The following is a 43929-nucleotide window of genomic DNA, read 5'->3' as shown; positions in this document are numbered from 1 at the left end:
GGCAGCACGACTGACGGCATCGAACCGCGCCTGACCACATCCGACGGCCGAGCCCTGCCCTTCGAACTGCAAGACGGTCGCCTCGAAGCGCGCCTTCCCGCTGACGCTTCGCTCCTCTTCGCCTGGAAAGAGACCAAGAAATGATGAAGGCTGCGCTCAAGACCGACGAAGGCATTTTTACCATAGAGGAGGCGGAGCTTCCCGCGCTGCCGGGGCCGGACTGGGTCATGGTCCGCGTCCGCGTGGCCGGAATCTGCGGCACGGACCTGCGCCACTGGCAGAAGCACGAGCATGATCTGGCCGGCCACATCATGGGTCATGAACTTGCGGGCGACGTGGTCGAGATCGGCGGGGAAGTGGCCAACGTTGCCGCCGGAGACCGCGTCGTCGTCGAGACGGTGCTTGGCTGTGGCCACTGCGAATGGTGCCGCGCCCGCCAGTACAATATCTGCCCGGACCTCTACGCCACCCGCAGCAAATACGTCTCGCGCGCCTATGGCCAGTTTCTCGTTGCCCCGGCGAGCCATGTCTATCGCCTGCCGGACCACGTGAGTTACGAACAGGCCTCACTCATCGATACCTTCACCGTCTGCCTGCATGCACAGCATCTTTCCGGGCTGACGATCAATGATCGCGTGGCGATCGTCGGCGCGGGACCGATCGGTCTCGGCCAGCTCATGCTGGCCAAGGCATCCGGCGCCGACGTGCTGATCATCGACACGGTCTACCACTCGCTGGAGCTTGCCCGCGAACTGGGAGCCGACGTCATCGTCAATTCCACGCGCGACGATCCGGTGGCAGCGATGAAGGCCATGACCCATGGCCGGGGCGCGGACATCGTGTTCGAATGTGCCGGAGGTGAATCCATGCCGCAGACCCTTCCTCTGGCCACGGAACTGGCGCGACGCGGAGGCAAGGTCGTCATCATCGGCGGCTTCGATCCGGGTGTGCAGGAAATGCCGCTCGAATGGCAGCGCATCCAGATGAGCGAGATCCAGCTTATCCCCAGCGCCAGCTTTGCCTGGTGGCACCTCGACAAGGAACAGGGGCAGGTGCTCGAACTGCTCGGCAAGGGCAAGCTCGACGCTTCGCGCCTAATTACCCACCGCTACCCGCTCGACCGCATCAACGAAGCCTTCCACTGCGCCAACGACAAGGCGCGGACCGGCGCGGTGTTCATAGCGGTGGAGATGTAGCTGCTCAGCCCAGGGCAATGTCGAGGAAGCACATTACCACAAGACCGCAGGCAAAGGCTGAAACCGGTCGGCGGAACCAATCGATGTGCAGTCTCGCCGACGCAGCGTTCCGCGCAATGTCTGGCATGATCTGCCCGCAGACAATCAGGAGCATGGCGCCGGCAGCAAGCGCAAGGCCCCAAGGCAGCAGGTCCTGCGCAACCGTGACCAAAACAGCCGCAGCCGTCCCGGCGATTGGTTCCACCGCACCGGAGAGAGCGCCCCCTACAAAGGCATGCCCGCGCGACATGCCAGCCGCGACAAGCGCGCAAGCCACCGCAAGTCCCTCGGGAAGGTTCTGCGTGCCGATAGCAACTGCGGTCGACAGGCCGCGAACAGTGTCTCCTTCTGAATATGCCATGCCGACGGCCGCGCCTTCCGGGATATTGTGAAGCGTGATGGCCAGGACGAGCAGCCAGACGGACTTTGGCCCCGCCAGACCGGCGGTTGCTCGATCGCTACTGCGCGCATCTTCGCAATTGAAGACCGCTTCGGGTACCGGCAGAACCGCCCCGAGCAGCGCCATGAAAAGTGCTCCACCAAGCGTGGCCGACAGGACGAGAAGCAGGGCAGACGTCGGCGAAAAGCCCTGCTCCTGCGCCGCCGCGATACCGGGCAGGATCAGCGAGAACACGGACGCCGCCAGCATGACGCCCCCCGCAAAGGCGAGGAGCGCCAACTGGCCACGATCCGACAGGCGTCGCATTCCCAGAACCGGCAATGCCCCGACAGCCGTGGCCAGGCCTGTGCCAAGGCTGGCCATCATTCCGGAAACAATGGCGGGCTCAGGCATCACGTACGAGGCCTAATGACTGGCCGTCTTACCCGAACTTCGCAGCGCCAGATATCGCTGCACAACCAGAGGCAACGTCTCATCAAGGAAGGTGACCATGGCCTGCTCCTCACGAAGGGTTTCCTCAAGCAGTGGCAGGGCTGTGGTAAAACCGCCCTGCTCGGCCATGACGATAAGCGCCTTGTAGCTCGCAACCTCGAAAGCCTCGAAAGCGGCATTGGCAAAGCAGTTCTTGAGAATTTCATCGGGCGCCAGCGCATGCATCATCGCCGCGACATTGCCGCCCAGCTTCATTGTTACGTCCTTGAAGGCGCTCGCACTTTCCCCGAGTCCATCGAGGATCGTCTCCAGCCTCTCGATCTGACGCTCGGTCTCGCCACGATGGCTCCGCAGCCGCACTTCCACATCGGCATAATGGGCCAGCCGCTCGATCTGTCGATCGAGCAAGCTCAAGGCTTCTTCCTCCAGAGCGTGGGCATTGCGCAGCCCGACGACGAACGTGTGGCGGATGGCTTCTTGCTGTCCGGTCACGTCAGTTTCCGATCCTCGGAGCGGCAACGGGAAGTTCGGCGGCCATGGACCGGGCTTCGGCCATGTCTGAAGCTCCACCAAGATCAGCATCCTGCACGCGCCCTGCACCGGGGCCCGCGCCAAGTTCGGTACCGGTTGCAGGGTCGGCGTTCGGATCGGACTGCAGGCGCTGCTGCATCTGCGCGGCGATCTGCTTGTCCGTCTCGCTCAGGCCGACGGTTGCCTGCCCATGCGAACCATCAAGCGGCAGAGAGGGGGCAACATCGTCCAGTCGATCCCATTGCGGCCCGCTGTTCCACGGCCCACTGGCATCGCCTTCGCCCTGCGAGGTATTGACATAGAGGCTGGCGTATTCGGCCAAGCCCGGCAGCTTGCCCGGCGGGAAGTTGTCGCGGATGGAGTAGAGCGCTTTCTCGAAGCTTTTCTGGTGGGCAATCTCGCGCGTCATCAGGAAGCCAAGCGCATCCTTGATGCCTGGATCGTCGGTAATGTTGATCAACCGCTCATAGATGATCTTTGCGCGGCTTTCGGCAGCGATGTTCGAGCGCAAGTCGCAGGTCGGATCACCGCGGCTGTCTATGTAGGCCGCTGTCCAGGGCACGCCCGAACTGTTGGTCAGCGATGGCCCGCCGCCATAAAGCAGCGACTGCGTGTGGCTGTCGCCACCAGCGTTGATCGCCATGTACATGTCGGCCTCTTCCAGAGCCGCTTCGCTGAGCTGGCCTTTGACGCCCTTGTTGAGCATGGCCACGATCGAGCCGATCACTTCGAGATGGCTCAATTCCTCGGTTGCAATGTCGAGCAGCATGTCCTTCCGGCCGGGGTCGTCCTCGGCCAACCCTTGCGTGAAGTAACGCATCGCTGCCGCCAGTTCGCCATCAGGTCCGCCGAACTGCTCGAGAAGAAGCGACGCGAGCGCCGGATTGGGCTCGGCCACGCGGACGGTATATTGCAGGCGCTTGTTGTGCATGAACATGGTTGGCTCCCCGCCGCGGAATGCAGCCAGTGTCACACGCCAAGCATCGCGGCGGCTCGCCGTTCCGAGGCCCTCCCATGAGATAAATCTGCCGCAACGAAATCCTTCAGAACGGTTAGACGGCACGGTAAGCCGCTGGATGGGATCGTCGGAGCCTGGGGAACATAAGTTTCACCTACAAACATGACACAAGCACCGGGAACGAAGCGTCGCGCCAGATCCTCACAGACCTTCGTTTCACGACCAAGGTGGCAGATCTGCTCCTCGTGATCTGCGGTCGACCTCGCGCTCTTTGAAACAAACGGAATGCGCTGCAGACGAGCGCCAACGCCCACTCACTAAGACAGAATGGATCCAGGACAGCGAAGCGGTGCAGAGTGGTCATAGTCGGAGAAGGCTTTGGTCTGTCACTCGGCTTGCAAGCGCAACCGCGCCGGAAGGGCACGTCCGCTGCGACGGTAGGGTCTCGGTTATCCTTGACCGACCAGATCCAACGTCCTCTGGTCTCTTGCACCCTTGAACCAGCGTTCAAGCGCAGACGAGAAGAGACTCTCTTCCGGAGCGGCAAGAGCAAAGAGCGTTAAGGACGAGCGCAGCTGCATCGCGTCAACGCTGCAGAAAACGCCAACCGCGTCTGGGGTCTGCAGGTCCTGAAGTGCAGAAACGCATTCGCGAATGCGCGGACCTAGCACAGCATGGGCGAGATAGGCGCGTGCTTCACTCAGCGATCCAATTGCATAGCGCTGTGCCATGGCGCTGGGACCAAGTCCTGCGATCTGGGGGAAAATGTACCACATCCGGTGGCTCTGCTTGCGACCGCGCCGGATTTCACCGAGCGGTCGGTGGTATTGATCGTTTTGGGCCGTGACGAGGCGTTCGAGGTCGAAATTCATGGTTCTTCAATACCAGCTTTCTCTATGCTCCCTCTCGCAACGCTGTATGAGCCGCGCTCGATGCAGCCAACCACGGGTTCAGCATTCCTGTTGCTGCATGACGACCTCATCCCTCAAACTGGCTAATGCGAGCCGCATATCAGACGCCCGCGCCGGGCGACGAACTTTCAGGAGTGGCCGGACCCAAAGAATTGATCCGGCGTTGCCGGGTCATGTGCAACAACTACGAGCGCCACCTGAACTGGTCGAACCTGCAAGAGGCTCTGGCGGTAGCCGGGCTGAATGTGGCTCTGCGGCCCCCTGCACTCCTTCCACCAACCCGCGACGTCCGGGTCAGCGATGACGGTGCAGTACTGCGAGCCGCCGGAAACGGGGTCGAAGCGGTCACGATGCGGTGGGGTTTCAGGCCGGCCAGGACGAAAGCTGCGCCTGTCTTCAATTTCCGCGCCGACGGGCGAGATTTCTCGGACAGTCGGCGCTGCCTGATCCCGGCAAGCGCGTTCTTCGAATTCACTGGTGACAAGGCGCCGAAGTCGAAGTGGCGGTTCACAATGCGCGATGAGCCGATGTTCTGCGTGGCCGGGCTATGGAAAGATGAGGAGCACGGGCAAACCTGCAGCTTTACCATGCTGACGCTGCCGCCGAGGCCCGACGTTGCGCCGTTTCATGATCGCCAGATCGTCACGCTGGCGCCAAAGGAGTGGGCAAGGTGGCTCTGTCTCGAGGGGGCTGGATCGCTTGACGTTCCTCCCGCCGGGACATTGGCGGTATCGCTGGTCCGGCAAGGCAGGGACGAACCATCGGGCGAGTTGCTGGCCCTAGCGCACCCTGCCCGGTCAGCCGCCTGATGAAGATTGCGACCTACAATGTGAACGGCGTTAACGGGCGCCTTCCCGTACTGCTGCGCTGGCTAGCCGAGGCACGGCCGGACATCGTGTGCCTGCAGGAGTTGAAGTCCCCCGACGAACGGTTTCCTGCCGATGCCCTCTCCGATGCCGGATACCGCGCACTTTGGCATGGACAGAAATCGTGGAACGGTGTCGCCATTCTATCCCGCGCCGGCATGATCCACGAGACCCTGCGCGGACTGCCGGGCGAGCCGGAAGACACGCAGAGCCGTTATCTGGAAGCTGCTGCAAACGGTGTCATCGTTGCCGCACTCTACCTCCCAAACGGCAACCCCCGCCCTGGGCCCAAGTTCGACTACAAACTGCGCTGGTTCGAGCGACTGGCAAGCCGTGCGCAAGAGCTCCTTGATAGCGGGCTTCCGGTGATCCTGGCGGGCGACTTCAATGTGATCCCGACGGATCAGGATGTCTACAAGCCCGAGCGTTGGACCGAAGATGCGCTGTTCGTCCCCGAAGTTCGTGAAGCATATGCGAGGCTCCTGGATCAGGGTTGGACCGACGCGCTAAGGAAAATGCATCCCGGCGAGCGGATCTACACCTTCTGGGACTATTTCAGGAACGCTTGGGGTCGCGATGCCGGACTGCGGATTGATCACCTTCTGCTGAGTCCGGCGTTGGCGAAGCGGCTGAAAGCAGCCGAAGTGGACAGTTTCGTGCGGGGCTGGGAGAAAACCAGCGATCATGCGCCGGTCTGGGTGGAACTGAAGCCTGACCGCACCGCGCGCCGGTCGATCCGTGGATCATAGTCCGATGCCTGCAGTTGTCAGGAAAAGCCAGGACAGCCGGAGACTTGCCATGTGGACTGTGAGTTCGAAATTCAACGCCGTGGGCACGAGCGGAGCCGAATACGTGATCGTCGAGGAGCGTGACGAAGCGCGTGGGGCGGCCGGTGATAGCAAGGCCACGGAGGCGCGGCGTTATTCCCTGGAAGACGGACGAGAACTGAGCGCCGAGAAGGATGGCACGTTCATTCTAGGCGGCACCGATGAAGTGCTCAAGGCGGTCGCGCCGTCAGCCGTCCCGGAGCACGACTGAACCTTCGGCAAGGCCGCAAAGTCTTCTACGCGGGATGGATGTTCCAAAGTGATGGCGAAGCAGAAACCCTCGAAAGCACTTCGCCGTCCGATCTTGCGGCCCGTATCCCCGGTCGAGCCGATGGAAGCCTTGCTGGTCGAGAGCCTGCCCGAGCCGCCGGGCTGGTACTACGAGCCCAAATGGGACGGATTCCGTGCGCTGGTCGACCGCAAGGGCGATGACGTGGAGATCTGGTCCAAGTCCGGCAAACCGCTTGCGCGCTACTTCCCGGAAATCGCCAACGCCGTTCGCACCATCAGGCAAACGCGCCTGCTGCTTGACGGAGAACTGGTCATCCCGATCGGCAATCGCCTTTCGTTCGAAGCTTTGCAGGCAAGGCTGCACCCTGCAGCTTCGCGCATTGCCAGGCTGTCGCGCGAAACTCCGGCGCAACTCATCCTGTTCGACTGCCTGCACATCGGCGAGGCCGATTTGCGAAATGCGCCGCTCTGCGAACGACGAACGGCGCTGGAAGGGCTGGCTCGGGAAGCTGGTCACGACGACCTGATCCTCTCGCCAGTTACAACACAAATCGAGCAGGCCAGGAAATGGCTTGGCCTCAGTGGCGGTGCGCTTGATGGCGTGATCGCCAAGGGCCGGGACCTGCCCTACCTCGCTGGAGAGCGTGCCATGCGCAAGATCAAGCAGCGGCGGACGGCCGACTGCGTCGTCGGCGGTTATCGCAAAGACGCCAAGGGCGGTGTAGTCTCGCTTCTGCTCGGCCTTTACGACCCGAATGACAAACTGGACCTCGTCGGCTTCACCTCTGCCTTCTCAGGCGCGCAGCGTTCGGCCTTGGCTCGAAAGGTCTCACCGCACGATGGTGGGCCCGGTTTTACCGGTCGTGCTCCGGGAGGCCCCAGCCGGTGGAACCCCGACAAGAGCGGAGACTACATACCCCTGAAGCACGAACTGGTCGCAGAGGTTCTCTATGATCAGGTGACTGCAGGTCGATTTCGGCATGGCACTCGGTTCCTCCGTTGGCGACCCGACAAAGCAGCTCGGCAGTGCAGGTACGATCAGCTCGTCGTTGAACTGAGGCCAACGGAACTGCTGGACCTGGTAGAACAAGGCGAAGCCCGGCCAGACCCGAAACGATGATGTGGCCGCTCGATGCGATTGATTTCGCGGGCTTTTAACCGCTTCCTGCTTCCCAGGCGTCGAGTGCGTTACGATACACCTCTTCCTCGCGTGCCACGGCCGCACGCAGCCCCTCTGCCGCTACGATGCCAGTTTGGCGCAAGCTAACCCTGCGCTCGCGAAGCGCTTCGATCTTCCGGTCAATCTCGTTCAACGCTTCGGTCAATTCCCGTTCCTGCCTGTCGAGAGCCGCGCGGGCGGCGTCGAGCGCAGCTCGGCTCGGCCTTGGCGGACGCTTTCGAGGTTTCGACGAGGTGCCTGCAGGCGTCCGTTTCTTTCGTGAGGGACCATCGACTACCGGTCCTGCGGCAGACAGGTGCTGGGCCGCGGACGCGCGTGGCAGGCGAACGACTTCGCCTGGCTGCTGCAACGCTAGCGCCATAAGTTCCGGATCGGTGATCTGCTCTGCCGCTCCTCGTGCAAAGAGATCCTTGTCCGTCCCCCATGCTTCGAGTGCAGCGCGCCTGCTCGTGGTCGCGATATAGGCATCGTCGAAGCCCGTGCTTGTACGAAACACCTTGAGTGGTCGTTTGGTCATCTTTGCCGAACGCAGCGGCGCATTCTTCGCTCCCAGTAAAACTAGGCGAGCAGACCGACCGACGGATTGTCGGAAATGGGGTGTCCGGCCGTAAAGATCAGGACTGAGTGCCGCTTACCAATTCTGTTCGGCCCGCTGGCAAGTTAGCCCTGCCTTGGTATCCTGGACAAGCCGGCGAAGGCAGGTGCTACTGTTTGCTGCCGGACGGAACTTTGCGCGCCGTCAGCGCTTGTTGGTTGACAGTTCCAACATGAGGCAGGCCGGAAATGCGCTCAGCATCGATTGTAATTGCCTGCAGTCTCGTGATTGCCTGCAGCGCGAACAAAGCTCCTACTGTGATCGATGGCAGCAGCGAGGCCTCGTTCGAAAGCACTCTTGCAGCCGCCCGGCGCGATGTTGGACCGAAGGATCGCATCAAGCTTGAGGCTGCAATCCGCGAATTTCAGGCGCAGATGTTCGCAAAAGCCGATAACCGTCAGGAATACCAGAGACTGGTGAGGGAAGGCATGGACGGACTGACGGCGCCAGGCATCGTCAGGCAGTTCGACAAGGACGTTGACCGTGTAAGCGGACAGGCAGCGGATGCTGTGTTTGATGCGAAGCGCGCCATAAAGAATCTTTAAAGCAGCGTCGTTTAGCCTTGGCTCAAAACACGGTTTAAGAAAGGTTGCTTTCTAAGTCTACCGCGGACCGCCCTCAGCGGCGAGGATGTCAGTATCGAAAGCAGGCATCAACATGCTGACCCAGTCAGTTGCGACCGCATTTGGCCGTAAGAACATCCGCTGCAATGCTGTGGCTGCCTCGATGGTCCTGACCCCGCTTCTCATGAGTTTTATCCCGGAACCGCTGCTCAAACTCAACGAGGATGCGACCCTGACGCCGTTGCTCGGAACGCCGGAGGATATTGCCCGTATAGTGACCTTTCTTGCGTCAGACGATGCTCGTTGTCTGACAGGCCAGATCATCCAGGCTGACGGCGGAACCACTGCTCACTTGCCCACATACGCGGCAGCAAGAGAGTTTTTCGGCGACACCTGAGAGATTGCCGACCGCTGCGGTTAATGCAGGGGCGGCGGCCGGCACGGCTGGTTCACAGTTGCGTTACGCGAGCAGCGGAAGTGACCTGGGCGCTAAGAAATCCTTCACTATCGTTTGCGAATTCCGAGCAACGCCCCGCGCTTTCCCTGGACTCGCGGGATTGATCCTGCGCGCTTCTGAGCGGTCCAAAATCGTTGTTCTTTTAAAGGACTTGGGGCGCGAGAACCCTAGATCACGGCAGGCGGTATAGGGGCTAACCTTGGAAAAGATGCTCCTACAGGAGGCCGCGCAAGGTATTTACTGAGCCCGGCACTCGGCGAAGCCGCATTGATCACTTTGTGCGCCCATGCCGTGTAGGAGCTACAGTACTGCCGCGTGTGCTTGGGGGTCAGCGATAGACGCAGCGGGTCGTGTCCCTCGCGGTGATGTAAGAGGGTTCCCTGAGAGGTTGGCCACCGTCAATCTGCAAGTGAAACTCGATACCGTTAGAATCCCACCACAAGATATTTTATCATAATTTTTCAATGACTTATAAAGTTTTTTAGCGGAGGTGCGAGTTCATCAAGCTCCCTGACGCGGCGATTGCCGTTCCGGTTGCGCGTCATCGGGTGAACGCCTGCGCTCTCGGCATCCAACTGCGAGCGTTATCCCATGATCGAGCTTCAAACCATAGCGGAGGCGATCCCCCTTCCCGCGACGCCGGAAGGTTGGTTCGACTACGGGTACACCGCGTTGGCGGACGGGCGACTGGCACTCATTCGCACTCGGAAGGATGTTCATAGCGAGCACATGCGGTGGTGGGAGGCCGCAAAGGGTGGCTGGCGGTCGCCGAAATACCCCAAGGTCTGGGACGACGACATGCGTCTGTCGATCTTCGACGGAAGCACGGAGTCCAATGTGGCGGTGATGCCATCGGGAGCGCATCCTATCGTTGATCGGATGCCTGACGGTCGATGGCTGGTTGCAGGCTCTCGCGCCGACAGGGGAGAGAAAAACGGCGTGATCTATTCTGCGGATGGGCGGAAAGAGTCGGAGATGATCCTCGGCGACGGGATCGAAACCTTGCTAGGCGCCTCTGACGCGACGATCTGGGTTGGCTATTTCGACGAAGGCGTATTCGGCGGAGAGAACAAGGATGGAAGCTGGCCTGTGTCATCGGGTGGTCTTGTTCAGTTTGACGCCACTGGCCGTGTTTTCTGGTCATTCAACGAGCAGCATCGCGATGAGGGCGGGATGGACGACATTTACGCTATGACGCTCGTCGGTGATAAAATCTGGGCCTGTTATTACTCGGGCTTTCCTATCGTTCGGATCAGCGGAGGTAAGCCGGTGTTCTGGTCGAACAGCGTCGCCGGAGCAAAGGCCATTGCCGTGAAGGACGATATCGTGATGCTGGGCGGCGGCTACAGCGACGATGCCAACCGCATCACGCTCGTGAAGCTCGATGGGAAATCAAGTCACGAGCTTGGTAGCTTACGGTATGGTAAGGGCACGCGCGGCGCAGCCAGTCTGCGTCAGGGACGGGGAAGCGTGATCCACATCGTCAGCGATGGCGTTTGGTCCAAAGTGCCGGTCTACAAGGCGGCTGCGGCCATCAGCCGGGATCGCCGCCCTTAAGTGCCCGATAGGCGCTGGCGCGCCCGATTTTCAGGCGCGTGGTAATCTCCGTTGCGCCTGCCCCCCTCGACGCCAAGCCCCCGAAGGAGCGGTTCCTAAGTCGCCGGGACGCGCCAAGGTCTCGCGCGCGACCACAAGTGCAGGCCACAGTCGCTAAAATGACTAAAATGACAGGTCCCGAACCGCATGTTCGGACCTGACTAGCTCCGCAACTATTTATCTGATCTTACGAGAAATGCCTGGTAGCGGAGGAGGGATTCACACGAAAAACATAAGATACTGATTTATAACAACGTTCTTGATCGTCGTGCCGATAATTCCGCTCAATCCACCCCCAATTTTACCCCTTCGCGACAGGCCGTGCCGAAATATCGACAGGCCGACATGCGCGATCCCTGCTACGCCCGAGAACGCGGCTGTTTACAGTGTGATCGCAGAAAGGACCGCAGACTATCGACAAACACCACGGTTGCACGGCCGACCTTGGCTGCCTCGATGTCGCCGGAAGCGATGAGCTGGTAGATCTTGGATTTGCTGAGCCCCGTCATCCGTACTGCGTCGGGAATGCGAACGCTTATCGGCCCAATCGGGGGCGCGTCGTCGCCATTCGTTGCAGGCTGCCGGGCCGACATCGGACTATTTCTTACGTGCCCGGCTGAACGAGCGGTCGCTCGCCAGGAAGCCGCTAAGCATGAATGGAATGAGGTCCGGTACGGACTCGCGTCGGCCGTAGGCCGCCTCATAGGCCTCGGCGTAGTCGTTCAGCGCTTCGATGAGATCCGGCATGACGTTGATCGTGATCTTAGCCGGCGTCCGATCGGGCAGCCTTGGCAGCTTCAAATCAGCCATGACGGCCTCCCCAGGGTCCGGGCAATATGATGTCTTTGTGCACGACCACCCGTAGCGGCCAGCCGGGACGCACGCGCAAGGTCGGCTGGATATTGAGATTGCGCGTGACGAGCTGATCGCCGGCGCGCGCGCCGCTCTGCTGCGCTGACTCGCGGATCGCCCGGACAAGGTCGCTTTCGGTGCTGCCGAAGCTCAATTCAGTGCCGACGCCCAGCAGTGTCGACAGGGCGACGCCCTTCAGAAGTTGCCAAGTATGCCGGTCGATCCGGTCGGACAGACCCGCATAGCCCTGCGTATCGGTCGCCGGCACATTGTCGATACGAATCGACGAGCCGTCGGGCAGGATAATCCGCTGCCAGACGACCAGCGCACGGCTCTGCCCAAACGCTACAACGCTGTCGTAGCTGCCGATCAGCCGCGATCCTTGCGGAATGAGCAGACCGCGCCCGGTCACACTGTCATAGACGTTCTCCGTGATCTGCGCGGTGACGAGCCCGGGAAGATCCGAGTTGAGCCCGGTTATGAGGCTCGCGGCAATGATGCTGCCGGCCTGCAAGGTCCAAGGCGATACGGACTGCGCCAGCGCGTGCGGATTGATGTCGTCGTCGCGATTGGCGTGGCCGACCAATTCGTTCTTGCGCCCCTGGGCGTTAGGATCTCGGTCAGGGTCGAGGAGCGGCTTGGCAGTCTCGGCCGATGCTGGCGGAACACTTGCATCGGTAGTCACCGGTGCAGGGGCGGCGGCGCGACCGCCGCCCGCCAATTGCAGCATGACGCCAGACTCGCGTGCGGCCTTCTGCTCAGCGGCGATGCGCTGGCGCTCGGCTTCGGCTTCCTGCGCGGCCCGGCTCACCGCATCGGCAGCGGGGTCAGGGGGAACCATCCCGCCAAGCTGCCGCTGGCGCTCGAGGATCGGCCGCCCGAGATCACCGGGAAGCGGTAGCCCGAGCTTCGGCACGTCGCCATAGCTCGTCGGCGCGCCCGCGAGCGCATCAGGCGGCGCCTTCGCGCCAACCAGCTTTTCATCGCTTCGTGCGATCAGGCTCAGGGTCGCGGGCTTGAGCGCCAGCCAGGCGACGCCGATGATCGCGGTCGAGCCGGCGGCAGCGATGGCGACGATCGCACCGCGGCGAAAACGGGTGACGCGGCCCGGCGCCGCGCGCAGAACGAGCGTTTCGGGGTCGGCTTTGGGCGCCGCGATCGGCGCGGAAGAAGCGGTTGGATCGGTCACGCGCCCCTCCCGGCCTTGCGCTGCCGGCTCTTCGGCTGGGCGGCGGTGATACGGACAATCTGCTGTTTCTTGCCGCCAAGGCGCAGCTCGGCGACACCGAACAGGCGGTCGACCACATAATAGCGGCCGGCGACGCGATAGTTGACGAGCTGGGCCTCGCCATCCTCGCCAATCACGAACAGCGGGGGCGCCTCACCCACGGCGATCGCAGGCGAGAACTCGATGTAGGTCTGCCGCCCATCGTCGAACGCGCGCAGCGGCCGCCAGGCCGGCTTGTCGCCCGAGATCGCATAGTTGAAGTTGAGGCTTTCGACCGAGAGGCCCGACGCGATCGGCGTCGCCGCCACGGCTGCATCGCGCTGACGCCGGAGCGCGATCAGCTCGTCATGTGGATAGGTCCAGGAGATCGCCGCCATCGCGGTCGCGGGCGTGCTTTCGAGCTGGAGATGGTAGGTCCGGCGATCGGTAGCAATGACAAGGTTTGTGCGTAGGCCCGCCGAAAACGGCTTGACGAGGATGTGCACGCGCTTGCTTTCGCCGATGCCGCTGGTGGTATCGCCGACAGTCCAGCGCACGGTGTCGCCGGCGGCGACGGACACAATCGTTTCGCCCGGCTGCAAGGCAATGTCGGTGATGCGCTCGGGCGCGGCATAGAGCCGGTAGAGCACGCCTTCCGCCCAGGGATAGACCTGGACGGCATATATATATCCCGCGCTCGACGGCTCGCGCAGTGCCGCCCGGTTGGCGGCAGTGACGCGCGCGGTGGGTGACGCGGGTTCGCGGCTCTGCGCAGCGACGCCCATGGCAAGCGCCATCGCGCTCGCCGCCAGGATGAGGGCACGGATCATTGGTCGGTCCTTTCGGGGGATGGTGCGGCTGCGGGTTGAGCAAGGGTCGGATCGAGCGGCGAGCCCAGCGGAATGTCGGTGGGCGGCGCGACCGGGAGTGATTGTGCGGGATCGGGCACGGCCGATGGTTGCGGCGAAGGCGGCCGGTCCTGAGGCGTTTCCAGTTCGCGGCTCCAGTCGATCGCGTCAACATAGAGACCGAGCGGGTTTTTTCGGAGCACATCGGCCAAGCGCGGCGGCTTGATCTTCACCGTGAGCATCGCCGTCCAGCGTGACGTGCTGGCGAGGCTTCCCCGCTCATATTGCTGCTCGGTCCATTTGACCTGGAAGCTCGTATCCGACGCGCGGACGACGCTCGTCACCTGCACCGAAACCGTCTTGCGCCCGACATCGGCGAACGGATTGGAGGTGCGGGCATATTCGCCGAGGAACAGTGACGCACGTTCGGTCGCGAAATCATAGGCTGATAGCCAGTTTTCACGCATCAATACCGGATCGAGCGAGCGCGCTCGAACGCCGGTGATGAACCGGCCGAGGAACCATGCGATCTGCGGATCGGTCGGCCGATAGTCCTTGGCGGCAGGCGCGACGGCCTGTGCTTGCCCGAGTGCATCGACCTCGACCACATAGGGCACGACGCGGCTTTGCATCGATTGCCAGACCAGCGCGCCCGACAGACCAGTGGTCAGGAACAGGCCGCCGAAGGCCATCAGCCGCCAGTTCTTCGCCTGTGCGCGAGCCGAGCCGATACGCTCATCCCAAAGCTGGCCCGCTCGTTGGTAGGGTGTCTCGGGTTCGGGCGTTCGCCCATAGCGCTGCAATGCGCGTCGAAATTTCATCGCTCAGTCCCTTTCCTTGATGTCTGGAGTGGCGCCAGCGCCGCCGCGGTCGCCGCCCTGGATTGCGTGGATCGCCATCTGGCGGCGGTGGCGAGCATTCTGGCTGGCATGAAGCTTCTGCGCCCAGGCGGGTGTTCCTTCAGCTGCGCCTATCGGCGCGGCTGCGGGGGCGGCGCCGCCGGCACGGGTGCTTCCTGCTTCCCATGCGGCGCGCTGCCCACGATCGGCGGCAGCGCTAACGCCGAGACCGCCGCTCATCCGGTTGGCAGCCGCGCCGCGCATGGCGGTCGCAACGCCGCCGAGGCCCGCGCCGACGCTGGTCGAGCCCGAGGTTTCCTGCCCGAGCTTGTAGGCAGTGGATGCGGCAGACCCCATCGATGTACCGGCGCGGATCGCGCCGAGACCGGCCCCCGCGAGACCGCGTGCCGCGCCGACGGCGCCAGCGCCTGCCATCGCAAGACCTCCGCCGGCAAGCACGGTAGTGGCGATCACCGATCCGGCGCCGAGCTGCGGCGCGCCGGCGACGAGGCCGGATGCGATTCCCGGGCCGAAGATGGAGAGGCCAAAGATCGCGAGGCTCGCGAGCATCAGCGACACGGCCTGTTCGATCGACACCTCGTCGCCGGTGATCGCACTGGTGAAGTCGGCGAAATAGTTAGAGCCGATGCCGACGATGACCGCGAGCACCATGACCTTGATGCCCGAACTGACGACGTTCCCGAGCACCCGTTCGGCGAGGAACGACGTGCGGTTCCACAGCGCAAAGGGCACGAGCACGAAGCCGGCGAGCGAAGTAAGCTTGAATTCGAGGATTGTGATGAAAAGCTGGATCGCGAGGATGAAAAAGGCGGCGATGACGACGACCCAGGCGATCACCAGCACGGCGATCTCGATGAAATTGTCGAAGAAGGCGATCGGGCCAACCAACTCCTTCGCCTGCTCGAGGAGCGGCCATGCTGCCTCGAAGCCGGTCCCGGCCAGCTTGCCGGGTCGCAATAAATCGTCAGCCGTAATCGCGCTGCCCCCTGCGGTGAGGCCGAGGCCGGCGAAGCTGCGAAAGATGATATCGGACAGTGTCGAGAAGCTGTTGAGGATCAGGGCGAAGACGCCGACATAGAGGATCTTTTTGAGGAACTTGGCGATGACGTCGTCTTCGCCGCCGAGCGCCCAGAACAGCCCGGCGAGCGTGATGTCGATGCCGATCAGGATCGTGGTCAGGAAACCGACGTCACCGCCCAACAGGCCGAACCCGCTGTCGATGTAGGAGGCGAAGGCCTCCATGAACTGATCGATGACATTCAGGTCATCCATATGGGCGGGTTCCTGCTTGAAGTTGAAAGGTGTCGCGGGGACCGGCGGCCATGAGAGGGGCAAGCCCTACGGCCCCCGCGACGAGACAGGTTCGGACCCGGGGGGAGCTGGGGGCGCGGTCCTCGCCTGCCTCAGCTCATTGGCGTGGCGTGTAAGCCTTGCCGTCGCCGAGGAAGCGGCGCGTCGACTCGCGTGCCTCGCGCGCGATCTGGCCCCGCTGCGCCTGCTCGACCGATTCCGCCCGGAACTGCGCCGCCATCATTTGCTGAAGCTGGAGCTGCTGCTTGGCGGTGAGCGCGAGAAGCTGGTTCGTGGCCTGCTGCGCCTGAAGCGAGCCTTCCGCGCCCTGGCTGCGCGCGACGATGTCGGCGAGCGCCTGCGTGTCGCTCCGTACGTTGTCGACGATGCGGTTCTGGACCCCCATCGTCTGGCGAAACGCGGACATCGCGGTATCGAGTTGATCGCGTGCGCGAGCCACACGCTGATCGCGGCGGAACACCTGATCGAACTCCTGCGGGTAGAGCTGGCGGAAGCGCTCGTCGAGCTGATCGATGCGGAAGTCGACGCCCTGCGCCTGGCCCATGAGCTGGTCGATCTGCTGGAGGCGCTGGCGAAGCTCCTGAAGTTGCGGGAAATCGATCCGGGACAGGTTCTTGCCCTGGTTGATCAGCATCTGCGCTTCGTTCTGGAGACTCTGGATCTGGTTGTTGATCTGGGCAAGCGTGCGCGCGGCGGTGAGCAGGTTTTGCGAATAGTTCGATGGATCGAACACACTGAGCTGGGCCGCGACGGGCGTCGAGGTCAACGCGATGCCGATACCGAGCGAGCCGACGGCGCCGAGCGCGAGAGCGGAGAGGCACGCATATTTGCGGATAGGGATACGGGGCACGGGAAATTACTCCTTGTCTTCTGGGGGGCGGGCGGCAGGGTGACGCCCAAGCAGGTCGGCCGCCCAATCGAGGCCGGCTTGGGAGACAAAGGTCGCGGCGAAGTCGGCCTGGCCCTTTTCGGCCAGCACCGCGTCTATGCGCTTCTGGCTGTCGGGATCGGACGCGCCGCACAACGCCAGCGCGATCGGGCCTAGCCCAAGCTCGAACAGCCGGTTGCCGCGCGCTGATTGCAGATAATATTGCCGCTTGGGCGTCGCGCGGCTGACCAGTTCGATCTGGCGCGCGTTGAGACCGAAGCGGACGTAGACCGTCTGGCCCTGCGGCTCGATCGCCCGATCATTGGGCAGCAAGATGCGCTGCGGACAGCTTTCGATGATGGCCGGCGCGATCGTGCTGTCGGCGATATCGGCTAGGCTCTGTGTCGCGAACACGACGCTGACGTTCTTCTTGCGCAGCACCTTCAGCCACTCACGGATGCGCGCGGCGAACAGCGGGTGGTCGAGGAACACCCAGGCTTCATCCAGTACGAGAAGCGTCGGCCGCCCGGTGAAGCGCTCCTCGAGACGATGGAACAGGTAGGTCAGCACGGGCGCAACGACGCCCGCCTGCCCCATCAGCGCTTCAGTCTCGAAGCACTGCACGTCGGCGATCGCTAGATCGTCTTCGGCGGCGTCGAGCAGGCGGCCGAACGATCCTTCGAGCGTATAGGGCGCGAGCGCCGATCGCAGCGGTGCCGATTGCAGCAGCAGCGACAGGCCGGTGAGCGTGCGTTCCTCGATCGGGGCGGTCGCGAGATTGGTGAGCGCCGACCAGACGGCCTCCTTGATCTCGGGTGTGACCAGTACTTTCTCATGGGCGAGCAGCGCGCCGATCCATTCGGTCGCCCAGGCGCGTGCGTTGGAGCGATCGATGTGGCGCAGCGGCTGGAAGGCGATCGTTCGCCCGCCCACGTCATCGGCATGACCGCTCTCACCGCCAAGCCCGAGCGCGTGATGCGCGCCGCCCATCGCCAGCACGGCCGCGCGCGCCGAAAATCCCTTGTCGAAGACATAGACCTGGGAGTCTGGATATCGCCGGAACTGAAGCGCGAGCATTGCGAGCAGCACCGACTTTCCGGCCCCGGTGGGTCCGACGATCAGCATATGACCGACGTCGCCGACATGCGTGCTGAGACGGAACGGCGTCGAGCCGCTGGTTTCCGCATAAAGCAGCGGCGGACCGTCGAGGTGCGGATTACGCGCCGGTCCTGCCCATACCGAGGACAGCGGCATGAGATGCGCGAGATTCAGGGTGTGGACGATCGGTTGCCGGACGTTCGCATAGACATGGCCCGGCAGGCTCGACAGCCACGCCTCGACCACATTCATGCCCTCGCGGATGCAGGTGAAGCCGAGCCCGTTGACGATGCGCTCGACCGCGCGGACCTTTTCCTCGACGCGGGCGCGGTCGATATCGGCAACGGTGATCGTCGTCGTCAGATAGCCGAACGCGACATGATCGCCGCCGAGCGCCTGCAAGGCGAGGTCGGCATCGACCACCTTGTTGTCGGCATCGCTGTCGAGAAGCTGGACCGGCTGGTTGTAGATGACTTCGCGCAGCAGCGCGGTGATCGACTTGCGCTTGTTGAACCACTGCCGCCGCAGGCGAGTGAGCGCTTTGGTTGCGTCGGTCTTGTCGAGCGCAATGAAGCGCGTCACCCAGCGATAGCCAAAATCCTCATGGTTGAGTCCGTCGAGGATGCCGGGACGGCTCGCGTTCGGAAATCCGAGGATGGTGAGCGTCCGCAGATGCTCGTCGCCGAGCATCGGTTCGAGCCCGCCGGTCAGCGGCGTGTCGGCGAGCAGCCCGTCCAGATAGATGGGCGTTTCGGGCACGGCGACGACATGGCGGCGCGCGGAGATCGCACCGTGGAGAAAGGTCAGCATTTCGCTGTCGCCGAGCGCGCGCACCTCGGGCATGAAGCCTCTGAACAGGTCAAGCGCACGATCCGTCTCGGCGATGAAGCCGGCAAGCGCTTGTCGCCAGTCGCGGCCCTTCGCGTCGTCGCTGCGCTCGATCAGCGCTCGGCCCGCCGTGTCCGCCTGATCGGGCGGAGGCAGGAGGGTGAGCGTCAGATAATAGCGGCTCTCGAAATGCGCGCCCGCGCTTTCGAACGCCGCGCGCCGTTCCTCATCGACCAGCCACGACGCCGCATCGGGAAAGCTGCTGTCGGGATAACCCAGCGCTTCGCGCCGCTCGGCCTCGAAATGGAGTGCCCAGCCCGAGCCGAAGCGCTTCAGGACATTGTTCGCCCGCGCGCAGGCGGCGACAAGCTCGGCTTCGGTGGCGGATTCTAGATCGGGGCCGCGGAACCTGAGGACGCGCAAAAAGCTGCCGTCCTTGTTGAGCACCACGCCGGGCGCGACAAGCGCCGCCCATGGAAGATGATCGGCGAGCCGGTCGGCCTTCTGACGGTATTCGCGCAGATTCAGCATGACAGATGCCCCTTCTGGCGAAGGTGGCGGACAAGGACCGGGGCGAAGTCGGGATCGCGCTTGGCGGCGAACACCGCGAGAGTGTGCCCGAACGCCCACATGGCCAGCCCGGCGATCCACTGCTGGAGACCGAGTCCGAGCGCGGCCGCGATCGTACCATTGACGATCGCGATCGCTCGCGGCGCCCCGCCAAGCAGGATCGGCTCGGCAAGCGCGCGGTGCATCGGCGCCTCGAACCCCTCGATATGGCTGGCGCCATAGGAATTTGGCGCGTTCACGAGATGAGCGCCCCGCCGCCGAAGCTGAAGAAGCTGAGGAAGAAGCTCGACGCCGCAAACGCGATCGACAGGCCGAAGATGATCTGGATGAGGCGCCGGAACCCGCCTGCCGTCTCGCCGAACGCGAGCGTCAAACCGGTGACGATGATGATGATCACCGCGACGATCTTGGCGACAGGACCCTGGACCGATTCGAGGACCTGCTGAAGCGGTTCCTCCCACGGCATGCCCGAGCCGGCGGCCTGCGCGGTGGCGGCGAGCGCAAGCCCGAGGCCGATGGCGGCGCCGGTGAGGAAGATGCTCCGACGATCGGGAATACGGGCAGGAATACGGGACAAGCGCATGGTCATTCTCCTTGGGGTTCGAGGGCGTGGTCGGGAGTAAGGTCGAGGACGGCGTAGCCGCCGTCGGGATCGAGGCCGGCGACGCGCGCGATCGTGTCGACGCGGCGCGCGAGGCCGCGCCCGGCGATGAACACGATCATGTCGATGGCGTCGGCGATCAGCCGGCGCGGAACGGTGACGACGCTTTCCTGCACGAGCTGCTCGAGCCGGTAGAGCGCCGACACTGCCGAATTGGCGTGGACGGTTGCGATGCCGCCCGGATGCCCGGTGTTCCAGGCTTTGAGCATGTCGAGCGCTTCGCGCCCGCGCACCTCGCCAACGACGATGCGATCGGGGCGGAGCCGCAATGTCGAGCGGACAAGATCAGCCATCGTGACGCCGCCGGCTCCGGCAGTGCCAATCGTACGCGTGCGCAGCCCCACCACGTCGGGCGCGGCGCATTGCAACTCACGCGTGTCTTCAATGATGATGACGCGTTCGTCGAGGTGCGCCATCTCGGCGAGCAGCGCGTTGGCAAGCGTCGTCTTGCCCGAACTGGTGCCACCCGCGACCAGGATGTTCTTGCGCTCGACCACGGCCATCGACAGCAGTCGCGCCGTGTCGGCGGGCATGATGCCGTCCCGCACATAGTCGAGCAAAGTGTAGATGCGCGCCGCGGGCTTGCGGATCGAGAAGCACGGCGCGAGGCTGACCGGCGGCAGGATACCCTCGAACCGCTCGCCCGCGCCTTCGCCGTGCGGTGGCAGCTCGGCTGACACGATCGGCGCATTGCCATGAACCTCTGTCCGTGCGTGGCTGGCAACCAGGCGGATGATCCGCTCGACCTGCGCGGGCTCATATTTGGTGCCGGTATCGATCCGGCCTTCGCCGAGTCGATCAAGGCGCAACACGCCGTCCGGGTTCACCATGATCTCGATGACCACCGGATCGGCCAGCGCTGCGGCGATGGTCGGCCCCATCGCGGTGCGCAGCATCGCGCGCCGACGCCCTGCGGAATTATCGGAGCCGAAAAGCGTGTCGCTCATCGCCCACCTCCATTGTCTTTCGCGGAGGCAGCAAGCGTGCGCTGGCCGCTGGCGAGCGCTTCGCCGACGCGGGCAATGAACGCCTCGAAGCGGTCTCGGCCGATCGCACGCGCCGCTTCGTCGGCTTCGGCCAAAGGGGCCTGCACCATCAGTTCATAGCGGATGAACAGCGCCAGGCTCTCGAGCAGCACATGCCCGTCACGCTCGACACGCCCCAGCGCGAGCGACATGCGATCGAGCCGCTGGCTGAACTTGTTCTCCAGCTCGCTCGCCGCCTGCCGGTTGAGCCAGGCGGTGAGCGCGTCGGTGAGGATCGCCGATTTGGACGCGCCGGGCTGGCTCGCCAGCGCCTCGAAGCGGTGGCTCAGATCTTCGGGCAGGAAGAGCTGGTAGCGGACGCGGTTGGGTTTGATCGCGGCCATTGTCAGAAGTCCGGCAGCATGTCGGCGCTGCGACCCTGATTGATCGCGTGAGCGCGGATCAGCGTGCCGGTGGCGCCGGCGCGGTCCATCGCGTGCTTGTCGGCGATCGTGTCGGTGTCGTCGCTGTCCAGGCCGAGCAGGTCGAGCTGCTTTGGCGGCTCGGGTTTTTTGGCGGGTTCTTCGCCGAGGCCGGGGTGGCGCTGCTGTTGCAAGCCGCCGTCCTCATCCGCCTTCGCATCGTCATCGGGCTTGCCGAGCCGGGTATCGGGCGCGCGGACCAGTCCGCTCCAGTCGTTGGGGCGTGCCTGCGGCCGGTCGGGATAGTCTCCGGGCGCGGGCTGCGGCGGCGGTGCGATCCGCTCGCGGAAATTGCGGTCCTCGTAATAGCGCAGCTTCCTCGCGCGGATCGGGGCCATGCCGGAGACAAGGACAAGCTCATCCTTGGGCGGGAGCTGCATCACCTCGCCGGTGGTCAGGAGTGGCCGGGCGGTCTCCTGCCGGCTGACCATGACGTGCGCCAGCCAGGGCGCGAGCCGGTGGCCGGCATAGTTGCGCATCGCGCGCTGTTCGGTGGCGATGCCGAGCGCGTCCGAAATCCGCCGCGCCGTGCGCTCGTCGTTGGTCGCAAACGCGACGCGGACATGGCAGTTGTCGAGGATCGAGTTGTGCTCGCCATAAGCCTTCTCGATCTGGTTCAAGGACTGCGCGATCAGGAAGGCGCGCACTCCATAGCCCGCGAGAAAGGCAAGACTGGTCTCGAAGAAGTCGAGCCGCCCCAATGCCGGGAACTCGTCGAGCATCATCAGGAGCTTGTGCTTGCCCGCCCTGGCGGGATCGGCATCGAGCTTTTCGGTGAGGCGGCGGCCGATCTGGTTGAGCACCAACCGCACCAGCGGCTTGGTGCGGCTGATGTCCGATGGCGGGATGACAAGGTAGAGCGAGACCGGATGGCCGGCCTCGACGAGATCGGCGATCCGCCAGTCGCAGCGCGATGTCACCGCGGCGACGGTCGGGTCGCGATAGAGCCCGAGAAACGACATTGCGGTGGAGAGGACGCCGCTGCGCTCGTTCTCGCTCTTGTTGAGCACCTCGCGCGCCGCCGAGGCGACGACGGGATGGATCTGCGGCGCATCCTTCGTGCCGAGGTGATTGGTGGTCATCATCCGCCGGAGCGTGGCGGTGAACGGCCGCTGCGGGTCCGACAGGAATGTGGCTACCCGTGCGAGCGTCTTTTCTTCCTCCGCATAAAGGACGTGGAGGATCGCGCCGACCAGGAGCGAATGGGAGGTTTTCTCCCAGTGGTTGCGCCGTTCGAGCGCGCCTTCGGGATCGACCAGGATGTCGGCGATGTTCTGGACGTCGCGGACCTCATGCTCGCCGCGCCGGACCTCCAGCAGCGGGTTGTATTTGGCGGAAGCGGGATCGGTCGGATTGAACAGCAGGACGTGGGAGAAGCGCGCGCGCCAGCCGGCGGTGAGCTGCCAGTTCTCGCCCTTGATGTCGTGAACCACGGCGCTGCCGGTCCAGCCAAGCAGTGTCGGTATGACCAGCCCGACGCCCTTGCCCGAACGGGTTGGCGCGAACGCCATGATATGTTCGGGGCCGTCATGCCGGAGATAGCGGCCGCGCGAGCGGCCCAGGAATACGCCGGCATCACCGTAAAGGCCGGCCCGCTCGATCTCGTTCGGCCTGGCCCAGCGCGCCGAACCATAGGTGGTGACGTGACGCGACTGCCGCGCGCGCCAGAGCGAGCCTGCGATCGCCGCGCCGCAGCCGATGAAACCGCTCGCGCCGGCGAGCGCGCCGGCCTTGTCGAAAACATGCGGCGCATAGGCATCGTAGTGATACCACCAGGGGAAGAGCGCCCAGGGACGATAGACCGGCGTGCTTCCAGCCATGAACCAGGCCGGACCAAGTTCGGGCTGGTAGGCGAGCATCGCCGCCGCCCATTGGGTCGCCGCCCAGAGGCCCGCGATCACGATTGCGAACACGACAAGGATCTGGCCGATGAGCAATTTGGTCGGGGTCACGTTGAAGCTCCCGCCCATACCGCCGGATGCGGTCGGGGCGCGGCTTCAAGACTCGGCTATGGGCCGCCCGAAATGAACGGAGCCGCTGGGGGCTGGTGGGTGACCGAAGGAGATCACTCGTCGGCGACTGACTCAATATTCCAGCTCTGTTCTTTTGATCGAGCTATGACCCGAGTTGATGATTCTGCCCTGTCGTTGTCCCTCGAGGTGGCACTGACCACCACACCGCACCGCCGATGACCCGCTACACCCTGCAAAAATCCGAGCTGCAAATTCGGGCTTGCGTGTCGGATTATCAGACATTATATCGCATTTAATGTAGTGAAATCGTGCGAGGCATGCATGGCGACAATCGCTCCTCCGCAGCCCGCGGCAACCGCGTTTCCCAAAGCCGACGCCATTAGGGCGTTGGTCGACGAACTGCTGCAAGTGGCCAGGGCTGAGGCACAGGTGCGCGGAATTGCCCTGCCTCCGGAAAACCCGAAGATCATCCAGGCGCCCGTGCCACTCGACTCCTTGTCCGTGGTCGACACGCTTTGCGCGGTGGAGCAGGTCCTCGACATCGAGCTTCGCGACAGCATCGTCCGCACCGGCGGCTACAATTCGATCGAGAAGGCGATTGACGACCTCCTCCCTAAGATCGAACGCGTCTGGGTTAAGAAGAAAGGGTCGAAGCCATGACCAATCTCGCACTCCGCCAGGAAGGCGACGAGCAGGAGCGGCGGCGCTTGGGCGACCGTCTGCGCGAAGCACGGAAATATCTCGGCCTCAAGCAGGAAGAAGTTGCTGCCTATCTCAAGATTCCCCGGACCGCGCTTACCGATATCGAGAATGGCCAGCGCCGCGTTGAAGCGATCGAACTGACGCGGCTTGCCCGTCTTTACCGCCAGTCGGTGGCCTATTTTACCGGCGAAGACGAGGCCTCCGCGAGCCTTCCCGCCGATGTCGCCCATCTGGCGCGACGCGTTGCGGCCTTGTCGACTGAGGACCGGGCCGAGCTGAGCCGGTTTGCCGAATATCTCCGCTCGCGGTCTGGCGGCGAACGGAGCTGATCGATGGCGTCGGATTATGCGAGCGCGGTTCGCGCTGGTACGATGGCAGCGGGCCGCCTGCATCGCGAACTCGATACGCGCGCACTGATCGAGACCCAAGGCGGCAGCGTCGATGTCTTCGGCGCGATCCATGCCGTGGGTCTACCCTTGCTGCTTCGTCCTCTGAAAGGCCTGCTCGGCGCCTATCTCAGCGCACCTGCTCCTGGCGTTCTCGTCACGACGGAACGACCGATGAGCATCCAGCGCTTCACGGCCGCGCACGAACTCGGGCATTTTTCGATGCGACACGAGCCGAGCCTCGACGATGAGAGCATCCTGCGCCGGATGCCGATGTCGCCCGAACCGGGAAACAACTTCGAGGAAACCGAAGCCGACGCCTTTGCGATCGCCTTCATGATGCCGAAATGGCTGGTGCTCGCGCACAGCGCGCGACAAGGATGGCAGATCGATCATTTCCGGCGCCCCAATGTCGTCTATCAGCTCTCGCTGCGGATCGGCGCCAGCTATGAGGCGACGTGCCGCACCCTGGTTCGCTACAATCTGATTTCGCCATCGGTGATGACCGACCTGCTCCGGACGCAGCCGCGCAGCCTGAAGGTCGATCTCCTCAAGGACTATCGGCCCGACAACTATCGCGGCGACGTCTGGCTGCTGACCGAGCGCGATGCCGGCTCGCGGATCGATGGCAGTCGCAATGATCTTTTCGTGCTGCAGCTCGAAGAACATAGCGGCGGTGGGTATCTCTGGGATCTCGACCAACTGATCGCCAGCGGCTTCGCCGTCGTTCGAGACGAGCGTGAGGCAATCGACGGCGATGGCATCGGTGGTCCCGTTGTCCGCCGTGTCACCGCGGCGCCCGATGCGCCGCGGCGCGGCCGCATGTCGCTCGACGAGCGGCGGCCGTGGCAGCCTGCGCCGGCCCTCACCAGCCTGACGCTCGATTTCGACCTCACCGGCCCGGAACAGACGGGCCTGTCGCGCGCCGAACGGCGGCACCTGCTCGAGGCCGCCTGACGCCCCATGATCGATATCGTCCGTGACCTTCGGCCGCTGTTCGGGCCTGCGCGCGATCAAGGCGCGCGGCCGACATGCCTCGCATTCGCCGCGAGCGACACCCACGCCGGGCTTCGCGACGGCTGGGCACCGCTGTCGTGTGAATTCGCCTTTTATGCCGCGCAGAAACGGGCGGGCAGACCGCCGACGAGCGGCGCACTGCTATCCACAATGCTGGACGCGCTACGGCTCGATGGCCAACCCGACGAGAAAGGCTGGCCGTATCTGGCAGCGGTTCCAGCCGATCATCGACTGTGGACGCCGCCGGCGACCGTTGGCCCGCTCTATGGCCGCAACGGACAGAGGGATGGAACCGACCTGTCATCCATCCTTGCCGCGCTGGATCGTGACACGCCGGTGCTCATGCTGACGATGCTGTCACGGTCTTTCTTCCAGCCGCGCGGTGATGGCGTCGTCGATCCGGCGAACGACGAACTCCCCGAGCCAGCGCAACGGCACGCGGTCGTCGCGGTCGGGCATGGAACCGTGGACGGCACCCCGGCCATTCTCATCCGCAACAGCTGGGGACCAGGTTGGGGCTTGGAAGGCCACGCCTGGCTTACTGAGCGCTTTCTAGCGCCGCGCCTTTTCGCCACGGCAAATTTGACGGAGGAAGTCGATGTATCTTCCCATACCGCCGCAGCCTGACTGCGTTGCTGGCTGGCGCGAGGCGGTCCGGCTCGTCGACCTCGCCACCGGACACCAGGCGCAGAATGTCGTCATCTCCGTGGCCGAGCCGACTGCGCGCGCAACACTCGCCGATCCCGTCGTGGCGGAAGTCGATGCCTTCCTTTCGGGCCATGGCAAGAAGCCCATCGAGACGGTCGCCAACACGATTTTTCCGGCAGCGCTGTACAGGCGCTACGGCGCGCCGCAATTCTTCGACCGGTTTCGCGACAACGTGCTGCCGAAGGTCCGGAGGTCGGGCGCTTGGTCGGGCTATTATTTCGAACGGATGATGGAATTGCCCCGCGCCGACGGCCAGCCAATCAATCAAATCTGGGGCATCGTCGAGCGCCTGCGCAACCCGAACGTCCGAGCGCTCAACAAATTCGAACTGCTGATCTTCGACCCCGCCCGCGACGTGAATGACTCGCCCTACGGCGGTCAGTGCCTGAGCTTTGCCAGTCTCAAGCTGATCGGCAAGGGCGACGATCGTCGCCTCGGCATGACCGCGCTCTACCGCAATCACTACTATATCGAAAAACTGCTCGGCAATCTGATCGGCCTCGGCCGTCTGCTCGAATTCATCGCCAAGGAAGGCGGGGTCGCGCTGGGTCCGCTCACGATCGTCTCGACCAACGCCACGGTCGACACCGCCAACTGGAACCGCGGCGATCTTAAGCAACTCTTTGAACGCTGCGATCAGGCGAGCGCACATCTCCGTGCTGCGGCGTGAGGCGCGCCCAACGGCAGTTCTAGCGGCTCATCGTTGTCATCCGCGACACCGTACAGGCTGAACATGCCCTCGATGAACTCGCGCTGCCCGCCGTAGCTCGGATGGCGGACCGCGGTGGTCGGAATGTCGAGACCGTCCAGCGCCAGGTGAGCGTCGCGCCCGATCGCGACGATCTGGCGGGGCCGGATCATTGACACGAGGGCTTGCAATATCGGCCAGGTCGCCTCGCGCTCGCTTCGCGTGTGGCATCGGTTCGACATCGGATCATCCGCTTCATGGGGATGGAACGGGAAAACGTTCCAGAGCATGACAGGCTGACCGATCCGCTCTAGCACACGCCAGACGATCGCCGCGGTGCGCTCCGCCACGGCGGGTCCCTGCGTCGCACGTTCAAATGCGATGCCGCCCATCAGCGTGCCGGCATGTCCGAGGTGAATTTCGTCGGTCAGCGGTACGCCCGTACGCCGCCCCCCGCGATAGCCGAGATCACGCGCGATCCAGATCGTTTCGACGCGATGATCAAGCGCCGCGGTGAGCAGCATTTCGAGATTGTCGCGGCGCCGGGCGGCGGCGTCGCTGCGGTCATGGACCGTGCAGCGATCGCGCCAGGGATTGAACACTGAGGGAAGTTCGGTCGCCGCCAGGGTGGACACAAAGGATTTCGGGGTCATGACGGCAATTCCTTGATACGCAGGCGGCGATTGGCGAAGTCGATCAGGACGCGGCCGCGCCGATGCTCCTGAAGGAAGCGGAAAGCCGTATAGCCCTGGAGGATCGCTTCCTCCCAAAGCCACAGCGGACAGCGTTCTGATTCGTAGCCGGCGACGAACTGGCGGACATGCTTCAGCATGTCCAGCGGAAGGCCACCGCGCTTCACGTTTTCAAAGTACCGGAGTTGCTGCGCTTGTCCGAAAATCCAGGAAGTTATGCCCTCTTCGATGAGAATCGCCCGAGCACCGTCTTCGGCGTCGTCGAGTTTCGGATCGCTCTTGCGCTTGAGACGGAGCAGCGCACGCAGCACTGGCGACCAGCCAAGCACCGCGACATAAGCGTAGTGAAAGACATCGTGGAAACGATAGTCGTCGGGTTCGAGCGCGTTGTCGGTGAGCCGGTCGCCGACATACACACCGCTTGAGCGTTGATACACGAATGTCTGCCCGCGAACGGTGCGTTCATAGACGTCGATCGCCATCCGCCGCGGCAATTGCTCTTCTGGGTCGAGCGCCGCATCGGTCGGCGCCGGATAGATGCGCTCGCGCGGCCAGCGATCGAAGATCTTGTGAAGATTCTTCACGGCGGCAGCCTCGATGGTAACACCGGATTCGTTTGCCGCCTGGATCAACCGGCGCATGACCGCGACCAGCCGGCCCGCGAGTGCTTCGCGGTCCTTCGCAAGACCGCCCGCCTGGAAATCGTTGATGAGCAGCCCAACGTCGCCTGCCAGCGCGAGCAGGCTATGCTCGAACTGCGGCATCGGTGCCTTGGCAAGCGGAATGTGCTGCGGCTGCAGCGCATGGAAACTGAGCGTTTCGTTGCCGCCCGTCTGCCATTGTCCGCCGTTTGTCGCCGCGGCGGCAGCGATGTCGCTGAGCGCCATGCGGCTGCGCCGTGCGATCGCCGCCAGATACCAAAGGACGTCACCAAGCTCTTCCGCGACGGCGTGAGCGTAACCCAGGTAGGAGGCATCGTCGCGCTGCTTTTTCTTGGCCTCACTGAGCAAGCTGCCGACTTCGCCGAAAAGGCCAAGCATCGAGAAGCCCAGTGCGCGGCCACCGCTGCGTTGATCAGTCCGCGCGGCCTGCTTCGCATAATCCGCAACAGTGAGAGCTTCGAAATCCTCGCTCATCGCCTGCCCTTCCGGCGATCCGATATCGCGTCTGCGGGGACGCTCACGCCATAGGCTTCAAGTGCCCGCAGTACGATCATCCGGATCGGCTCGCGGGAATCGAGCGACCGTTGACCGAGATCGCGTTTCGTAACGGCAGGAATCTGCACCTGAAGATGCTCGTCGCCGACATCGGTTTGCGCTGCGATATTTTTCATGAATCCATGAAAACATAATTTCATGAAAATAGAAAGCCCGAATCCTCCGGATCAGGAGACGCTCGGCCCGCTGCGCTGCCGCCCGAGTGTCCAGTTGATCCCGCCGTCGCGCATGATGCCCGAGACCGATTTACCGACATGGCGATCGAGAACAGAGCGCCACGGCACCAGCGTGAAATCGCGCGACCGTTCGATGAGCGCATGGCGACCACTCGTCATCTCGACTGCGCGCACGAGCCTGCCTTGAACAGCCTCCCCCTCTCTGGCCTCGGCGAACGGAACGCCTAACTTGTCGGAGAGCTGGCGGGCGACACGCAGCAATTCTCGCCGCTGGAGCGCGGCGAGCATCCCTCGCCGATAGACCGTCTGCCCATCCTGTTCGTCTGCAAGCTGTTCGGTGATCAGCCATTGCCGTCGCATCGCCTGCGCTGAACGAACCTCGTGCCCGAACCCAGCATCGCGCACTGGCACCGGCGCTTCGGCGACCAGCTCGCGATCGAGCCAGGTCGCGGCATCGGTTCCCGGTAATTTGTCGAGCGGGATCGCCGACAGGGTTTCAATGGCAACGGGGTGGTCGCGGAACTGCATGGCTTCGAACCTCTCGACCCTGGCGAGATGGTCCGGCGCGATGATCCAGCTTCCGTCGGGCTCGCGCTCGACGACGCCCGAGATTTTTCGCATCGCTTCAAGCCGCCGGACATGCGTTTCGGCGAAGCGTTCGCTGGCGGTCGGATCGTGCTTCAGATGGGCGTCGATCGAATAGCGCCCGCCGTTCGCCGCCGCGATCTCGTCGATCGTCCGATCGACGGCGCGAATGCCGCCCTCGCGTGGCGCGATCCGGACGATGGCATTTTCGGGGATCGTGTCGACCAGCTCGCCCTTGCCGATCTCGGCATAATGGGTGCGCCCGTCGATGCCGTCGACCAGCAGATAATGACGGTCTTCATGTTCGTCGGCGAGCCCGCGCATCACGACGCGGCCGATGATCGGCGTCGCCTCCTTCGCGACCGGGTCGTAGATGACGCGATCGACCGCAGCACGATCGAGCTTCCGCGCGGTCAGCTCGCGCTGCATGGTGCGGATGATGTCGCCGCGCTCGCCGATCTGGCGCAGTGTGTTCGCAAGGTCGGGCTCAAGCCGCCAGGTGCCGTTGCCGACATGCGAGGCGAGTCCCATGCGCCCGAGTTTCTGCAGGCGACCGACGCGAAGCGATTGCTGGAAGGGATCGCCATCGCTCGCGCTGACCAGCCGCGCGGTATCCATGTCGCGGATCAGCCGTCTGTCGATCGCGGTCAGCCGCTCGGCACCCGTATCGCTGCGAAGCCGCTCTTCGATTTCAAGGTCGGTGCGCGGCCCCAGGTCGAGGTTGACGATCTCGATCGCCCGCTGCCGGCTCCCGTGCGAGATATACTCGCGCGCGATCAGCAGATTCTCACCCCGATCGTTTACGCCGCGCACCACGATATGCGTGTGCGGATGGCCGGTATTGAAATGGTCGACCGCCACCCAATCGAGCTTTGTCCCAAGATCCTGCTCCATCTGCGTCATCAGCCGGCGCACGAACGGCTTCAAGTCGGGATACTGGTCGGCGTCCTCGGCCGACACGATGAACCGGAACTGGCGGCGGTCGCCGTCACACCGTTCGAGGAACGCCTTGCCATCGGCGACGTCGCTGTCGGGCGAGTAGAGCGCACCAGCCTCGCCCTCACGGGTCACGCCGTCGCGCTGAATATAGCGAAGGTGCGCCTTCGCACCGCCCATGCCTTTCCCGCCAAGGCCGACAGGCCGTATCTTGACGATCACGCGGCGCGACCGGAACGCGCCCAATCGGTCGCGCGATCTGAGCACCCGCGCAACACTCGCGCCGCGCCCGATCCGGCTGCCGTCGAAACGGCCGCGCCTGCCCGTTTTCATGCCGGCCCGCTTTGCCGCTTTCACGACGCGGCTCAGGTAGCGCTGCTCCTTGCCCCGGCCGCGCATCCGGCCCAGCTGCGGTTCGAACTCATCATCGCGCATAGCGGCGTCCTTCCATGCCGGAATGACGCTCCCCGCCGATAAGAATGGCGCGTCCTCGCCAGAGCGCAAGGAGTCTCGCGATTGGGATCGGAAAAGCCCAGAAAACCGCCACTCCTGGTAACCCTGTCTCGCACTCAAAGGGCGAGTCTCGCAAAAGCCTTCAAAAAACGATGTGCAGACAAACACTTACAAAATCGCGAGATTTTGCCTCTATCTTGCCATCGAGCCCGACTGCCACCTGCCGCCCCAGACGCCCGCTTTGCCTTCCCGCCTTCCCGATCAAAAAAGGGGAGCGGCGCCATGCGGCACCACTCCCGCGAACCTGCCCCTTCAACAGCGCATCGCCTTATTGCCAGCCTGCCTGTTCGGCCTGACGCAGCGCCCGATTGCACCGCTTCAGCCTCTTCTCAGCGGCCCTTAATTCGGCTTCGATCTGCCGCCGTTCTCCCGCGTCATCGCACCATGAAAGCTCCGCGCGAAGCTCCTCGATCTGTTGTTCAACCGACATCTCATCCTCCTGATACAAGCGAAAGATGAGCCATCGCCCGGCGGGGAGCGGGCGGGGTCAACCACCGCGCAGCGGCCGCGAAGCGGGCGACGGGGGAGCCGATTTTCTCGTCGCCGGAGTGGAGCGAAGCGGAACGCAGGTGGCGTGAAAATTGGGGGAACCGTCGATGGTTGAGGCGGTCCGTTCGCCGCCGGATACTCGGTGCTTGCTGAGCGGATTTCTTCCTCTCTGCAGGCCCGCAAGCGCGTTCCGGTGCAGGAAAAGGCCCACGCCAAGCCCTCAAGGCATGAGGAAAGCCCCGCGCCGGGTGACCGGCGCGGGGCCGATCCGGCTCAGTCGCCGGGGTTCCAGATAACGGCGAACGCGTCGTCGTCGTCCTGCCCGGCGGCGCGGCCGAGATTGGCGTAGAGGGTGCGGCCGCCAAGTTCGGGGGCCGACATGGCGAGGCGGACATATTCGCGCTGGCTCACCTCGCCGGTGCGGATCCAGCCGCCGCCCAGTTCGACGCCGTTCGACAGCACGCGGTAGTCGGGCTGGTCCCCGGTCTTACTGCGGTTGGGGATGATGGCGATCTCGGCATTGACCGAAAGCGTCTTCAAGGCGCCCCGGAACGAACCGTCGTTCTGGCGCTGGACATGACCGATTGAGGGCATTTCTCGTCTCCTTGCACATTCGCCCGACCCGATGCCGGGCGATGGGCGGACCGAAGGGACGGCCCTTGAGCGCGCTGCGAACCGCAGGCCGAAGCGAAGCGGAGGACCGGAAGCGCGGGGCTGATTTGGAGCGAAGCGGCCGCGAGGAGCGCCGCCAAAGCGGCGCGGGGAAATCAGTTCCGCGCGATGGTTTCGCGAGGCGCGCGGCCGTCCCAGGTCATGCGCCCAAGGAGCCGGCGACGGGTTGGTGAGACACGAAAGGACGAGATGCGCGCGCGGACAGGAAGCCCAGTCCGGCGTCTTTCCGGGAAGCCATGATTGCTTTCGCGGCCACGAGGCCGCGGCTATAGCCTCACGGCGATGAACGAAGGAACGACGATTGCGGGGCAGATCGAACGGCTGATCGTGCGGCTGGACGGCGCGGCGGTGTGCGATGCCTGCGTGACTGACCGGCTCAACCTGTCGGTTACCGCACAGGCCAATGTCGTCACCTGCGCGCTCGGCGGCACGCGCGGATTCGAGCGGCAGAAGGACGAATGCACGTTATGCGGAAGCGCCCGGACGGTGATCCGCCGCACCGCCCGGTAGGTCAGGCGGCAGGGGTTTTCGGCACGCGAGCGCGCAGTGCGGCGCGATTTGGGCTAGTTGCCGTCGCCCGCGAGCGCGCGCGACAGCGCCTCGTTGGTCGCGTCGATCTCGATGCGGTCTGCGAAAATCGCGCACCAGCCGCCACCGAACTCCCCGATGCGGGGCTTGGAACAGGTCATGGCCCATTCAAAGCCGATCGGCCCCTTGGCGAGCGTTTCGGGGCAACATCGCTGGATCACCACCGCGATGGCAGCGGCATCGAAATCGTCCATGCTGGCGAAACACACGATCCGCGCGGATGGATCGTCGGGGCAGGTTTCAGCGATGAAATCGGCTCCGATGGTGGGAAATTCGGGATCGTTGAACGCCTCGCGAAACCCGCTCCACCGCGCGTTCGCATCGTCCGGCGGAAAGGCTGCGAGCAGCGCCGCGCTCGGCGGATCGGGCGCGTCGTCATTCGCTAGCGCGTAGCCAGCGTTTGCGACTTCCTCGATCAGCGCGCACTCGGCGGCGGTGCAGCGAAAGGCGAAGCTGCCCTGAATCCAGATGTCAGCCATTGCTCGCCTCCTCCCGTTCGGGCGTGATGACAAGCGGGGGCACCGCGAAGTCGGCCGCATCGAAATGCGCGATGATCGCCGCATAGCTGCCCAATCGCTCGGCGGTGCAGCGCCCCATGAGGATATAGTCGTCCTCGTCGGCAGCGTAGCTTTGCGGTTCGCCGCTGCCGGTGAACACGGTGCGTTCCGCACCCCACTGGCAGGCATAGGCGCCCGACCAGCGCGCGAAGAAAAGCCCATGCGCGATGCAGAAGGCTTCGAGTCCCTCGAACCGCCCCCAGGCGACCTCGTGCGCCATGAGCGCCAAGGGCTCGCCCTCGGGCAGATCGCCGAGCGCGAAGGGTTCGCCGTCCCATTCGGTGGACAGCCCTTCGTTCGCGATGGCCTCGGCGAAGGCGGGAAGCTGGCTGGCGGGGAGCGTCCCGCCGATGGTGATGGATGCCGAAACACGGTCGGCCATGACAAGTCTCCTGTCTGAAATCCGCGCCGCGAGGGCCGCTTGCGGCCGAGCGGCGCGGCGATTTTATGGGGGACGGAACGGGCGGCGGGTGCGCCGCCGCCCGTCCAGTTTCATGCGGCTTCGCGCTCGGGCTGTTCCTGCGGCTCGGCCTTGGCAGGGGCCGGAAGCGCAATCACCGCGCCGGGGCCGGTCGGTTCCGGCTCGCGGTCGGGGCGCGCCGCGAGCACCTTGGCATGAGCCGCGACGGTGCCGACGCCGCCGCGCGCCGTATAGGTAGCGGGCGGGAACGCCATCCATTTCGGCACCCAACCCTCGACCTTGGGCCGCCCGTTCGCACCCTCCAGATGGTCGCGGACGATGCGCTTCAAGACCTTGCCCGGTTCCTTCGCATTGGCGGCGGCGACAGGTTCGCCCGCCACCTCGGCGACGATGCGGGTCAGCACCTCCTTGTCGCGGACACACTCGAAAAAGGCGTCGTCGGCCTGCCAGTAGCGGGCCATATCGACGCCGATCTCGCCGCCGACCGCCTCGATGGCGGCGCTGCCGCTGGCGAGCGTTTCGCCCATGACGATGACGATCACGTCCATTACGGCGCGGTCGGGCACGTCGAGCAAGCGCAGGAACACGCCGACCAGTCCGAAGTCGTCGCCGTTGCCGCCTGTGACGGTCGGTTCCTCGGGCGAGAAGCCGAGAAGGTCCAATACGGCGCGGCGCTTCGCGTCGAAGTCGGTTTCCGCGCGGCAAGTTTCGACGCTTTCGCGCACATCGTCGTTGCGCGCGGTCTGCGGCTCGGGCTTGACCGTCCACAGTGGCGACCCGACGATGACATGGGCGACCATCAAGCGCAGCGCGACCTTGGGATGACGGGTCAGCGAGGCGCGGACAGCGGCATGACGGTGCAGGTTGATATAGGTCTGCATCGTGCTCGTCACTTCGGGGCGCGGCACTTTGGGGCCGGTTTCGATTGCCTCGCCGCGTTCGAGCCGCTTGGCCTCCTTGCTCGTCACATAGCCTTCGTGGACCTCGACCTCGCCGCTTTCGCGCACATCTATATACACGCGCCCGCCCTTGCGCTTGGGTGCCTTGGCGAACTCATAGCGGTAGAAATATTCGCCGGGCGGGACGATCACCACGTCGAACCATCCGGCATCCAGATAGTCCTCCTTGCGCGCGTCGATTACGGCGTTCTGCGCGGTCCAGAACGCGTCGGCATCTGCAAAATAGCGGTCTTCGCCGAACAGATCGGCGACGATCGCAAGGCCGCTCGCATCGACGTCGAACAGGGCATGTTCGACCTTGATCGACTGCCCGCCGAACAGCCATGCCTTCAATTGCTGGCCGGTCGGGCAATAGGCGTCGTCATCGTCGTAGAGCGCCAGCCATGCCTTCTGCTGCTGCTTGCTCGCCAGCGTCAGATGCCGGACGGTCGCCGCGTTGATCTTCTCCTTGCGGTAAAGATCGCGGATGCGCGGAAGCAGGTTGCCGAGCGCTAGGATACGCTTCACGCCAAGCTCGGGAATGCCGAACGTCGCGGAGATATCCGCAATGTCGCGGCCCTCCTTGACCAGCCGTGCGAAGGTTTCCCATCGCGTCACCTCGTCGGGATCGAGCCGGGTGTTCTCGAGAAGCGATGCCTCGATGGCGTCGGCGTCGTCCCCGGCGTCGAGGATGGCGACGGGAAGCGGGCCGTGGTCGATGCCCTCGACAAGCGCGATGGCGTTCGCCGTCCAGCGCCGCCGCCCGGCGACGATTTCGTGGACGCCATTATCGTTGCCCGCCTGCGGGCGCACGATCAGCGGCACGATGACACCGCGCTTGCGGATCGAGGGCAGAATGTCGCCCACGTCCGGGGGCTTGGGTCCGTGCCGCATGTTCACCTTGGACGGAACCAGCTTGCTATGGTCGATAAAGTCGAGTTTCATTGGTCTGCTCCTTCTGGAGCGCCGGTCCCGTTTGTCTTGCTGGATGGGCGGGACCGGCACTCAATGCGGCGAAACGCGCCGCGCGTCATCCGGCCCCTCGATCATCAAGAGGCGGCGGAAGCTCGTTGCCGTTCCGGCTATCGGTGATGCGGCGAAGTTCGGCTTCGGCCAGAACGATTGCACCCATGCGCCGCGCGGTATCGGACCATAGCGAAAGCGGGGCCAGCGGCTCGAAATGCTCGTCGCGCTCGATGAACAGGCCGAAGGGCAAGCGGACGCCCGCAATCTCGGTAAGCGAGAACACGCCCATTTCCGGGCATCCGAACCCCAAGTCGGCGAGGCCGAACAGCGTGTCTCCATCGTCGTAAAGCTCGGTGGCGATCCACGTCGCCGCGCCGACCGGATTGAAGAATTTGACCACCGGGAACGGGTCGAACCGTTCGTCGCGCTGCTCGTGGAGGCGGCTGGCGCGCGCATTCGCGCGCAGCGCCGAAAGGATCGCATGGGGGAGCGTAATCATGCCGCTTCCCTCCCTTCGTCCTGCGTCTCGGCGTAGCGGGCAAGCAGCCAATCGGCGGCCTTGCTCGCCTGACTGGCCGCGCGAAAGATCGCGCGATTGTCCTCGCGCAGCACGTCGAGCCATGATGCCAGATAATCGGCGTGACGAACGGTCGGCACGATGCCGAGCGCGGCGCAAAGGAAGGCCGATCCCATCTCGGCGATCAATTCTTCGCGCGCATAGTCCTTGCTGCCGAACGCATTGCGCAGATTGCGATTGAGGCGCGACGGGTGGCCGCTGGCATGACAGAGTTCGTGCAGCGCCGTCCGGTAGAAATTGATCTGTTCGTGGAAGGCCGGTTGCGGGGGCACCTGCACATAGTCGGCGCTCGGGACATAGTAGGCCTTGTCCCCACCGATGCGGAAATCGACGCCCGATGCCGCAATGACCGCTTCGGCGATCGGCACGACTTGGCGTTCGGGAAGCGGTGCGGGGTCGGTGGCAAGGCCGGGGCGCAAGCCTTCGCACTGTGCGACGTTGAACACGGTGAAGCGTTTGAGGAACGGCACCGCGCGGGCTTCGCCGCCGGTCTGGCGCGCGCGTTCCTTCTCGGCTTCGGGGGTGAAGCGGTCGGCATAGACAACCCTTGTCCCGCGCTCGCCTTTCCTGACATTGCCGCCCGCCTCCAAGGCTTGGCGGAAGGTCAGCCACGATTGCGACGGATAGCCGTTCTCGATCACTGCTCCCCACAGGATCAGGACATTGACGCCGCTGTAATTGCGGCTGGTGAGCCCGTTGCGCGGGAGGCCGGGGGCGGCGGAGAAGCCTTGACCATTGGGGCGGCCCCAAGGCTGGACCCAAGGGAAGCGGCCCGCCTCAAGTTCGGAAACAATGCGGCCCGTCACCTCGTCGTAAAGATTGGCGCGCTCCGCCGGGGGCTGGCGTTTGCTGCCCTCTGCGCGCGCGCGTTGGCTGCCGGTCTGGTGCATGGCTATCCTCCAATGCCGCCCCAAAAACCCCAGGGCCTCCCCCGGAGCGGGGGTGGGCGGCGAATTGCGACCTGCCGGGCGCGGCCAGGAGGCGGTCCGCACCCGCAGGGCCGAAATGCAATGGAGGAGCCGGACCCGAGCGCAGTCGAAGGCCGGCTTGCGGGACGCCGGGCCGGGCCCAGAAGGGAGCGCCGCCCACCCGCGCGACGAGGGGAAGGCCCAACGAAAAATGCCGCCGCGCCGGTCAGGCGCGGCGACGACAGGCCGGAGCAAGGCTCCGGCATCCCGCCAGTCCGATCGTCACCTTTGGCCGGGACGCGCGAAGCGTGGCCCGGTGGAGCTTGGCGAACGGATGTGAGCCTAGCGGAATAGAGCGGCGGTCGCGCCGCAGGCGCGAGGCGCCTGAAAACCCGGATGCGTCAGGTCAGACCCTGCCGTCTTGAAGCACTCTCGTCGTGGTCGCCATGCGCGCGGTGACACGAGGAGCGAGCACTCGGCCCACTGGCCCCAACAGATCAACCGTGCAGCGGGGATCCGTTCGAACCGGTGCAAGCGGTCATCGCGGGCAACAGGCTCATCATGGCGGCACCGGCGATGATGATCGCGCCGACCGCCGCGGCGATGCCGGTCGCGGTCGGCCCCGCACCGCCGAGCTGCATCAGGCTGGAGACGACACTGCCGCCGGCGATCCCGGCGGGCACGGCGAAGAGAAGCGCGATCGCTCCGCGAAGCGGAACGGGCAACCGCGACGCGATGAGCATGCGTCCGATCAGCAAGACCGCGACGCCGACGACGAGGCCGAGAAGCAGACCGAGCAACGGCCCCAGTTCGCCACCCCCCGCCCACAGAAATGCGGCCGCACCGAGCCCGACCGGGAGTGCGAAGACGGCGAGCCGGAACATCGCCCAGGCGAAGAGGACGATGCCGGTGGCGGACAGGATCAGACCGAGCAACATCACGACCAACTCCATAGGCTCGGAACATAGCAGAAACACGATTCGGCATGAAGCCCCGATCGGCTCGCACTATGGGCGGTCTGGCGCGTTCTTCTCGGGCGACGTCGATCGCAGCGCGACGAACAGCGTGGCCGCACCGGCTTCGCTCCGGCCGGCAGGGGGCCGGTCGCCGATCGCGAAGAAGATGGCATTGACGGTACGCGGCGTTGCACTGGCGGCCGTGACAGCCGACCGGGAATTGACGGGCACTCCGGCGACGCTCGCGAGATAGGCGCGGGTCTCACCGGGCAGCGCGCGGCCGGTCCGCACGTGCTCGGCATAGCGTGCCGGTCCCGCGTTATAGGCTGCGAACAGTCCGGGATAACCGAAGCGGTCATACATCAGACGAAGATAGAGCGTCCCCGCCAATATGTTGTCGCGCGGGCTATGGGGATCACGTCCGAGCCCGAGCCGCGCGCGCATTTCGGACCAGGTGCCGGGCATGAGCTGCATCAGTCCCATCGCGCCGGCGTGGCTGGTAATCGGGCGCCCGTCCAGCACCGTGCGCCCGCCGCTCTCGGCGCGCATGACGCGCTCGATCCATTCTACCGGCACGCCGAAACGCGCCGAGGCTGCCTCGATATAGGGCCGCCAGTGAACGACCGACTGCGCGTCAGCCGGTGCCGCCGCCAGCAGCGCCAGGGCGGTGATGGCGACCCTCAGCCCAGCCACAGCAGTCGCACCTCGCCGATGACGTCGCCGCGCGATGTCGGTCCGAAATAACGCCCATCGAACGAATCCGGGCTGTCCATCAGCAGGAACAATGCGCCCGAACGCAACATCACGCAGCCATTCCACCACGGCATCGGACGGTCGCGGCCATCGGCTTCGCGGCGTTCGGCCACCGGGTGGCCGTTGACATAGATCTCCCGCCCGCGCGCACAGACGCGATCGCCGGGCGCGGCCGCGACGCGCTTGACCAGCGGGATATTGATCGGAATGTAGCGCCGCTCGGCGGCGAGCCGGCGCCAGCGGTCGGGCACCCGGACCAGCACCATGTCGCCCGATGCGATGTCCTGCCGTCCGCTGACGGCATAGAGACCGATCGGCGCGCTGGCCGATGCGTTCCAGACCAGCCACGGCGTTGGCGGCAGCGCGATCGTGGTCGCCAGCGCGGCCGCGCCGAGACCGATCAGCGCGGTGGGTTTAGCCGGCAGACGGGAGGGTAGCAGCCTAGCCATTGCCTCCCTCCCGCATGTTCGCGCGCGACCAGGCCTCGATATCGTCGATATGGTAGCGCCAGACGGTGCCATGCTTTCGGCACGGCGGGCCGCGCCGCTCCCGGCGCATCTTCTTGAGCGTGTCCCCCGCGAGACCGAGATGGAACGCGGCCTGCTTGGTTGTCAGAAACGGGCAATGCTCGCGTGCCCGCCGAGCGCGCTCCGCGGCCGACGACGCCGTGGCTCCACCGTCCACAGCGGATGAATCCGCCTCGATCCGTGTTCGCGCGCCGCCGCCTGCTTCGGGGTTTGGATCGTGTGTCATGAGTGCAGCGCCCGGTCCGACGAACCCGCGTTACCCGCCGATCAGGCCCGCACGCGCGGCTTCCTGTTCGGCGACATAGGCATCCAGCATGTCGGCCTGGCCGGGGAGCAGCGCGTCGATCGCAGGGAGGCCGTCGATATCGTCCCGGTGAAGCAGCACGGACGGGCACTGGCCTTCGACATTGCCGAGATTGGGGCGATGCTGGGCATAGCCGATGAGCGCGGCCAGATCGGGATCGAACGCTCGAGCGATGGCGGGCGGATAGACGAGATACTGATTCTCGAACGTCCGCAGCCATCCGAGGCAATAGGAGGTGATGACCGCGCGGCGCACATGATCGGACTGGTTAGCGCCGGCACCATGCAGGATCGATCCGAGGAACAGCAGCGCGGAGCCGGGTGGCATTTCGGCGGCGACCGGACGTGCATCGCCCGGTTGCGATGCCGCATCGTGATGGCTGCCCGGCCAGACCAGCGTCGCGCCACTCTCCAGCGTGAACGGATCGATCGGCCAGATGACGTTGATCTGATAGTGCATCCCGGTCTTGACGCCGCCCCAGAGATCCTGGTCGCGGTGCGGCACCTGCGCGAGCGCGCCGGGATGGATTTCGATCGCCTGGGTGAGGTTGAGAACGATACGATCGCACCATTCCCCGAGCACCGTTTCGGCGATACCGCGGATGATCGGGTGCAGCACAAGGCCGGCGATATGCCGTGAACGCCGCAACAACGCGCCAAAGCGCTTGGTGCGGGCTCCGTAGAATCCGCCTTCGCAAAAGGGCGTGGCGACGAAGCGCGGTGCGAGTTCGGCTTCGAGCGCGGTGATTAGCTCGGTCGGCACGGCGTTATCGACAATGACATAACCGTCGGCGAGCAGCATCGCGGCGAGGCGGGCGGGGTCGTGCATCGCCATTCCCTTCACGCGGCTCTTGCCGCCGCATCGGGAGTGATCGCACCCGGTACATAGATGCCGTTCGACGCCAGCAGCGCAGGCGTACCGGCGCAGATCTCGATGCGGAACGCTCCAAGGAACGCGCCATCGATGCGGCGCGCGGGGCCGAGCGGCGCTGCGCGCCAGCCCATCGCCAAAACCTCCTCGCGAAAAGCAGCGGTCACGACGCCGGTTAGCATGGTGATTCCGCTGCCGAGCGCATGATCGACCATCGCCGAGATGAGCCGGTTGCGGACACGCAGGCGTCCGGGGGCGCCCAATCGTTGCGGCAGGCAAAGTCGCGTAATCTCGCGAACCTGCTCCCCCCGGGGCGCATCGCACTCGCAGAGCGACGCGAAACGATCGGCGAGAAGATGTGCGCCCTCTGTCGATAGCAGCCGCATCGACCCCTGGTGAATGCAGCCATCGTCGGTGGCGATCAGATAGACCGCCTTGTCGCCGTCATAGCTGTCGATTTCATAGCGGCCGCCGACGACCGGAACATCCCAGCCCAGCAGATCGACGAACAGGGTCTTGCGGTCCTCGAACATCGAGGCGGCGCGCGCATCGGTAAGCGAGCACCCTTTGACAATATGGATCATGGCAGTAGCTCCCGTTCAAATTGAACAGTCGCGAAGGGAGCAGAGATGAAGGGCTCAAACAGTCGTCAATATTGAGGATGCGGCGATCCCGCTCAGAACCGCGGGACGATCTCCTCGATGCAGACGATTCCGCAGGCGAGCGCGATCGCCGGGAGCTGCGCGCGGGAATAGATTCCGAAATGTTCGCGCAGGTCACGCATGTAGGTGCGCACTGTCGTCGGGGCGATGTTCATCATGATCCCGATCTCGACGTCGCTCTTGCCCATCGCCGCCAAGCGAAAGCATTCGAGCCGCTTTGGGCTGAGATGGGGTAATTTCAGCGGGCGCGCCGGAAAGCCGTGCAAGCGCCGCGCCTCGGTAAACGCCTCGCTCGCCATCAGCGTCGCGATCCGGCAGATATGCGATGGCGGCAATTGCCCGTCGCGCGTTGCGAACGTACAGCATCCGGGCGGCTCGCCGGCGACGCCAATCGGAACGGTGAGGCCGTTGCGCAGGCCATGACGCGCGGCTTCGCGCACGATGCGCGCCTGTCGCCGCGTGAAGCCGCCCAGCAGTCGCTCCATTTCGTGCCAGCAGAACGCCCGGCTTGTCGAGCGCGCCGCGAGCAAGGCGGGATCGTCGCGGTAATAGCCTTCGGCGACGAAAACGTCGCCCCAGCTCTGGAAATTGTCCATGCGGAAATATCGCCCACCGGGCTGAAAGAAGGCCATGCTCTGGACGATCGCGAGCCATGGGAGGCCGAGCTGGCGTGCGGCGGCCTCGCTGCAACTGAACAGCTCGCGATCACTGTTCGCGCGCCTGGCCTGCTTAATATAGGCATCGAGGTCGCGAAACGGCACCGAGGGGCACTCCTTTCGACGCGCGCGTTGCGGGCGCGTCTATCGGGCGCGTGGTTCCAGCCCACGCGCGTGCAGCCCCCGATGATTTACTTGGTCTTGCTCGGCCGCCCCGTCGGCTTGTGCGGATGGCGCCGGAGCGTCACCGCCGGGCGCGCCAGTATCGCGCCGATTTCCAGTTCGTCGTCCGAAACGATCGAGATCGATATCCGGCCGGACAAGAGATAGACGGCATTAACGCCGAGTGCCTTCGCGAGCCGCTCCATTGCTTTCAGCGTCGGGCTCGACCGGCCATTTTCGATCGCACTCAGATAAGAGCTGCTCGTGCCCGCATCATGGGCGAGCGCTTCTTGCGTGATGCGCATCGCAAGCCGCAATTTCCTGAGATTCAAACTGAAGGACTTCGACGCATCCATAAGGGCGTAAGTTCACGCCCTGCGACCATTACTCCACACTGGATACAGGTTGGAGTTATTATCTATATTATTACGTTTTTACAAATATTTAAATGAGATTCCCGAACAACGCGCACTCAACTCTGATGCGGATTCTCAGGCGCGCCAAAAGACCGCATTCGGACGGTCGAATCGGTCGATGACCGAAGCCCTCACGCCAGGACATTGGCCGTGGACGCCGCAGTGGAAATCCCATCGGCGTCGTCACATCCGGGGCGAGCATTGATTTCAAGCGCCGAGCGAATCACGATGCGAACAACGTCCCGTGGACACGTCCGCAATCGCCGTTCCGGCGTGGCGTACAGGAATCATCGGATAGTTTGACGTGCCTGTGTGTCGTTGTCTCCTTTGATTTGAATGCAGCGCAGCGAAGCGGAGCGTCGCATTGGTTCATAGTTATGAAATCACCGTTCGTGTCGGGCCGCTGGCCGCCCACCATGCCAACCGACTACTCGCAACAGTCGGTTCTGGCGGTAATCCCGCAGCGGTCCGGTTTGCTCCAGCCCCGCCGAATTGTACTCGGATCTTCATGATGCAGCGGGATCGGTCCGGGGATCGGTAGTGACGAGCCCGAAAAACGTGGCGCCGGCATTGCCTGGAGGATATTGTCGATCTCCCGATAGACGCCTCGCGCTGCCATATGAGGATGGCGCGCCGCTTCGTCCGGATCAAGCACGGGGGCAAAGCAGGCATCGCTGCCTTCCAGCAGTGTGCGCCATTCTTCCCGTGTCCGCATGGCGAATATCTCGCTAAAACGCTGCTTGAGCTCGGGCCAGGCATCACGATCATAGCCGTCGTCAAAACTGCTATCGCCGGCCAACCCCAGCTTTTTGCAAAGCAGCGCATAGAACTTGGGCTCGAGTGATCCGACTGAGATGAAATTCCCGTCGGCGCACCGATAGGTCGAGTACCAGTGAGGGCCGTCAAGGATGCTGCAGCCGCGTATGCTGGCAACCTGGCCGGCGGCCTTCAGGCTCAGGAGCAAGTTCATCATGTGAGCGCTCCCATCGACGATCGCGGCGTCAACCACTTGCCCATTCCCGGTATCCCGCGCGTGCATTGCCGCTGCGAGGACGCCGATGGCCAAATAGAGCGCTCCACCCCCAATATCGCCTACCAGGCTTGGCGGCGCCATTGGCGGTTCACCGGGATGCCCAGCATACCAAAGGGCTCCTGACAGCGCGATATAGTTGATGTCATGGCCGGCCGCTTGGGCGAGAGGTCCCTGCTGCCCCCAACCCGTCATGCGACCGAATACAAGGCGGGGGTTACGCGCTAGGCAAACCTCGGGACCAAGGCCGAGCCTCTCCATCACCCCAGGCCGCATGCCTTCGATCAGTACATCGCCCCTTTGGACGAGATCCAGGACATGCGCGACGCCTTCGGGGGACTTCAGATCCAAGGCAATTACACGTTTCCCGCGGTTCACAATGGCGCCGCTGCCAAGATCGATATTTTCGGAGTTAGGGCTTACGCGTTCAATGACGACGACATCGGCGCCAAGGTCGGCCAACAGCATTCCGCAAAACGGCGCCGGGCCGATGCCCGCAATTTCGAGTATTTTGAGGCCTGCAAGCGGACCAGTTTTCGTCATTCAGGCATA

The 43929-nt window shown here is 64.2% G+C and carries 51 protein-coding genes and 1 pseudogene; 14 read left to right on the top strand and 38 right to left on the bottom strand.

What is annotated here, in order from left to right; genetic code table 11:
* Positions 1-140 precede the first annotated feature (140 nt).
* Complete coding sequence (locus tag NJ75_RS12590) at positions 141-1196, top strand: zinc-dependent alcohol dehydrogenase (protein ID WP_236727140.1); 1056 nt, start codon at positions 141-143, stop codon at positions 1194-1196.
* Between the two features lie 4 nt (positions 1197-1200).
* Here the strand turns inward: NJ75_RS12590 and NJ75_RS12585 are convergent, their stop codons facing one another.
* The 4 genes from NJ75_RS12585 to NJ75_RS12570 form a co-directional block, all read right to left on the bottom strand.
* The gene (locus tag NJ75_RS12585) at positions 1201-2028 is read right to left on the bottom strand and encodes a ZIP family metal transporter (protein WP_082013368.1); all 828 of its coding nucleotides are present in this window, start codon (positions 2026-2028) and stop codon (positions 1201-1203) included.
* Positions 2029-2040: 12 nt separating this feature from the next.
* Positions 2041-2559: a ferritin-like domain-containing protein gene (locus NJ75_RS12580; RefSeq protein WP_039334950.1), complete on the bottom strand. Its 519-nt coding sequence runs from the start codon at positions 2557-2559 to the stop codon at positions 2041-2043.
* Between the two features lies 1 nt (position 2560).
* Entirely contained in the window at positions 2561-3535 is a 975-nt protein-coding gene (locus tag NJ75_RS12575; RefSeq protein ID WP_039334949.1) for a manganese catalase family protein, read from the bottom strand.
* A 470-nt stretch (positions 3536-4005) separates the two neighbouring features.
* Complete coding sequence (locus NJ75_RS12570) at positions 4006-4428, bottom strand: DUF1810 domain-containing protein (RefSeq protein WP_039334947.1); 423 nt, start codon at positions 4426-4428, stop codon at positions 4006-4008.
* Between the two features lie 212 nt (positions 4429-4640).
* Between NJ75_RS12570 and NJ75_RS12565 the strand changes: the two genes are divergently transcribed.
* Genes NJ75_RS12565 through NJ75_RS12550 form a run of 4 tightly spaced genes read left to right on the top strand, consistent with a single transcriptional unit; the run spans position 4641 to position 7511 of the window.
* A complete protein-coding gene (locus NJ75_RS12565; RefSeq protein WP_052242429.1) occupies positions 4641-5276 on the top strand; it encodes an SOS response-associated peptidase in 636 nt (211 codons plus the stop codon).
* Positions 5276-6082 (top strand): exodeoxyribonuclease III, encoded by an 807-nt coding sequence (xth, locus tag NJ75_RS12560; protein ID WP_039334945.1) that lies wholly within the window; start codon positions 5276-5278, stop codon positions 6080-6082. The genes NJ75_RS12565 and xth overlap by 1 nt, the downstream gene beginning before the upstream one ends.
* Before the next feature lie 49 nt (positions 6083-6131).
* A complete protein-coding gene (locus NJ75_RS12555) occupies positions 6132-6371 on the top strand; it encodes a hypothetical protein (protein WP_039334943.1) in 240 nt (79 codons plus the stop codon).
* A 51-nt stretch (positions 6372-6422) separates the two neighbouring features.
* A complete protein-coding gene (locus NJ75_RS12550; protein WP_052242427.1) occupies positions 6423-7511 on the top strand; it encodes an ATP-dependent DNA ligase in 1089 nt (362 codons plus the stop codon).
* Positions 7512-7545: 34 nt separating this feature from the next.
* On the opposite strand, the gene NJ75_RS12545 is transcribed toward NJ75_RS12550, so the two are convergent.
* Positions 7546-8067 carry a hypothetical protein gene (locus NJ75_RS12545; RefSeq protein ID WP_156135784.1) on the bottom strand — a complete coding sequence of 174 codons (522 nt, stop codon included), beginning with the start codon at positions 8065-8067 and terminating at the stop codon, positions 7546-7548.
* A gap of 356 nt (positions 8068-8423) precedes the next feature.
* Between NJ75_RS12545 and NJ75_RS12540 the strand changes: the two genes are divergently transcribed.
* The 3 genes and pseudogenes from NJ75_RS12540 to NJ75_RS23360 all read left to right on the top strand — a co-directional run bounded on the left by NJ75_RS12540 (position 8424) and on the right by NJ75_RS23360 (position 10743).
* Positions 8424-8711: a hypothetical protein gene (locus NJ75_RS12540; RefSeq protein ID WP_156135783.1), complete on the top strand. Its 288-nt coding sequence runs from the start codon at positions 8424-8426 to the stop codon at positions 8709-8711.
* A gap of 82 nt (positions 8712-8793) precedes the next feature.
* Positions 8794-9126, top strand: a pseudogene (locus tag NJ75_RS12535) (SDR family oxidoreductase); the annotation flags it as partial.
* Positions 9127-9777: 651 nt separating this feature from the next.
* A complete protein-coding gene (locus NJ75_RS23360; RefSeq protein ID WP_052242423.1) occupies positions 9778-10743 on the top strand; it encodes a hypothetical protein in 966 nt (321 codons plus the stop codon).
* A 398-nt stretch (positions 10744-11141) separates the two neighbouring features.
* Here NJ75_RS23360 and NJ75_RS25310 read toward each other — a convergent pair whose 3' ends face one another.
* The 13 genes from NJ75_RS25310 to NJ75_RS12460 all read right to left on the bottom strand — a co-directional run bounded on the left by NJ75_RS25310 (position 11142) and on the right by NJ75_RS12460 (position 23284).
* Positions 11142-11375 carry a helix-turn-helix domain-containing protein gene (locus NJ75_RS25310; protein WP_051035681.1) on the bottom strand — a complete coding sequence of 78 codons (234 nt, stop codon included), beginning with the start codon at positions 11373-11375 and terminating at the stop codon, positions 11142-11144.
* Positions 11376-11379: 4 nt separating this feature from the next.
* Positions 11380-11592, bottom strand: a complete 213-nt coding sequence (locus NJ75_RS12515) for a DUF2274 domain-containing protein (protein ID WP_017499928.1) — start codon at positions 11590-11592, stop codon at positions 11380-11382.
* Positions 11585-12823 carry a TraB/TrbI/VirB10 family type IV secretion system protein gene (locus tag NJ75_RS12510; protein WP_017499929.1) on the bottom strand — a complete coding sequence of 413 codons (1239 nt, stop codon included), beginning with the start codon at positions 12821-12823 and terminating at the stop codon, positions 11585-11587. Before NJ75_RS12510 ends, NJ75_RS12515 begins: the two co-directional genes overlap by 8 nt.
* The gene (trbG, locus tag NJ75_RS12505; protein WP_006635655.1) at positions 12820-13671 is read right to left on the bottom strand and encodes a P-type conjugative transfer protein TrbG; all 852 of its coding nucleotides are present in this window, start codon (positions 13669-13671) and stop codon (positions 12820-12822) included. Before trbG ends, NJ75_RS12510 begins: the two co-directional genes overlap by 4 nt.
* Positions 13668-14510, bottom strand: a complete 843-nt coding sequence (gene trbF, locus NJ75_RS12500) for a conjugal transfer protein TrbF (RefSeq protein ID WP_026108910.1) — start codon at positions 14508-14510, stop codon at positions 13668-13670. The genes trbG and trbF overlap by 4 nt, the downstream gene beginning before the upstream one ends.
* A gap of 3 nt (positions 14511-14513) precedes the next feature.
* On the bottom strand, positions 14514-15821 hold the full coding sequence (gene trbL, locus NJ75_RS12495) for a P-type conjugative transfer protein TrbL (protein WP_017499931.1): 1308 nt from the start codon (positions 15819-15821) through the stop codon (positions 14514-14516).
* A 136-nt stretch (positions 15822-15957) separates the two neighbouring features.
* A complete protein-coding gene (trbJ, locus tag NJ75_RS12490; protein WP_017499932.1) occupies positions 15958-16710 on the bottom strand; it encodes a P-type conjugative transfer protein TrbJ in 753 nt (250 codons plus the stop codon).
* Between the two features lie 6 nt (positions 16711-16716).
* Positions 16717-19185, bottom strand: coding sequence for a conjugal transfer protein TrbE (gene trbE, locus NJ75_RS12485; protein WP_039334930.1), 2469 nt, complete (start codon positions 19183-19185; stop codon positions 16717-16719).
* A complete protein-coding gene (locus NJ75_RS12480; protein WP_051035683.1) occupies positions 19179-19409 on the bottom strand; it encodes a VirB3 family type IV secretion system protein in 231 nt (76 codons plus the stop codon). Before NJ75_RS12480 ends, trbE begins: the two co-directional genes overlap by 7 nt.
* A 50-nt stretch (positions 19410-19459) precedes the next feature.
* Positions 19460-19813, bottom strand: coding sequence for a TrbC/VirB2 family type IV secretion system protein (locus NJ75_RS12475; protein WP_017499935.1), 354 nt, complete (start codon positions 19811-19813; stop codon positions 19460-19462).
* Complete coding sequence (gene trbB, locus NJ75_RS12470) at positions 19810-20832, bottom strand: P-type conjugative transfer ATPase TrbB (protein ID WP_017499936.1); 1023 nt, start codon at positions 20830-20832, stop codon at positions 19810-19812. The genes NJ75_RS12475 and trbB overlap by 4 nt, the downstream gene beginning before the upstream one ends.
* Positions 20829-21254, bottom strand: a complete 426-nt coding sequence (locus NJ75_RS12465) for a hypothetical protein (RefSeq protein ID WP_017499937.1) — start codon at positions 21252-21254, stop codon at positions 20829-20831. Before NJ75_RS12465 ends, trbB begins: the two co-directional genes overlap by 4 nt.
* A gap of 2 nt (positions 21255-21256) precedes the next feature.
* A complete protein-coding gene (locus NJ75_RS12460) occupies positions 21257-23284 on the bottom strand; it encodes a conjugal transfer protein TraG (protein ID WP_038292469.1) in 2028 nt (675 codons plus the stop codon).
* Positions 23285-23626: 342 nt separating this feature from the next.
* On the opposite strand from NJ75_RS12460, the gene NJ75_RS12455 reads away from it, so the two are divergent.
* The 5 genes from NJ75_RS12455 to NJ75_RS12435 are packed head-to-tail and all read left to right on the top strand — an operon-like array spanning position 23627 to position 26788.
* A complete protein-coding gene (locus NJ75_RS12455; protein ID WP_017499939.1) occupies positions 23627-23965 on the top strand; it encodes a hypothetical protein in 339 nt (112 codons plus the stop codon).
* Positions 23962-24336 (top strand): helix-turn-helix domain-containing protein, encoded by a 375-nt coding sequence (locus tag NJ75_RS12450; protein ID WP_017499940.1) that lies wholly within the window; start codon positions 23962-23964, stop codon positions 24334-24336. Before NJ75_RS12455 ends, NJ75_RS12450 begins: the two co-directional genes overlap by 4 nt.
* A 3-nt stretch (positions 24337-24339) precedes the next feature.
* Positions 24340-25350: an ImmA/IrrE family metallo-endopeptidase gene (locus tag NJ75_RS12445; RefSeq protein WP_017499941.1), complete on the top strand. Its 1011-nt coding sequence runs from the start codon at positions 24340-24342 to the stop codon at positions 25348-25350.
* 6 nt (positions 25351-25356) lie between these two features.
* The gene (locus NJ75_RS12440) at positions 25357-26037 is read left to right on the top strand and encodes a C1 family peptidase (RefSeq protein ID WP_017499942.1); all 681 of its coding nucleotides are present in this window, start codon (positions 25357-25359) and stop codon (positions 26035-26037) included.
* Positions 26009-26788 (top strand): thymidylate synthase family protein, encoded by a 780-nt coding sequence (locus NJ75_RS12435; protein ID WP_017499943.1) that lies wholly within the window; start codon positions 26009-26011, stop codon positions 26786-26788. The genes NJ75_RS12440 and NJ75_RS12435 overlap by 29 nt, the downstream gene beginning before the upstream one ends.
* On the opposite strand, the gene NJ75_RS12430 is transcribed toward NJ75_RS12435, so the two are convergent.
* From NJ75_RS12430 to NJ75_RS12405, 6 genes are all read right to left on the bottom strand, one after another.
* The gene (locus tag NJ75_RS12430) at positions 26755-27459 is read right to left on the bottom strand and encodes a uracil-DNA glycosylase (protein ID WP_017499944.1); all 705 of its coding nucleotides are present in this window, start codon (positions 27457-27459) and stop codon (positions 26755-26757) included. The two genes, NJ75_RS12435 and NJ75_RS12430, sit on opposite strands and share 34 nt — an antisense overlap.
* On the bottom strand, positions 27456-28634 hold the full coding sequence (locus NJ75_RS12425) for a nucleoside triphosphate pyrophosphohydrolase family protein (protein WP_017499945.1): 1179 nt from the start codon (positions 28632-28634) through the stop codon (positions 27456-27458). Before NJ75_RS12425 ends, NJ75_RS12430 begins: the two co-directional genes overlap by 4 nt.
* The gene (locus tag NJ75_RS12420; protein ID WP_017499946.1) at positions 28631-28831 is read right to left on the bottom strand and encodes a hypothetical protein; all 201 of its coding nucleotides are present in this window, start codon (positions 28829-28831) and stop codon (positions 28631-28633) included. Before NJ75_RS12420 ends, NJ75_RS12425 begins: the two co-directional genes overlap by 4 nt.
* A 51-nt stretch (positions 28832-28882) precedes the next feature.
* Positions 28883-30847, bottom strand: a complete 1965-nt coding sequence (gene rlxS, locus NJ75_RS12415; RefSeq protein ID WP_017499947.1) for a relaxase/mobilization nuclease RlxS — start codon at positions 30845-30847, stop codon at positions 28883-28885.
* A gap of 346 nt (positions 30848-31193) precedes the next feature.
* The gene (locus tag NJ75_RS24750) at positions 31194-31355 is read right to left on the bottom strand and encodes a hypothetical protein (RefSeq protein ID WP_168196079.1); all 162 of its coding nucleotides are present in this window, start codon (positions 31353-31355) and stop codon (positions 31194-31196) included.
* A 332-nt stretch (positions 31356-31687) separates the two neighbouring features.
* Complete coding sequence (locus tag NJ75_RS12405) at positions 31688-32008, bottom strand: DUF736 domain-containing protein (RefSeq protein WP_017499949.1); 321 nt, start codon at positions 32006-32008, stop codon at positions 31688-31690.
* A gap of 360 nt (positions 32009-32368) precedes the next feature.
* Between NJ75_RS12405 and NJ75_RS12400 the strand changes: the two genes are divergently transcribed.
* The gene (locus tag NJ75_RS12400) at positions 32369-32596 is read left to right on the top strand and encodes a hypothetical protein (RefSeq protein WP_017499950.1); all 228 of its coding nucleotides are present in this window, start codon (positions 32369-32371) and stop codon (positions 32594-32596) included.
* Positions 32597-32649: 53 nt separating this feature from the next.
* On the opposite strand, the gene NJ75_RS12395 is transcribed toward NJ75_RS12400, so the two are convergent.
* The 14 genes from NJ75_RS12395 to NJ75_RS12330 form a co-directional block, all read right to left on the bottom strand.
* The gene (locus tag NJ75_RS12395; RefSeq protein WP_017499951.1) at positions 32650-33153 is read right to left on the bottom strand and encodes a hypothetical protein; all 504 of its coding nucleotides are present in this window, start codon (positions 33151-33153) and stop codon (positions 32650-32652) included.
* A complete protein-coding gene (locus NJ75_RS12390) occupies positions 33146-33613 on the bottom strand; it encodes a hypothetical protein (RefSeq protein ID WP_017499952.1) in 468 nt (155 codons plus the stop codon). Before NJ75_RS12390 ends, NJ75_RS12395 begins: the two co-directional genes overlap by 8 nt.
* A 110-nt stretch (positions 33614-33723) precedes the next feature.
* Positions 33724-35535, bottom strand: a complete 1812-nt coding sequence (locus NJ75_RS12385; RefSeq protein ID WP_017499953.1) for a ParB/RepB/Spo0J family partition protein — start codon at positions 35533-35535, stop codon at positions 33724-33726.
* 85 nt (positions 35536-35620) lie between these two features.
* The gene (locus NJ75_RS12380) at positions 35621-36055 is read right to left on the bottom strand and encodes a DUF2958 domain-containing protein (RefSeq protein WP_017499954.1); all 435 of its coding nucleotides are present in this window, start codon (positions 36053-36055) and stop codon (positions 35621-35623) included.
* On the bottom strand, positions 36052-37023 hold the full coding sequence (locus tag NJ75_RS12375; protein WP_017499955.1) for an ArdC family protein: 972 nt from the start codon (positions 37021-37023) through the stop codon (positions 36052-36054). Before NJ75_RS12375 ends, NJ75_RS12380 begins: the two co-directional genes overlap by 4 nt.
* Before the next feature lie 515 nt (positions 37024-37538).
* A complete protein-coding gene (locus NJ75_RS12370; RefSeq protein ID WP_017499956.1) occupies positions 37539-37994 on the bottom strand; it encodes a hypothetical protein in 456 nt (151 codons plus the stop codon).
* A gap of 54 nt (positions 37995-38048) precedes the next feature.
* Positions 38049-38690 carry a lytic transglycosylase domain-containing protein gene (locus NJ75_RS12365; RefSeq protein ID WP_017499957.1) on the bottom strand — a complete coding sequence of 214 codons (642 nt, stop codon included), beginning with the start codon at positions 38688-38690 and terminating at the stop codon, positions 38049-38051.
* Positions 38678-39199, bottom strand: coding sequence for a S26 family signal peptidase (locus tag NJ75_RS12360; RefSeq protein ID WP_017499958.1), 522 nt, complete (start codon positions 39197-39199; stop codon positions 38678-38680). The genes NJ75_RS12365 and NJ75_RS12360 overlap by 13 nt, the downstream gene beginning before the upstream one ends.
* Positions 39192-39503 (bottom strand): helix-turn-helix domain-containing protein, encoded by a 312-nt coding sequence (locus NJ75_RS12355; protein ID WP_081095412.1) that lies wholly within the window; start codon positions 39501-39503, stop codon positions 39192-39194. Before NJ75_RS12355 ends, NJ75_RS12360 begins: the two co-directional genes overlap by 8 nt.
* 30 nt (positions 39504-39533) lie before the next feature.
* Entirely contained in the window at positions 39534-40415 is an 882-nt protein-coding gene (locus NJ75_RS12350) for a phytanoyl-CoA dioxygenase family protein (protein ID WP_017499960.1), read from the bottom strand.
* A 5-nt stretch (positions 40416-40420) separates the two neighbouring features.
* Entirely contained in the window at positions 40421-41035 is a 615-nt protein-coding gene (locus tag NJ75_RS12345) for an acyl-homoserine-lactone synthase (RefSeq protein WP_017499961.1), read from the bottom strand.
* A gap of 92 nt (positions 41036-41127) precedes the next feature.
* Positions 41128-41874, bottom strand: a complete 747-nt coding sequence (locus NJ75_RS12340) for a LuxR family transcriptional regulator (RefSeq protein WP_017499962.1) — start codon at positions 41872-41874, stop codon at positions 41128-41130.
* An 86-nt stretch (positions 41875-41960) separates the two neighbouring features.
* Positions 41961-42287, bottom strand: coding sequence for a helix-turn-helix domain-containing protein (locus NJ75_RS23765; protein ID WP_017499963.1), 327 nt, complete (start codon positions 42285-42287; stop codon positions 41961-41963).
* Positions 42288-42774: 487 nt separating this feature from the next.
* Positions 42775-43920 carry a CaiB/BaiF CoA transferase family protein gene (locus tag NJ75_RS12330; RefSeq protein ID WP_026108913.1) on the bottom strand — a complete coding sequence of 382 codons (1146 nt, stop codon included), beginning with the start codon at positions 43918-43920 and terminating at the stop codon, positions 42775-42777.
* Positions 43921-43929 lie beyond the last annotated feature (9 nt).

The sequence above is a fragment of the Novosphingobium subterraneum genome, from assembly GCF_000807925.1.
In the GTDB taxonomy this organism is placed as follows: Bacteria; Pseudomonadota; Alphaproteobacteria; order Sphingomonadales; family Sphingomonadaceae; genus Novosphingobium; species Novosphingobium subterraneum.
The sequence above is the reverse complement of the archived record's forward strand: the minus strand, read 5'-3'. Positions and strand labels throughout refer to the sequence as shown.

Bases quoted from the DNA above. Each gene is read 5' to 3' on its own strand.
- NJ75_RS12375 (WP_017499955.1), bottom strand. From the start codon at position 37,023: ATGCACCAGACCGGCAGCCAACGCGCGCGCGCAGAGGGCAGCAAACGC.
- NJ75_RS12350 (WP_017499960.1), bottom strand. From the start codon at position 40,415: ATGGCGATGCACGACCCCGCCCGCCTCGCCGCGATGCTGCTCGCCGAC.
- NJ75_RS12425 (WP_017499945.1), bottom strand. From the start codon at position 28,634: ATGAGCGAGGATTTCGAAGCTCTCACTGTTGCGGATTATGCGAAGCAG.
- trbE (WP_039334930.1), bottom strand. From the start codon at position 19,185: ATGCTGAATCTGCGCGAATACCGTCAGAAGGCCGACCGGCTCGCCGAT.
- NJ75_RS12420 (WP_017499946.1), bottom strand. From the start codon at position 28,831: ATGAAAAATATCGCAGCGCAAACCGATGTCGGCGACGAGCATCTTCAG.
- NJ75_RS12345 (WP_017499961.1), bottom strand. From the start codon at position 41,035: ATGATCCATATTGTCAAAGGGTGCTCGCTTACCGATGCGCGCGCCGCC.
- NJ75_RS12480 (WP_051035683.1), bottom strand. From the start codon at position 19,409: ATGCACCGCGCGCTTGCCGAGCCGATCCTGCTTGGCGGGGCGCCGCGA.
- NJ75_RS12475 (WP_017499935.1), bottom strand. From the start codon at position 19,813: ATGACCATGCGCTTGTCCCGTATTCCTGCCCGTATTCCCGATCGTCGG.
- NJ75_RS12570 (WP_039334947.1), bottom strand. From the start codon at position 4,428: ATGAATTTCGACCTCGAACGCCTCGTCACGGCCCAAAACGATCAATAC.
- NJ75_RS12515 (WP_017499928.1), bottom strand. From the start codon at position 11,592: ATGGCTGATTTGAAGCTGCCAAGGCTGCCCGATCGGACGCCGGCTAAG.
- NJ75_RS23765 (WP_017499963.1), bottom strand. From the start codon at position 42,287: ATGGATGCGTCGAAGTCCTTCAGTTTGAATCTCAGGAAATTGCGGCTT.
- NJ75_RS12590 (WP_236727140.1), top strand. From the start codon at position 141: ATGATGAAGGCTGCGCTCAAGACCGACGAAGGCATTTTTACCATAGAG.
- NJ75_RS12435 (WP_017499943.1), top strand. From the start codon at position 26,009: ATGTATCTTCCCATACCGCCGCAGCCTGACTGCGTTGCTGGCTGGCGC.
- NJ75_RS12465 (WP_017499937.1), bottom strand. From the start codon at position 21,254: ATGGCCGCGATCAAACCCAACCGCGTCCGCTACCAGCTCTTCCTGCCC.
- NJ75_RS12565 (WP_052242429.1), top strand. From the start codon at position 4,641: ATGTGCAACAACTACGAGCGCCACCTGAACTGGTCGAACCTGCAAGAG.
- rlxS (WP_017499947.1), bottom strand. From the start codon at position 30,847: ATGCGCGATGATGAGTTCGAACCGCAGCTGGGCCGGATGCGCGGCCGG.
- NJ75_RS12555 (WP_039334943.1), top strand. From the start codon at position 6,132: ATGTGGACTGTGAGTTCGAAATTCAACGCCGTGGGCACGAGCGGAGCC.
- NJ75_RS12330 (WP_026108913.1), bottom strand. From the start codon at position 43,920: ATGACGAAAACTGGTCCGCTTGCAGGCCTCAAAATACTCGAAATTGCG.
- NJ75_RS12385 (WP_017499953.1), bottom strand. From the start codon at position 35,535: ATGAAACTCGACTTTATCGACCATAGCAAGCTGGTTCCGTCCAAGGTG.
- NJ75_RS12405 (WP_017499949.1), bottom strand. From the start codon at position 32,008: ATGCCCTCAATCGGTCATGTCCAGCGCCAGAACGACGGTTCGTTCCGG.
- NJ75_RS12395 (WP_017499951.1), bottom strand. From the start codon at position 33,153: ATGGCTGACATCTGGATTCAGGGCAGCTTCGCCTTTCGCTGCACCGCC.
- NJ75_RS12445 (WP_017499941.1), top strand. From the start codon at position 24,340: ATGGCGTCGGATTATGCGAGCGCGGTTCGCGCTGGTACGATGGCAGCG.
- NJ75_RS12575 (WP_039334949.1), bottom strand. From the start codon at position 3,535: ATGTTCATGCACAACAAGCGCCTGCAATATACCGTCCGCGTGGCCGAG.
- NJ75_RS12455 (WP_017499939.1), top strand. From the start codon at position 23,627: ATGGCGACAATCGCTCCTCCGCAGCCCGCGGCAACCGCGTTTCCCAAA.
- trbL (WP_017499931.1), bottom strand. From the start codon at position 15,821: ATGGATGACCTGAATGTCATCGATCAGTTCATGGAGGCCTTCGCCTCC.
- NJ75_RS12585 (WP_082013368.1), bottom strand. From the start codon at position 2,028: ATGCCTGAGCCCGCCATTGTTTCCGGAATGATGGCCAGCCTTGGCACA.
- NJ75_RS12430 (WP_017499944.1), bottom strand. From the start codon at position 27,459: ATGACCCCGAAATCCTTTGTGTCCACCCTGGCGGCGACCGAACTTCCC.
- trbB (WP_017499936.1), bottom strand. From the start codon at position 20,832: ATGAGCGACACGCTTTTCGGCTCCGATAATTCCGCAGGGCGTCGGCGC.
- trbG (WP_006635655.1), bottom strand. From the start codon at position 13,671: ATGATCCGTGCCCTCATCCTGGCGGCGAGCGCGATGGCGCTTGCCATG.
- NJ75_RS12380 (WP_017499954.1), bottom strand. From the start codon at position 36,055: ATGATTACGCTCCCCCATGCGATCCTTTCGGCGCTGCGCGCGAATGCG.
- trbF (WP_026108910.1), bottom strand. From the start codon at position 14,510: ATGAAATTTCGACGCGCATTGCAGCGCTATGGGCGAACGCCCGAACCC.
- NJ75_RS12355 (WP_081095412.1), bottom strand. From the start codon at position 39,503: ATGACACACGATCCAAACCCCGAAGCAGGCGGCGGCGCGCGAACACGG.
- NJ75_RS12400 (WP_017499950.1), top strand. From the start codon at position 32,369: ATGAACGAAGGAACGACGATTGCGGGGCAGATCGAACGGCTGATCGTG.
- NJ75_RS24750 (WP_168196079.1), bottom strand. From the start codon at position 31,355: ATGTCGGTTGAACAACAGATCGAGGAGCTTCGCGCGGAGCTTTCATGG.
- NJ75_RS25310 (WP_051035681.1), bottom strand. From the start codon at position 11,375: ATGTCGGCCCGGCAGCCTGCAACGAATGGCGACGACGCGCCCCCGATT.
- xth (WP_039334945.1), top strand. From the start codon at position 5,276: ATGAAGATTGCGACCTACAATGTGAACGGCGTTAACGGGCGCCTTCCC.
- NJ75_RS12440 (WP_017499942.1), top strand. From the start codon at position 25,357: ATGATCGATATCGTCCGTGACCTTCGGCCGCTGTTCGGGCCTGCGCGC.
- NJ75_RS12450 (WP_017499940.1), top strand. From the start codon at position 23,962: ATGACCAATCTCGCACTCCGCCAGGAAGGCGACGAGCAGGAGCGGCGG.
- NJ75_RS23360 (WP_052242423.1), top strand. From the start codon at position 9,778: ATGATCGAGCTTCAAACCATAGCGGAGGCGATCCCCCTTCCCGCGACG.
- NJ75_RS12370 (WP_017499956.1), bottom strand. From the start codon at position 37,994: ATGGAGTTGGTCGTGATGTTGCTCGGTCTGATCCTGTCCGCCACCGGC.
- NJ75_RS12390 (WP_017499952.1), bottom strand. From the start codon at position 33,613: ATGGCCGACCGTGTTTCGGCATCCATCACCATCGGCGGGACGCTCCCC.
- NJ75_RS12550 (WP_052242427.1), top strand. From the start codon at position 6,423: ATGGCGAAGCAGAAACCCTCGAAAGCACTTCGCCGTCCGATCTTGCGG.
- NJ75_RS12360 (WP_017499958.1), bottom strand. From the start codon at position 39,199: ATGGCTAGGCTGCTACCCTCCCGTCTGCCGGCTAAACCCACCGCGCTG.